Source organism: Kiritimatiellia bacterium (genome assembly GCA_026417735.1).
In the GTDB taxonomy this organism is placed as follows: domain Bacteria; phylum Verrucomicrobiota; class Kiritimatiellia; order PWTM01; family PWTM01; genus CAACVY01.
This window is the reverse complement of record JAOACR010000007.1, coordinates 173,015-230,685: the sequence shown is the minus strand read 5'-3', so window position 1 is coordinate 230,685 and position 57,671 is coordinate 173,015. Positions and strand designations below refer to the sequence as shown.

The 57,671-nt window shown below is 68.3% G+C and carries 53 protein-coding genes, 1 tRNA gene and 1 pseudogene (2 of these 55 running past the window's edge); 14 read left to right on the top strand and 41 right to left on the bottom strand.

Translation table 11 applies throughout. The annotated features are described in order from the left end of the window. A protein-coding gene (locus N2652_03525; GenBank protein MCX7818268.1) for a deoxyguanosinetriphosphate triphosphohydrolase crosses the window boundary here: on the bottom strand, positions 1 to 994 show its 5' portion. Its footprint begins 161 nt before the window's first position; 994 of the gene's 1,155 nt are visible here — the first part of the coding sequence; its start codon is at positions 992 to 994; the stop codon falls past the left edge of the window. 88 nt (positions 995 to 1,082) lie between these two features. Between N2652_03525 and N2652_03520 the strand changes: the two genes are divergently transcribed. The 7 genes from N2652_03520 (at position 1,083) to N2652_03490 (ending at position 10,494) form a co-directional block, all read left to right on the top strand. After that, the gene (locus N2652_03520) at positions 1,083 to 2,867 is read left to right on the top strand and encodes an ABC transporter substrate-binding protein (GenBank protein MCX7818267.1); all 1,785 of its coding nucleotides are present in this window, start codon (positions 1,083 to 1,085) and stop codon (positions 2,865 to 2,867) included. Positions 2,868 to 2,943: 76 nt separating this feature from the next. Next, the gene (locus tag N2652_03515; protein ID MCX7818266.1) at positions 2,944 to 4,410 is read left to right on the top strand and encodes a Gfo/Idh/MocA family oxidoreductase; all 1,467 of its coding nucleotides are present in this window, start codon (positions 2,944 to 2,946) and stop codon (positions 4,408 to 4,410) included. 828 nt (positions 4,411 to 5,238) lie between these two features. After that, on the top strand, positions 5,239 to 5,556 hold the full coding sequence (locus N2652_03510) for a non-heme iron oxygenase ferredoxin subunit (GenBank protein ID MCX7818265.1): 318 nt from the start codon (positions 5,239 to 5,241) through the stop codon (positions 5,554 to 5,556). A gap of 8 nt (positions 5,557 to 5,564) precedes the next feature. Beyond that, the gene (locus tag N2652_03505; protein ID MCX7818264.1) at positions 5,565 to 5,837 is read left to right on the top strand and encodes a hypothetical protein; all 273 of its coding nucleotides are present in this window, start codon (positions 5,565 to 5,567) and stop codon (positions 5,835 to 5,837) included. A gap of 55 nt (positions 5,838 to 5,892) precedes the next feature. Further along, positions 5,893 to 6,270 (top strand): aspartate 1-decarboxylase, encoded by a 378-nt coding sequence (locus N2652_03500; GenBank protein ID MCX7818263.1) that lies wholly within the window; start codon positions 5,893 to 5,895, stop codon positions 6,268 to 6,270. A gap of 11 nt (positions 6,271 to 6,281) precedes the next feature. After that, complete coding sequence (locus N2652_03495) at positions 6,282 to 7,079, top strand: SHD1 domain-containing protein (protein MCX7818262.1); 798 nt, start codon at positions 6,282 to 6,284, stop codon at positions 7,077 to 7,079. Between the two features lie 328 nt (positions 7,080 to 7,407). Further along, positions 7,408 to 10,494, top strand: coding sequence for a PAS domain S-box protein (locus N2652_03490; GenBank protein ID MCX7818261.1), 3,087 nt, complete (start codon positions 7,408 to 7,410; stop codon positions 10,492 to 10,494). 25 nt (positions 10,495 to 10,519) lie between these two features. On the opposite strand, the gene N2652_03485 is transcribed toward N2652_03490, so the two are convergent. From N2652_03485 to N2652_03410, 16 genes and pseudogenes are all read right to left on the bottom strand, one after another. Continuing rightward, entirely contained in the window at positions 10,520 to 10,978 is a 459-nt protein-coding gene (locus N2652_03485) for a DUF721 domain-containing protein (GenBank protein MCX7818260.1), read from the bottom strand. Positions 10,979 to 10,982: 4 nt separating this feature from the next. Beyond that, positions 10,983 to 12,188, bottom strand: coding sequence for a class I SAM-dependent rRNA methyltransferase (locus tag N2652_03480; protein ID MCX7818259.1), 1,206 nt, complete (start codon positions 12,186 to 12,188; stop codon positions 10,983 to 10,985). Positions 12,189 to 12,333: 145 nt separating this feature from the next. Beyond that, positions 12,334 to 12,558: a hypothetical protein gene (locus tag N2652_03475; protein MCX7818258.1), complete on the bottom strand. Its 225-nt coding sequence runs from the start codon at positions 12,556 to 12,558 to the stop codon at positions 12,334 to 12,336. Between the two features lie 30 nt (positions 12,559 to 12,588). Continuing rightward, positions 12,589 to 13,122, bottom strand: a complete 534-nt coding sequence (locus N2652_03470) for a sulfatase-like hydrolase/transferase (GenBank protein MCX7818257.1) — start codon at positions 13,120 to 13,122, stop codon at positions 12,589 to 12,591. Next, a pseudogene (locus tag N2652_03465) lies at positions 13,043 to 13,414 on the bottom strand (sulfatase-like hydrolase/transferase). Before N2652_03465 ends, N2652_03470 begins: the two are co-directional and overlap by 80 nt. Before the next feature lie 301 nt (positions 13,415 to 13,715). Then, the gene (locus tag N2652_03460) at positions 13,716 to 15,242 is read right to left on the bottom strand and encodes a sulfatase-like hydrolase/transferase (protein MCX7818256.1); all 1,527 of its coding nucleotides are present in this window, start codon (positions 15,240 to 15,242) and stop codon (positions 13,716 to 13,718) included. Positions 15,243 to 15,265: 23 nt separating this feature from the next. Next, positions 15,266 to 15,946, bottom strand: a complete 681-nt coding sequence (locus tag N2652_03455) for a YdcF family protein (protein ID MCX7818255.1) — start codon at positions 15,944 to 15,946, stop codon at positions 15,266 to 15,268. A 117-nt stretch (positions 15,947 to 16,063) separates the two neighbouring features. After that, positions 16,064 to 16,140 (bottom strand) — tRNA-Arg (locus N2652_03450). A 101-nt stretch (positions 16,141 to 16,241) separates the two neighbouring features. Further along, positions 16,242 to 17,333, bottom strand: a complete 1,092-nt coding sequence (locus N2652_03445) for a histone deacetylase (GenBank protein ID MCX7818254.1) — start codon at positions 17,331 to 17,333, stop codon at positions 16,242 to 16,244. A 104-nt stretch (positions 17,334 to 17,437) separates the two neighbouring features. Then, complete coding sequence (locus tag N2652_03440) at positions 17,438 to 18,202, bottom strand: hypothetical protein (protein MCX7818253.1); 765 nt, start codon at positions 18,200 to 18,202, stop codon at positions 17,438 to 17,440. A gap of 34 nt (positions 18,203 to 18,236) precedes the next feature. Further along, positions 18,237 to 19,532, bottom strand: coding sequence for a dicarboxylate/amino acid:cation symporter (locus N2652_03435; GenBank protein MCX7818252.1), 1,296 nt, complete (start codon positions 19,530 to 19,532; stop codon positions 18,237 to 18,239). Between the two features lie 52 nt (positions 19,533 to 19,584). Next, the gene (locus N2652_03430) at positions 19,585 to 20,589 is read right to left on the bottom strand and encodes a D-2-hydroxyacid dehydrogenase (protein MCX7818251.1); all 1,005 of its coding nucleotides are present in this window, start codon (positions 20,587 to 20,589) and stop codon (positions 19,585 to 19,587) included. A gap of 32 nt (positions 20,590 to 20,621) precedes the next feature. Then, positions 20,622 to 22,502: a M48 family metallopeptidase gene (locus tag N2652_03425; GenBank protein ID MCX7818250.1), complete on the bottom strand. Its 1,881-nt coding sequence runs from the start codon at positions 22,500 to 22,502 to the stop codon at positions 20,622 to 20,624. Between the two features lie 24 nt (positions 22,503 to 22,526). Beyond that, entirely contained in the window at positions 22,527 to 23,111 is a 585-nt protein-coding gene (locus tag N2652_03420; protein ID MCX7818249.1) for a LemA family protein, read from the bottom strand. A gap of 73 nt (positions 23,112 to 23,184) precedes the next feature. After that, a complete protein-coding gene (locus tag N2652_03415; GenBank protein ID MCX7818248.1) occupies positions 23,185 to 23,520 on the bottom strand; it encodes a hypothetical protein in 336 nt (111 codons plus the stop codon). Between the two features lie 110 nt (positions 23,521 to 23,630). Continuing rightward, a complete protein-coding gene (locus tag N2652_03410; protein ID MCX7818247.1) occupies positions 23,631 to 24,494 on the bottom strand; it encodes an SDR family oxidoreductase in 864 nt (287 codons plus the stop codon). A gap of 59 nt (positions 24,495 to 24,553) precedes the next feature. Here N2652_03410 and N2652_03405 point away from each other — a divergent pair, with 59 nt between their 5' ends. Continuing rightward, positions 24,554 to 26,071 (top strand): DUF438 domain-containing protein, encoded by a 1,518-nt coding sequence (locus tag N2652_03405; GenBank protein ID MCX7818246.1) that lies wholly within the window; start codon positions 24,554 to 24,556, stop codon positions 26,069 to 26,071. Positions 26,072 to 26,125: 54 nt separating this feature from the next. Beyond that, complete coding sequence (locus tag N2652_03400) at positions 26,126 to 27,124, top strand: glycosyltransferase (GenBank protein MCX7818245.1); 999 nt, start codon at positions 26,126 to 26,128, stop codon at positions 27,122 to 27,124. Here N2652_03400 and N2652_03395 read toward each other — a convergent pair. Continuing rightward, positions 27,121 to 28,020, bottom strand: a complete 900-nt coding sequence (locus N2652_03395; GenBank protein MCX7818244.1) for a glycosyltransferase family 2 protein — start codon at positions 28,018 to 28,020, stop codon at positions 27,121 to 27,123. The two genes, N2652_03400 and N2652_03395, sit on opposite strands and share 4 nt — an antisense overlap. 119 nt (positions 28,021 to 28,139) lie before the next feature. On the opposite strand from N2652_03395, the gene N2652_03390 reads away from it, so the two are divergent. From N2652_03390 to N2652_03375, 4 genes are all read left to right on the top strand, one after another. Beyond that, entirely contained in the window at positions 28,140 to 29,429 is a 1,290-nt protein-coding gene (locus tag N2652_03390) for a class I SAM-dependent methyltransferase (GenBank protein ID MCX7818243.1), read from the top strand. Further along, positions 29,426 to 30,394, top strand: a complete 969-nt coding sequence (locus N2652_03385; protein ID MCX7818242.1) for a GDP-mannose 4,6-dehydratase — start codon at positions 29,426 to 29,428, stop codon at positions 30,392 to 30,394. Before N2652_03390 ends, N2652_03385 begins: the two co-directional genes overlap by 4 nt. Before the next feature lie 166 nt (positions 30,395 to 30,560). Then, positions 30,561 to 31,253: an ankyrin repeat domain-containing protein gene (locus N2652_03380; GenBank protein MCX7818241.1), complete on the top strand. Its 693-nt coding sequence runs from the start codon at positions 30,561 to 30,563 to the stop codon at positions 31,251 to 31,253. Continuing rightward, positions 31,250 to 32,518 carry a pyridoxal phosphate-dependent aminotransferase gene (locus N2652_03375; protein ID MCX7818240.1) on the top strand — a complete coding sequence of 423 codons (1,269 nt, stop codon included), beginning with the start codon at positions 31,250 to 31,252 and terminating at the stop codon, positions 32,516 to 32,518. Before N2652_03380 ends, N2652_03375 begins: the two co-directional genes overlap by 4 nt. Here the strand turns inward: N2652_03375 and N2652_03370 are convergent. The 12 genes from N2652_03370 to N2652_03315 form a co-directional block, all read right to left on the bottom strand. Beyond that, positions 32,515 to 35,325 (bottom strand): tetratricopeptide repeat protein, encoded by a 2,811-nt coding sequence (locus N2652_03370; protein MCX7818239.1) that lies wholly within the window; start codon positions 35,323 to 35,325, stop codon positions 32,515 to 32,517. The genes N2652_03375 and N2652_03370 overlap by 4 nt on opposite strands. 260 nt (positions 35,326 to 35,585) lie before the next feature. Continuing rightward, on the bottom strand, positions 35,586 to 36,188 hold the full coding sequence (locus N2652_03365) for a PEP-CTERM sorting domain-containing protein (protein MCX7818238.1): 603 nt from the start codon (positions 36,186 to 36,188) through the stop codon (positions 35,586 to 35,588). Positions 36,189 to 36,274: 86 nt separating this feature from the next. Next, complete coding sequence (locus N2652_03360) at positions 36,275 to 37,021, bottom strand: hypothetical protein (GenBank protein MCX7818237.1); 747 nt, start codon at positions 37,019 to 37,021, stop codon at positions 36,275 to 36,277. Between the two features lie 167 nt (positions 37,022 to 37,188). Continuing rightward, on the bottom strand, positions 37,189 to 38,097 hold the full coding sequence (locus N2652_03355) for a hypothetical protein (protein ID MCX7818236.1): 909 nt from the start codon (positions 38,095 to 38,097) through the stop codon (positions 37,189 to 37,191). A gap of 44 nt (positions 38,098 to 38,141) precedes the next feature. Further along, positions 38,142 to 39,530: a tetratricopeptide repeat protein gene (locus N2652_03350; GenBank protein ID MCX7818235.1), complete on the bottom strand. Its 1,389-nt coding sequence runs from the start codon at positions 39,528 to 39,530 to the stop codon at positions 38,142 to 38,144. Continuing rightward, the gene (locus tag N2652_03345; GenBank protein ID MCX7818234.1) at positions 39,527 to 40,216 is read right to left on the bottom strand and encodes an energy transducer TonB; all 690 of its coding nucleotides are present in this window, start codon (positions 40,214 to 40,216) and stop codon (positions 39,527 to 39,529) included. Before N2652_03345 ends, N2652_03350 begins: the two co-directional genes overlap by 4 nt. Continuing rightward, positions 40,213 to 40,626, bottom strand: a complete 414-nt coding sequence (locus N2652_03340; GenBank protein ID MCX7818233.1) for a biopolymer transporter ExbD — start codon at positions 40,624 to 40,626, stop codon at positions 40,213 to 40,215. The genes N2652_03345 and N2652_03340 overlap by 4 nt, the downstream gene beginning before the upstream one ends. Beyond that, positions 40,623 to 41,294, bottom strand: coding sequence for a MotA/TolQ/ExbB proton channel family protein (locus tag N2652_03335; protein ID MCX7818232.1), 672 nt, complete (start codon positions 41,292 to 41,294; stop codon positions 40,623 to 40,625). The genes N2652_03340 and N2652_03335 overlap by 4 nt, the downstream gene beginning before the upstream one ends. Further along, complete coding sequence (locus N2652_03330; GenBank protein ID MCX7818231.1) at positions 41,291 to 42,886, bottom strand: MotA/TolQ/ExbB proton channel family protein; 1,596 nt, start codon at positions 42,884 to 42,886, stop codon at positions 41,291 to 41,293. Before N2652_03330 ends, N2652_03335 begins: the two co-directional genes overlap by 4 nt. Continuing rightward, a complete protein-coding gene (locus tag N2652_03325) occupies positions 42,879 to 43,670 on the bottom strand; it encodes a DUF3450 domain-containing protein (protein MCX7818230.1) in 792 nt (263 codons plus the stop codon). Before N2652_03325 ends, N2652_03330 begins: the two co-directional genes overlap by 8 nt. Before the next feature lie 3 nt (positions 43,671 to 43,673). Continuing rightward, on the bottom strand, positions 43,674 to 46,910 hold the full coding sequence (locus tag N2652_03320; GenBank protein ID MCX7818229.1) for a TonB-dependent receptor: 3,237 nt from the start codon (positions 46,908 to 46,910) through the stop codon (positions 43,674 to 43,676). A gap of 19 nt (positions 46,911 to 46,929) precedes the next feature. Next, positions 46,930 to 48,120 (bottom strand): hypothetical protein, encoded by a 1,191-nt coding sequence (locus tag N2652_03315; protein MCX7818228.1) that lies wholly within the window; start codon positions 48,118 to 48,120, stop codon positions 46,930 to 46,932. Between the two features lie 55 nt (positions 48,121 to 48,175). Between N2652_03315 and N2652_03310 the strand changes: the two genes are divergently transcribed. Further along, complete coding sequence (locus N2652_03310) at positions 48,176 to 48,355, top strand: hypothetical protein (protein ID MCX7818227.1); 180 nt, start codon at positions 48,176 to 48,178, stop codon at positions 48,353 to 48,355. 361 nt (positions 48,356 to 48,716) lie between these two features. Here N2652_03310 and N2652_03305 read toward each other — a convergent pair whose 3' ends face one another. The 11 genes from N2652_03305 to hydF all read right to left on the bottom strand — a co-directional run. Beyond that, complete coding sequence (locus tag N2652_03305) at positions 48,717 to 50,519, bottom strand: hypothetical protein (GenBank protein MCX7818226.1); 1,803 nt, start codon at positions 50,517 to 50,519, stop codon at positions 48,717 to 48,719. Positions 50,520 to 50,815: 296 nt separating this feature from the next. Next, the gene (locus tag N2652_03300; protein ID MCX7818225.1) at positions 50,816 to 51,328 is read right to left on the bottom strand and encodes a hypothetical protein; all 513 of its coding nucleotides are present in this window, start codon (positions 51,326 to 51,328) and stop codon (positions 50,816 to 50,818) included. A gap of 910 nt (positions 51,329 to 52,238) precedes the next feature. Beyond that, positions 52,239 to 52,610, bottom strand: a complete 372-nt coding sequence (locus N2652_03295; protein ID MCX7818224.1) for a sulfatase-like hydrolase/transferase — start codon at positions 52,608 to 52,610, stop codon at positions 52,239 to 52,241. Between the two features lie 52 nt (positions 52,611 to 52,662). Next, on the bottom strand, positions 52,663 to 54,003 hold the full coding sequence (locus tag N2652_03290; protein ID MCX7818223.1) for an amino acid permease: 1,341 nt from the start codon (positions 54,001 to 54,003) through the stop codon (positions 52,663 to 52,665). Between the two features lies 1 nt (position 54,004). After that, positions 54,005 to 54,700 (bottom strand): O-methyltransferase, encoded by a 696-nt coding sequence (locus N2652_03285; GenBank protein MCX7818222.1) that lies wholly within the window; start codon positions 54,698 to 54,700, stop codon positions 54,005 to 54,007. A 78-nt stretch (positions 54,701 to 54,778) separates the two neighbouring features. Next, entirely contained in the window at positions 54,779 to 54,973 is a 195-nt protein-coding gene (locus tag N2652_03280) for a hypothetical protein (protein MCX7818221.1), read from the bottom strand. 58 nt (positions 54,974 to 55,031) lie between these two features. Next, positions 55,032 to 55,706, bottom strand: coding sequence for a family 43 glycosylhydrolase (locus N2652_03275; protein MCX7818220.1), 675 nt, complete (start codon positions 55,704 to 55,706; stop codon positions 55,032 to 55,034). Positions 55,707 to 55,803: 97 nt separating this feature from the next. Beyond that, positions 55,804 to 56,253 (bottom strand): hypothetical protein, encoded by a 450-nt coding sequence (locus tag N2652_03270; GenBank protein MCX7818219.1) that lies wholly within the window; start codon positions 56,251 to 56,253, stop codon positions 55,804 to 55,806. Beyond that, a complete protein-coding gene (locus tag N2652_03265; GenBank protein ID MCX7818218.1) occupies positions 56,250 to 56,375 on the bottom strand; it encodes a hypothetical protein in 126 nt (41 codons plus the stop codon). The genes N2652_03270 and N2652_03265 overlap by 4 nt, the downstream gene beginning before the upstream one ends. Positions 56,376 to 56,441: 66 nt before the next feature. Next, entirely contained in the window at positions 56,442 to 57,326 is an 885-nt protein-coding gene (locus tag N2652_03260; GenBank protein ID MCX7818217.1) for a sulfatase-like hydrolase/transferase, read from the bottom strand. A 61-nt stretch (positions 57,327 to 57,387) separates the two neighbouring features. Next, positions 57,388 to 57,671, bottom strand: partial view of a [FeFe] hydrogenase H-cluster maturation GTPase HydF gene (gene hydF / locus N2652_03255; protein ID MCX7818216.1) — the 3' end only. The gene runs 964 nt beyond the window's last position; only the last 284 of its 1,248 coding nucleotides appear in the window; its start codon lies off the right edge, out of view; the stop codon is at positions 57,388 to 57,390.

Below are 57,671 nucleotides of genomic sequence, written 5' to 3'. Positions count from 1 at the left end.
GCATGAACAGGCGACGCATCAGCCGAACCGCCTCCTCGTTCGCGCGCGCGACCGCTGGATGAAAGTACACCCGCTGAAACAGAAACGCATGCAGAGGCGCGACCATCGCGCGCAGTTCCTCGCTGCCGTCGACCATGCGTCGCGACGCGCTCATCACGGCCTCGACCGAGTCCGGCCGCTCCTTCTCCAGACGCTGCGCGCTGGTGCGGATCACGTCCTCGACCTGGATGTCCAACAGATTGCGCACCGCCAGCCGGCGCAGCCGGTCGTCCGGCTCGCCGGCGCCCTGGGCGCGGGCGCGCGCCTCTGCGCGTCGCCAGATTTCCAGCTCCCGCAAATCATCCTCCCCGATCAGCCCCGCCTCCAGCGCGTCGTCCACGTCGTGTGCATGGTAGGTGACATCGTCGGCGACGTCCGCAATCTGCGCCTCGATCATCGGCTGCGGCCCAATCGGATACCCATCGAGCGGTTCGGCGGACGCTGCACGATGCTTCCGCAGCCCGGCGCGGACCTCCCAGGTCAGATTCAGCCCCGCAAATCCGGGATATTGCAGCTCGATCAATTCGAGCGCGCGGCACGACTGGTCGTTGTGGTCGAAGCCGCCCCAGTCGCGCATCAGCTCATCCAGCGCCGCCTCGCCGCTGTGCCCGAACGGCGAATGACCCACGTCGTGCGCGAGCGCGATCGCCTCGGCGAGGTCCTCGTTGGCGCCAAGGCACCGCGCGATCGTGCGCGCGACCGCGGCGACCTCGATCGTGTGCGTGAGCCGCGTGCGGTAGTGATCCGCGGTGCCGTTCACAAACACCTGCGTTTTGTACTCCAACCGTCGAAATGGCCGGCTGTGCAGGATGCGGTCGCGATCGCGCTGGAACTCGCTGCGCAGATCGTGCGCTGGCTGCGGGTACACGCGGCCCCGCGACTGCGCGCTGCGCGCCGCCCACGGCGCGAGCCGCTGCGCCTCCGCCGCCTCGTGTTCGGTCCGCCCCAGGATCATCCCTGGCAGCCTACCGCCCCCACCGGCCCGCCGCAAATCCCGGTGCGCCCGGCCTTGCTGGCCGGGCCCAACGCGCTACAGTGGCCGCGTGACGCGGTACCGCCTCCTTCACATGCTCGAGCGCGCGACACCGCTGATCGGCCTTGCGGTGTTGATCGGGCTGCCGTTCGCACTGCGCCGCTCGGACGGTCGCACCGCAGCGCCGGGGCCAACCGCCCCAGTCGCACTTCGGCTGGCGGTGATCTCGCCGCACAACGACGCGATCCGGCGCGAGTTTGCACGCGCGTTCTCCCGCTGGCACGCGGAGCGACACGGCACCCCGGTCGACGTGCAGTGGATCGTGATCGGCGGAACCACCGAGATCGCGCGCTTCCTTGAGACCCAGTACACCGAGGCGGTCCGCGCCTGGTGGCGCCGGCGCGGCCGACCGTGGCGCGCCGACCTCGCCGCCGCGATGTTCCGCGCCACGCCGCCCACTGGCGACCCCCTCGCAGAGGACCTCTGGCGCGAATACCGATCCACCGATAGCCCCGCCGAGTTCGGTTGCCGGCTCGACGTGTTCTTCGGCGGCGGGCAGTACGATTTCCACCGCGCCGCGACACAGGGAATGCTCGTGCCCCCCTGGCCGCCCGGCAGCGCGCCCTCGGGCCTGTTCACCACCGAAGACGGTACCGAACTGATCCCCGAAACCGTCGGCGGCGAAACGCTCCGCACCGACCGCTATTTCGCAGCCGCGGTCAGCGCCTTCGGCATCATGGCGAACCTCGATCGCTGCCGGGAGCTCGGCGCCGCACCGCCCGTCCGATGGGCCGACCTCGAAGATCCCCGATGGTTCGGCACACTCGCACTCGCCGACCCGACCAAGAGCGGCAGCGTCGCGAAAGCGTTCGAGATGATCGTGCACGAAGCCTGCCGCGACCGGGTGCACGCGGCCGGCTTCACCGACGCGCAGATCGACGCCTGGGAGGAGCAGATTCGCTCCGCGCGCCGCCCCCCCGGCGAGCTGCCGCCCGGCGTTCCGGCAGAATACCAGCGGGCGGTCGAAGATGGTTGGCGCCTCGGCGTACTTCGCCTCCAGCGGCTCGGCGCCAACAGCCGCCAGTTCGCCGACGCTTCCAGCCGCATCCCGCTCGATGTCGCCCATGGCCGCGCCGCCGCGGGCCTCGCGATCGACTTCTACGCCCGCTTTCAGGAACAGTTCAGCCGTGGCCCCGACGGCGGCCGCCGCGTCGTCTTTCACGCCCCGCCCGGCGGCACCACCATCAGCGGTGACCCGGTCGGCCGATTGCGCGGCGCCGAGCAGCCGGCCCTCGCCGCGCGATTCATCGAATTTGTGCTTTCCCCCGAGGGCCAGCGGCTGTGGGCCTACCGGGTGGGTGCACCGGGCGGTCCGGAGCGCTACGCACTGCGGCGGATGCCGGTCCGCCGCGATTTCTACCCTTCCGCGAACCCGGTGCTGCAAAACGTGTTCGAGCAGCATCGCCCCCATACGGAGGAAGATCTCACCGCGCCTGACCGGCAGCCCTACCGGCTGGCCGAGTCCTTCACCTACCGACCGCGCTGGACCGCCGACCATTTCGGCGTGTTGCGCGACCTGGTCCGCGCAATGTGCGTGGACTCCCATGACGAGCTTTGTGCCGCCTGGCGCGCGATTCTCGCGAACGGCGGGCCGGAGGCCCAACCGCGCGCGATCGCGGTGCTCGAACGATTGCCCGATTCGCCCGAGCCGCTTAACTGGCGCTCCGCAATCGCTCCCGCGGTGCCCCTCCGCCGTCACGAACGTTTGGCGCGGTGGACCGCCTGGTTCCGTTCAAACTACCGCGAATGCCTTTCCGCGGTGGTCCACCGGCCATCCACCGCGGCCTCCCGATAGAGCTATTCACCGCGCTGCCTTGTCGCCGACCGCCGTGAAGATTATGCTGCGACATCGACGCCAGGGAGAACGAGCCATGGTCGCCACCTTTGGGACGTGTTCACGACGCGCCTTTCTCCGCCGTGCGGCCGGCGCGGCCGCCTTTGTGTCGCTGCCCGCGCGCGTGTGGGCGCAGGTATCGGGCGCGAATGCGGCCGTCCGCGTCGCGGTGCTCGGCGTCCATGGCAAAGGGCACGCGCATGTCGCCGACTTCCGCAAAGTGCCCGGAGTGCGCGTGGTCGCGGTCTGCGACCCTGACCGCTCGCTGTTGGAGCGAGAGCGCGCGGAGGCGCAGAAGCGCGGCGAGGAGCTTCTCACCTTCACCGACCTGCGCAAGCTGTACGAATCGCCCGAGGTGGACGCGGTCTGTATCGCCACGCCCAACCACTGGCACGCGCTCGCCGCGATCTGGGCCTGCCAGGCCGGCAAGGACGTGTACGTCGAAAAGCCGGTCTCGCACAACATCTGGGAGGGCCGTCGGCTGGTGGAAGCGGCCCGCAAATACAACCGCATCGTTATGGCGGGCACCCAGAACCGCTCCAACGAGGGGCTCGCCGCCGCACTGCGCCACATTGCGGAGGGACATCTCGGCCGCATCCGGCTCGTCCGCGGCTTCTGCTACAAGCGGCGCCCCTCGATCGGCAAAGTCTCCGGTCCGCAGCCCATCCCGCCGGAGGTGGACTACGACCTCTGGTGCGGTCCCGCACCGAAAGGCCCGCTGATGCGGCAGCGGCTCCACTACGACTGGCACTGGGTCTGGGAAACCGGCAACGGCGACATCGGCAACCAGGGCATCCACGAGCTGGACATGTGCCGCTGGGCGCTGGGCAATCCGGCCGGTCCCCGCCGCGTGATCTGCATCGGCGGCCGGTACGTCTACGATGACGACGCGACCACCCCCAACACCCAGATCGCCTTCTATGACTTCGACGTGGCGCCGGTGATCTTTGAGGTACGTGGACTGCCAATGAAAACCGGCCTCGAAACGATGGACCACTATCGGGGCGTTCGGATCGGCATTGTGATCGAGTGCGAAGGCGGGTATTACGCCGGCGGCCAGGGCGGCGGATGGACCTACGACCGGCAGGGCAAACGGCTGCAGCAGTTCCCCGCGGTCGGCACCGACCGGCATATCGAGCATTTCATTGAGGCGGTCCGCACGCGTGATCCGCGCCACCTGACGGCTCCCATCGAGTGTGGTCACCTGTCCAGCGTGCTGCCCCACCTCGCCAACATCTCTTACCGGCTTGGCCGTGAGCTCGAGCCGGACGAGGTCCGCGAGGAGATTCGCACATTGCCGGGCGGGGAGGACGCGTTCGATCGCTTCGCGGAACACCTGCGCGCGAACGGCGTGGACCTGAAAAAGGACCGCGTCGTGCTCGGCCCGATGCTCGAGTACGACGTGCGCCGCGAGCAGTTCCGCGGCTTCTGGTCCGGCCGGCGCGCCAATCGCTACCTGTCGCGCGAGTATCGCCCGCCTTACGTGGTACCGGAGCGCGTCTGATACCGCGTCGACGGCGCAGGTTCCGTGTTCCGCCCGCTTCGCAGCTTCCGCTCCCTCCACACCCCTGGGCCCCCACCGGTGCCCAGCGTACCCACCTGGACTCCGCGAGAAGAGGAGCGGCGGGGGGTCGCCGGCGCGTGCGCCGATTCAGCACTCCCACGGGCGGACGACGAGGTCGTGGCATCGTCATCCGGCCGTCGAGTGAGGCGCGCAGCGGGTGTTCGCCGCTCTGCGTGAGAGGCGCGACACAATAGCGATCGGCGGTCGCCGCCTGAAGCCCTCGGGAAGACGTTGTGAAACAGGCGGCATCGCCGGTGGACTCACGCGGTCGGCATCATTGGCCGTAGCCTGCGAGCGCCGGCACCACACGCCGCACTCAATACCGGCGACTCCTGGACCGCTGACAGGTCCTGGACCCATGCGGGCCGGAGCCGTCCAATGCTTGCAGGATCGGCCGTCCGCTCATCCGCCCCCGGAGTCTTTGCTCGCACGAAGGACCGCGGGCAGCGTGATCGCCCTCGGCACGAGCGCCCCGCGCTACTCGTCGAGCCCCTCTGTTCGCCCGCCGCCGCACCACGTGCCCGGCGACGCTTGAACCCCACTCTGGACCAGCGACGGTGAGCCGTCAGGCTCCACCCCGGCTTCCCTGGCGCCCCTCCGGTACCGGCGGAGTATGCCCGCCGTGAAATCTTGCGCCCGGCGCCCACGCGGTGCGGACATCCCGTGCGCCACCCGCTATGATACGCACGTGAGGTGCCCCGCGCGTTTGAGTTCGCGATGAGCGGCCGGCCACGGAGGCCGGGCCGAGCCGGTTGACGGAGGTGGAGCATGGGATTCTTTCGTTCTTGGTATGACGTTGCCTCGGAATCTGACTTCGCGGAGACCGACCGCAAAGTGGTCGTTGCGGGCGGTGAACAAATCTTGCTGGTGAAGGTCGGCGACCGCATCCACGCAGTGTCCGCAATCTGCACGCACGAATATGCGCCGATGGCGGGCGGAACGGTCTCCGGCCATGAGATCGAGTGCCCGCTGCATGGCGCCCGCTTCGACCTGCGCAGTGGGACAAACCTCTCACCGCCCGCGACCCGGCCGCTCGAGGTGTACGAGACGCGAGTGGAGAACGGCCGGATTTGGGTACGGGTCTGAAGGACGCGATGCGCCGACCGGTGGAATGGGTGGAACGGAATGCGGAGGGTGTGCGCGTCCGCATCCGCGTGGTGTTTCATGGCACCCGCTCGATTTCGTGGCAGTTTCGCCGCGACGGGGACGAGCGATGGACGCGGCAGATGCAGCCGACGGCGGAGCAATGGGAGTTTCTGCTGCGGAAGGTGGAAGACCGTTACCGGCGGCGAGCCGCCTCCTGGGAGGATGTGCTCCGTACCCGCGCATGGCGACGGGCGGCGGAGGGGCCGCCGCCCACAGATTGACTTGCGGGCTGGTCGGATCGACACTGATCGGTGGATTTCGCCCAAGTGTTCACTCATGCAGCGGATCATGCTGAAATCAAAGATTCACCGTGTCGTGGTCACCGCGGTGGACCTGGACTACGAGGGCAGCCTTGCGCTGGACGAATCGCTGTTGCGAGCCGCGAACATCGCGCCCGGCGAACAGGTCCACGTTTACAACGTCGCCAACGGCCACCGGTGGATCACGTACGCAATCCCGGCGCCGGCCGGTTCCGGCACGGTAATGTTGAACGGCGCCGCCGCCCGGCTGGGAGTGCCGGGCGATCCGCTCATCGTCGCGACTTTTGCCGTGGTGGACGAAAAGGATCTCGGCACATTCCGCCCCACCATCGTCCGGATCGCCGCGGGCAACCGACCTGCCCGCAGCGCGCCGCGGCGGCGGCGGAACGCATGAGGAGGCAGATCATGAATGCGCGTCCGTGGGTTGTCGGAGCGCTGCTGATCGCGGCCGGGATGGCTTCGGGCCGCACGTGGACCAGCGTGAGTGGTAGCACCGTCGAAGCGGAGTTCAAGGCGCTGCAGGGCACAGTCGTCATTCTGGAGGGTGCCGACGGCCGCCGGATGATGATTCCGCTCTCTCAACTGAGCCCCGAAGACCAGCAGTTCGTGCGCGAACAGACCGCCCGACCGGCCACGCCCCCCGCCACGCCGCCTCCCCGCCATGGTCGGGAGCCGCGCACCAGCCGTACCGTGCCGGTGCCCTCCTCCACCCCGGCGGTGCTCACCGGTCCGGCCAGTGCAAGGAAGGAATCCAAGGACTCCAGGTTGGCCCCGCTGCCGGAGTCCGAAATCGCCGCTCTCAAACGACAGTTCACCGACGAACGGACAGGCGATCAGTACGAGTTTTTGGGGGGCGCGTCGGTGAAACACCGGTTGGGCGAAAAAGATCCCGACTGGAAAGAAGGCGATCCGATTCCGCTGACGATTACCTGCGAGCTGGTTCGTGTGCGGAAGAAGAAGGATGGCACGAGCGATCGGAAACGCGAGGACGGAACCGCGGAGTTTTACGTGGCCGATGAAACCGGTGCGGTCGTGTTCCGCCGCAAGGAGCGCCTGAGCACGCTTGAGCCGGAGCCCGGCAAGGGCTACATCGGCGAGCTTCCCAAACCGGGAAAATACACGCTGGTCATCTGGACCGAGCTGAAGGACAACCGGCTCGGTTTGACGGAGACCATCCAAGCCCGGCCCCCCACTCGAAACTGAGCGCCTGCTGTTCCGCGGGTGTAGACCGGCGGTTCGTCCGACTCATCGCGGGCGCAGAAAACGTCGCAGATCTTGCGAACGATTGCAGCAGCAAACCGAGCCGTTTCGCCGCAAAAATCGGTGACGCGCAATCGTCACCGTTTCGCAGCGTCCGAAGAATGGTGGGCGTCACGTCTCCGCGCCCTTTTTCTCCATCCGGCTTGCGTCGCATGCGTCCGCTTCTACAATGCGCTGGGCTGGGTGTTGGAATCCGTGGGTGCCTGCACGAAGGCGGTGCGGGCAGTGCGGCTGGGCGCTGGGGGGGAAGTGCCGCAGTGTCGGAGCATAAATGACGCCGGATCCGCAGCGCAGTCCAGCCGAAAGTAATGCTCGGGATCCGCGGGGCGCGTTGGAGCGTCTCGCGGACCGGTTGCCGGATTTGCTTTACCGTTATGAATTTTTCCCCCTGCGAAGGTTCACGTTCGTCAGCGCGGCGGCGGAGCGCCTGACCGGCTACACGGTAGCTGAGCACTACGCGGACCCCGACCTCGGGCGAAAAATCGTTCACCCGGCCGATCGCGATCTCCTCGAGCGGCTGATCGTCGATTCCACCATCCCGCACCAGCCCCTGCTGCTGCGGTGGATACGCAAGGACGGCCGCGTGTTGTGGACCGAACACTTCGTGGTCCCCATCCACGATGCGGAGGGCCGCCTCGTTGCGATCGAGGGGCTCGTGCGCGACGTCACCGACGCTCACGAGGCACGCGTCACGCTCGAAGCGATCTGCAAAGCTCTGCGGGATGCCGTCGTCGTGCTCGACCGGGACGGCATCCACCGGTACGTAGTTCCCGGCCGCACCGACCTGCTGCCGCGATCGCCGGCTGACCTGCTCGGGCGGAGCGTGCGGGAGGTCTATCCAGCGGAGACCGCCGATCGCCTCCTGCGGGCGATCGACGCAGCGCTGCGAGCGGGTCGGGAGGTCTTCATTCAATATTCCCGCGAGAGGGAAGGCCGACAGGTGTGGCTCGAGACCTCCGTGGCACCCTTTGGCCCCGACGCCGTCATCTCGGTCACTCGCGACATCTCCGAACGCATTCGCGGCGAAGAAGAGTCTTGGCGCGCGCGGCAGTTCGCCGCGGCGGTGCTCGATGCGCTGGCCAGCAGTATCTGCCTGGTGGATGCCCACGGACGCATTGTCACCGTGAACGAGTCGTGGAACGCGCGCGTCCGGGAATCGGGCGCCGATCCGGCCTCCTGCGGCGCGGGTGCCGACTACCTCGCCGTTGCGCGCTACGCCGGTGGGCCAGGACCGGAGTACCGGGCCACTATCGCAACGGTGCTGCGAGAGATCTCCTCCGGCGAGCGTTCCGAGTTTGGACTGGAGCACGACTGGTCGGCGGCCAGTGGGGTGCGGCGAGTGTACAGCCGTTTCGCGCGCTGTCCCGCCGCGGGGCCGGGCTGCGTGCTGATCATGCACACGGACGTGACCGACCGCTACCAGGCGGAAGCGGCCTCACGGGAAAGCGAAGATCGCTACCGGAACCTGTTTCGGTTCTCGCCCGCACCGTTGCTGGTGGACATCGACGGCCGAATCGCGATGTTGAACGAGGCGGCGCGCGAGCTCTTCGGAGCGGTGAATGAAGACGAAATGATCGGCCGGCCAACCGCCGAGCTGTTCGCGGCGGAGAGCCGCACCGCATTTGCGGAGGCCGCATCCCTCGCCCGCGATCGCGGGACGGTGATCCCCGCCGCTGAGCTTGCGCTGGCCACCCGCGGGGACCTTCTGCGCATCGTGGAGGCGCGCATCGCACCGTTTCGGCTGGGTGACCGACCAGCCATTCATCTCATGCTGCGTGATGTGACCGCCACGCGCGCCGCAGAACAGGAACGCCGACGCCTCGAAGCCGCCATTGAACAGGCGGCGGAGGCGATCGTGATCACGGACACCGCCGCCCGCATCCTGTACGTGAACCCCGCGTTCGAAAGAATCACCGGATATTCACGCGAGGAGGTGCTCGGCCGGACGCCGCAGCTGCTGAAGAGCGGTCATCACAGCGACGCCTTTTATCGCGAACTGTGGACGACCATCACCGCCGGCCGGGTGTGGCACGGACGGTTCGTGAACCGGCGCCGCGATGGCCGTCTGTACACCGAGGAGGCGACGATCAGCCCCGTGATGGATGAGGCCGGCCGCATTGTGCATTACGTCGCGGTGAAGCGGGACGTCACCGCGGAGCTGCAAATGGAGGCGGAACTGGAACAATCGCGGCGGCTGGAGCTGGTCGGCCAGATGGCTGGTGGCCTCGCGCACGACTTCAACAACGTGTTGGGCGTGGTCCTCGGCGAAACTGAGCTGGCGCTGCAACAGCTGGATGAACGTCATCCGCTTGCGGCACCGCTGCAGGCCATCCGCACCGCCGCCGAACACGGCGCCGCGCTCGCACGGCAGCTGCTCGGTTTCGCGCGCCGCCAGAGCCGCGCGGTGGTCGCGCTGTCCCTCAATGACGGGATCGCGCGCTGTTTGCCGCTGCTCCATGGCCTGGGAGGTGACCGGATCCAAATTCTTTGGCGCCCCGGCGATCCCCTCTGGTCGGTACGCATTGACCCAAACCAGTTGGACGAGGTGCTGCTGAACCTCATGTCCAACGCGCGGGACGCGATTTCCGGCACCGGTACCGTCACGATCGAAACGATGAACGTCAGACTCGACGAGGTCGCCTGCGCCCGGCGCCCCGGCTGGACGCCCGGCGACTACGTGCGCCTCACCTTCAGTGACACCGGCTGCGGGATGACCGCCGAGGTCAAGGCCCGCGCCTTCGAGCCATTTTTCACCACGAAGGAACCGGGACGCGGTAGCGGGCTCGGCCTCAGTACCGTGCATGGTATCGTTCATCAGAGCGGCGGCTTCATCGACCTGGACAGCGGACCCGGACGCGGCACGCGCATCGAGATCTATCTTCCGCGGTGCGTCGAGGGCGAGGCGGCCGGGGAGTCCGCGCCCGCCGCTGCGGCACCCGGCGGCGCAACGACCCCTCGCCGCACAGCGCGGATCCTCGTGTGTGAAGACCAGCCGGATCTGCTGTCGTTGGTCCGCCGCATGCTCGAGCGTCTTGGCCACCAGGTGTTCGGCACCACCGACCCACGCGACGCGATTCGCTGCGCAGAGGAGATGCGCGAGCCGCTAGACCTGCTGATTGCGGACCTGATGATGCCGCATATGGACGGCCGCGAGCTCGCGGAACACATCTCGGCCCGCCATCCCGGCGTCAAGTGCCTGTTCATGTCCGGTTATACGCCCGAAGCGCTGCCCAGCCTGGGACTGGCCGGCCCCCCACCAGTGCTGCTGCAAAAACCGTTTGGTGCGGACGAGCTCGAACAGAAGATCAGCGAGTTGCTCGAGGGTCCGGCGCAGCCACCGCCGGCGCCGGCTCACTGAGCGCCGCGCCGGCAGCACGAGCCCGCTACTGCCCCTCCTCCGGTTCCGTCAGATCGGTTGGCTCGAGACGAAACTGGACCCGCCTCCAGGGCGCGTCCGGCAACCGACTGCGGATTCGCTCGGCGAGGTCCCGCAGCTGACGCGCCGCCTCGGACATCGCCACCGGATTGCGCGCCCAGACGACGAGCGTCGCGGGCGTCGCCGCGGAGGATGGTCCCGGCCGCAAAAGGCCCGCCAGCCGCGAACCGACCAGCTGCGGCCATTCGCGCAACAACCGGCAGCGAACATCCCCTTCAGCGCTCTCGCGCGGCAATCGCTGAGCAATGTCAAGGACCACTTGTTCGACGATCTTGCCGATGGGCTGCGCTGATCGCAGCGGCGGTGGCGGCCGGCGGGCACCACTGCTGGGACGAATCCGCACCTGCTCGCTGAGCCGGTCATCCCCACCGCGTTCTGCGCCGTAGACCTCACGCCGCCCGGTCATCGGCCTACTCCACCATCCCGATCGCTCCGATCAGATAGCCCGTTTCCGGGCAGGTGGCCAGCACCGGATGGTCAAACGGTTGACCCAGCCGCTCCACAAGGCGCAGGTCCCGCCCCGAATCTGCCGCCGCCCACCGCAGCATGTCCGCAAACAAATCGGCCCCAACAAGCCCTGAACAGGAGAACGTGGCCAACACGCCGCCCGGAGCCAGCAGTTTGATCGCCAGCAGGTTGATGTCCTTATAGGCGCGCAACGCTCGCTCGACCTGCCCGCGATGAACCGCAAACTTCGGCGGGTCGAGCACGATCAGATCAAACGACCGCCCTTCATCGCGGAAGCGCCGCAACGCGGAGGGCACGTCTGCGCGCAGATATTCGACGGGTACGGTCGTGCGGTTGAGCTGATGGTGCCGCTGGGCCGCCGCCAGCGCCGCCTCCGAGGTGTCGATCCCCACGATTGAGGTCGCACCCGCCCGGGCCGCGATCACCTCGAACGCACCGCTGTAACAGTACGCACTGAGCAGCCGGCGCCCCCGTGCCCATTTCGCGACTCGTCGCCGATTCTCGCGCTGATCCAAGAAAAAACCGGTCTTTTGTCCGCCGGCGAGATCCGCGGTGAACACCGCACCGCTTTCTCGGAACTCCGCAGTCTCCGGCCCGCGAGTGCGCGCCGCAATGGCGGCGGCGTCCAACCGCTCTCGCGCGGCTCCGTCCGCATCGGCGCGCACCACCACATCCCGAATGCCGGTGATTTCCGAGAGAGCGTCCAGCACGCCATCGAGCCACGCTTCGATCGCGGCCGCCCCCACCCGCACCGAGAGACGGTTCGCGTACCGGTCCACGACCAGCCCCGACAGACCATCCGCCTCCGAATGAACCAGGCGGAACGCGTCGGTGTCGGGATCCGGCATCACGCCGAGCACGGCGGCGCGGCGATTGCAGGCGGCCTGAATCCGCCGCGCCACCATCTCGGGCCCGATCGCCTCGTCGGGATTCCACGTGTAGAGGCGAACCGCCAGCTCTGCCTCCGCATGAAACACCCCCCGCGCAAGCCACCGGCCATCTGCGTCGAACACTTCTGCCTGCGCAATCATCGAGCCATCGCCGCCCTCCACCGACGCGATCGCGCCGGAAAAAAGCCAGGGATGTCGGTTGCGCACACTGGTGTCACGACCAGGCGCGAGCCGGACGTTCACGGTGGCAAGCGGCATGAGAAGGAGAATAGCAGAGCCGGCCGTCGAATGTGACCGCCCGCACCGGAGGGGCAGCTCCGACAACGTTGGCCGCGGAGCCGAACTGCGGCGGAGGTTCAGCGCGAGTCCTCTGGCAGCATGGATCCGACCCCTCGCCCGGGAATCAGCCAGACGACTCACGCGGGGCGCTGGGAAGCGCATCGAGTTCCGATGCACGAGCTCCCTCAAATTGCGCCAGCGCCGCCGTCAGCTTCTGGGACGCGGGCCGGCCGTCAGCCGGCACGGCGGCGGGGTCAACCGGTCGGCGTTCGTCCAGATCTACCGCGATCTCAAAGATGCGACCGTCCCGATAGAGCTTCCATCGCTGGTCCCAGGCAAACTCGACCACCGAATGTTCGCGGGCGTTTTGGCGGGGCGACTACCACGCGTAAAGCCATTCCCGCGGGCGGCCCGTCTCGCGGCTAACCTGGGGAAGCAGACTGACGCCGTCGAGACCGCTCGGCACCGGAATGCCGGCCACCTCACAGATGGTCGGCAGGCGGAGCCCCAGCGCGGCAAGCTCCGCATCGAGCCCGCCCACGAGCCGGTCCATGTATGCGACCATGTCGGCAAAGTAACAAGGATTATTGTTGCCCTCCCCACGGGCATCGGGATTCGAATCGCCGATGTTGGGAGGGGGCTGAAACGGCGAGTGAACGAGCGTCATCGGATAGGAGAGCAGGAATGGCCGGTCTCGGTGGCTCCGCAGGAACGAAATCGCAAAGTCGTGGACCAGCGCACGGCCATAAGCGCCCCCGGAAGTTGGTCTCGACACCGTTGATTTCGAGGCCCGGGTTCGCGTATCCGGGCGGCCTTCGGGTGTGCTGCCAGAGCACCGCTTCCTCAAAGCCGGCACGTCGGGGAAGATCCGGTTCGGAACCCAGCTGCCACTTGCCGAACACTGCGGTCGCATATCCCGCGTCCCGAAACACGTGAACAAAGGTCTGCGCGCCGTTGAGAAGCCGGCCAAACTGCACGGAGTTGCGGATGTTGTACAGTCCGGTCATCAGCTCCACGCGCGTCAGGGTGCATAGCGGCATCACATGAAAATGCTCGAACCAAACCTCCTCGGCCGCGAGGCGGTCGAGGCTCAGTGTCTGGTACGACTCACCACCGTACACGCCGATACACTCCACCCCCAGATCGTCAGCCACGATCAGAACGATGTTCGGCTGGACTGCCGCGCTCGCGAGCGAGGCGGCCATCGCTGCCAACGCCCCCCCAGCTCTGCCTCCGTGTCAGTGGGGGTCACTCTTCGTCCGAGGATCAGCTACGGTCCTGTCCGCGGTCAAGTCTGGGCCGCGCCGCAGGAACCCACCCCGCGCACCCACCGGGCCTCATTTCCCACACTGCGGTTCCGCGACAACACCATCTCGTGCGCCAGTCGCCGGCACAGCCCCGGCCATCCCTCCGGCCGCTGCTGGTGCGGCCCCAGAGGGGCGCAGGGCCACCCATCAGACGCCATCACAGCCAGTCCACATGCAGCATGGCGACAACCTTCTACGCTCACAGCGTACTTGGAGGGCCATCCGGCCTGGCCTTGTCGGTGGGAGCTACCCGCCCCTCGTTTGGCTCAAACCACAGCCGCCACGGGTCGTCGAGCCGGCGCATCTCCGATAGCAACAGCGCCTGCATTCGCGCAAGCTGCGAAGCGAAACGCGGGTCACCGGCGAGATCCGTCTCAGCCGCCGCCGGACAGCGGCCGAGTGCGGCGACAACCTCCGGCGCTCGGTGTTCCGGCAGCAGTTCCCAGGGGTTGTCGCGAAGGTTGAACAGTTGCACGCGGCGGCCGGTCGCCGTGCCGTTGTGATACGCAATGAGCTTCCAGTCGCCCTCGCGCACACAGCGGATTCCGGGTTTCGCCCCGCCGCAGTATGCGCCGTAAAGCACCTCGCGCAACGCCGCCCTGCGCCCCTCGAGCACGGCGCGAAAGCTCTGTCCCTCTACCGTCGGCGGCGGCGGAATGCCGGCCAGGTCGCACAGGGTTGGAAGCACATCGCTGAGATAAATGTTTCCCCGCACTCGCACGCCCGCCGGCACACCGGGTCCGCGAACAACGAAGGGGACCCGCCACGCGTGCTCATACAACGTTTGTTTGCCCATCAGCCCGTGCCGACCGATCGAAATGCCATTGTCCGCGGTGTAGATCACATAGGTGCGAGTCCATTCGCCCATCTGTTCCAACCGTTCCCGAACCCGCGCGATTTGGCGGTCGATGTTTTCGACGCATGCGTACTGACGGCCGAGCTCGTTGCGGATCACGCGCGGCGAACGGTCGGTGCCCACGCCCGGTACTGCGACCTCGTCACGGACGTCCTCGTGACCATGCGGGAAGGGATGTCGCGGAAGCCAGTTCAGCGGCAGTGGTGGTGTCGCCGCACTGGCCTCCGACACCTCCGCCGGATTCTTCACATTGACCGCGCCGTAGCGTCGCAGCAGTACCTGCGGGGCATCACGCGGGTCGTGCGGATGAGAAAATCCCAAATGGATGAAGAACGGCCGAGCATCGCCCGCCGTGCCCCACTCCCGAAGGAAAGCCAGCACCTGGTTCGCGTGCCACGCGCTGCCGTCCTCTTCGCCCGGCCCCCGCTTCGTCGCGTCGCGACGAACTTCAAACTGCCGGTTCGCACCTTTGTAGCTGTTGCCGACCTTGGAGGTGTGCATCGTCACATAGCCGGCCCGGCGAAACACAGCCGCCATCGTGTTCGTTTCGATCCCCGACGGACACCGCGGGATCGGGGTCGGGCTGATCGGTAGGTGCCAGAGCGAGCGGCCGGTCATGATCATGTACCGCGAGGGAGTGCACACCGCAGCGGAGAATGAGCCCATGTGCACGGCCGTCTCGAACACCACCCCCTCTGCGGCCAGCCGCTCGATCGCGGGGGCGCGCAACCGCGAGGCCGTATCGTAGAACCGAAAATCAAACGGGGACTGATCGTCGACCACAATCAGCAGGAAGTTCGGTCGCTGAACCGGAGCCGCGAGCCCTGCGCCCGCCGCCAGCGCGAAAGCGATCCACGAGGTGAACCTCACGGGCCGCACTTTCCGCTCGCGTCTCACCGCCCCGCCGTCATTTCGTCCATCGCCAGCGGCGGACGGGGCGGGCACAGCCACGCATGGACCGCCGCGATCGTTTCACTCAACACCCATCGCACCCCTTCGCTGCTCCTCCACCAGTCCCTCCGGCCGAACTGCGGGCTTTCGTAGGGCTCGCTGCCCACCTGAAACGCCCCGCCGAGAGCCCTCTGAAACAACGCGCGGCTGCGTCGCGCGTGCACACTGAGCGTCACCACGCTGACCCGCCCCCCTCCGACGCCGCTCTCCTCCAGATACCGCTTCAACGCCAACGCGGAGGCAAAGGTTCGATCCGTTCGGCAGGCCGGTGCAGGGACCGCGACCACGCGTCCGCTCGGGGCGCCCGCCGCCAGCAACGTCGCACGTGCCGCCTCCGCATAGGTGCGCCACTCCTGCAGGTAACCCCCATGTTCGACGGGCCCACCCGTCGTCACCACCCGCGCGTCCGGATTGCTCTCGATCCGCCTGAGGACCTCGGGCACCGCAAAATCAGGAATCCAGCCCTCAATCACGAGAACATCCGCCTTACCATCGTCCCGCGGCGAGAGCAGGTCGTACAGCGCGGGCGCCGCCAGGTGTCCCATCCCGACCATTGCCACCATCACCAACAGCCAAACGCGCCAGGTCGGCCACCACATCGTCCGCCGTCGAAACCACTTCATGCCGGGCTCTCTCGGACCGTGAGGGTTGCGCCGATGCGCTCTTCTCGATGCTTCGACCGCGGTGCCCCCATTCGCCAAGCGGGGAGGTGAAGGTTCTCATCCACGCAAACGGCGGCCTGGCGCACCCGGCAGGATTCGAACCTGCAACCCTCAGATCCGAAGTCTGATGCTCTGTCCAGTTGCGCTACGGGTGCGCCGTTGCGCACAGTATCGCGCGCCGAGACGCCGGGTCAACCCGACTGCAGCCGGCGGAACAGCGCGGAATTCTGACCGCTCACCGTCCGACTGTGTCGGATCAGTCCGGTCGGTCGGGACGTGGCATGGAAGACCGCTCGATCATCTCCCGGATCGTCGCCGCGACGGAATCCCCCAGCGCGTGGAAATTGTAACCTCCCTCTAGCACCATCACGACCCGGCCGTCGCAGCACTCGTCGGCGAGGTCCAGAACCCGTCGCGTCAGCTGAGCAAAATCTGCTGTGGTCAGCGCCAGCCCCCCCAACGGGTCATTCCGGTGTGCGTCATAGCCCGCGGACACCAGAATCAGCTCCGGACGGAACGACCGGGCGGCGGGCAGCAGCTGCTCCGCGATCGCCCGCTCGAATTCCGCAACACCGCTGCCCGCAGGAACTGGGCAGTTGATCACGCGCCCGCGGGCCGGTCCTTCCCCCCGTTCCGAAGGCCAGCCAGTACCGGGATAGATGCCCCGCCGGTGACGATGAAACTTCAACACAGCGGGATCCTCCCAAAAGGCGGCCTGCGGTCCCTTCCCGTGGTGTACGTCCCAATCGACGATCAGCACCCGCCGCAGACCCCGGCGCAGAAGGGCATGTCGCGCCCCGATGGCGACATTGTTGAAGATGCAAAAACCCATCCCACGATTCGGGGTGGCGTGATGTCCGGGCGGCCGGACCGCACAGAACGCGTTGCGCAGCCGCCGATCCAGCACCGCATCCACCGCGTCGCACACCGCGCCGGCGGCATGCGTCGCCGCCTCCCAGCTACCACGGCTAATGGGCGTATCACCGGTGCTCAGCTCCGCCCGGCCCGCCAAGATCTCCCGCCGCACCTGCTCGACATAGTCGGCATCATGGACCAAGCGCAGCGTCTCGATCGTCGCCGGCGCCGGCGACATGTGCCGCAACCGCAACCAGAGTCGTTCCCTCTTCAGCGCCGCTTCGATCGCACGGAGGCGCTCCGGCTGCTCCGGATGCCACGGGCCCGTCGCGTGGTCCAGACAGGCGCGGTGTTGGTAATAACCGGTGCGGGACTGTTCCTCTTCTCTGCCGGGCATCGCGGCCGACCCGGAGGGCTCACCCGCGCACGCCTCTGCCACCATTGCCACCAACCCCAGCACCCTCGCGCAGCGCAACCCGTCGCGCCTGCTCATCCGCCGCAGCCGCGGCGTCCACGCGCCGTCGCCACACCCCACCCGTCGAGCCTTCCGCGCCACCATTCCGTACAGATCGCCGCGCCTCACGACGCGGAAAGCCGCTACTGAGTGACCGGCGCATTGGCCGCGGGCACCGCGGGCTGGGGGGCGATGATGATCTGGGCACCGCCCTGCTGAATCACCACCGGTTCCTGCGGTGGCAGCACTCCCTCTTGGACCAGCTGGCGGTCCATCTCCGGCGTCAGCGGGATCGGCAGTGGCGGCAACCCCTTGCGGATCACTTCCATCTGGTACTGCTGGAGATGCCGCTGAAGCTCTTCGCCCTGCAGTCGTGGCGGCGCCGGCGGAGGCACCACCGGGGGCGACGGCGCGGCGGACGAGGACGGCACGTTCCCGATCGTCAGCGTGCGTGTGAGCCCGGGTCGACTCAGCGAACCGCCGGCAACGGAGGTGCGGCGTTCAGTCGGACTGGCTTCTTTCAGCTTCAGCACCGCCATCTCCGTGCCCCGCTGGATCACAATCTGCTCCTCATTCATGTCCACTGACACGAGCCGGATCCCGTCGATCGTCTCGCCCGGCGACAACATGTAACTTTTGCCGCCCTTCACCTCGACAAGCCCCGCGCGCGGCCCCTCCCCTTCGATCATCACCAGACTGCAGGCGCGCAGGCCCAGCGCTTCTCCGCCCGGTCCAACGACCAGCGCCGGTGCCGCCGAGGTCTCGGTCGCAGTGGTCTGCAGCGGCACACCGAACGGCTGGCGATCAAGAATCACCTGGTAGCGATCGAATGAAACGTTCGGTGCGGACGCCGCGCGCGCGGTCAATGTGAACCCCAGCAGCAGTCCGAGCACAACAGCCGGATTCATGCCATTCCCACTCTAGCACCGTTCGGCGGCGGGCTCAACGGTCCATCGTCGGTGGCGGCTCGGTACGAGCCCCACCTCGCAACACTGATTCATCCAGTTCATTTTCGAGCCGCGCGACCACCGTCGCGACGACACCGTCGCCCAGCACGTTCACTGCGGTCCGCGCCATGTCCAGCAGCCGGTCAACGCCCAGCACCAACCCGATTCCCTCCAGCGGCAATCCGACCTGGCGGAGCACCATCGCCAGCATCACGAGACCGACACCGGGGACGCCGGCCGTCCCGATCGAGGCCAGCGTCGCCACCGCCACGATCTGCACCGCCGCGTTCCACCCCAGCGGAACGCCGTAGACCTGCGCGATGAACACCGTCGCGACGCCTTGCATGATCGCCGTGCCATCCATGTTGATCGTCGCACCGAGCGGCACCGCGAACGCGGCGATGGATCTCGACACGCCCACGCGGTTTTGCAGCACGTCGAGCGTGACCGGCAGCGTTGCGTTGCTGCTGGACGTGCTGAACGCAACCAGCAGCGCTTCGCGGAACCGGCGCAGAAACAGTCCGAACGGCAGCTTCGCCAGCCCTCGAATCAACGTCCCGTAGACGATCGCAACATGCAACGCCAGCGCGGCGAGCAGCGTTCCCATGTAGGCAAGCAGCCGACCGGCGACCGCCGGCCCTTGGGCGGCCAGCACACGGGCGATCAGCGCGAACACGCCGACCGGCGCCGCACGCATCACCAGGCCCACCATCGCCAGCAGCAGGTCGTTCCAATCTTCCAGCCGCTCGCGCAGCCGGCCGGAACGCGTCCCCATCTGCACCAGCGCCGCGCCCACGAGCAGCGCAAGCACGATCACCTGCAGCATGTTCCCCTCCGCCATCGCGCGAACGGGGTTCGGCGGGACCAGCCCGCCCAACATCTCCCAAGCGGAGGGTGCACTGCCCGGCTGGCCGGCCGTGACCGCAGCCGGCCGCGATGCGCCTCGGCCCGGCCCCACAACGTGCGCGAGGAGAAGGGCCAGGCTGACCGCCACCGCGGTGGTGCCCACGTACAATCCCATCACCCGCGCGCCGATTCGACCTAGCCGGCGCACGGAACCGGCTCCGGCCATGCCGACCGAGAGCGACACCAACGCCAGCGGCACCACCAGCAGTTGGATCGCGGACAGGAACAATCTCCCCACCGCATCGAACATACCCCCGATCACATGGCGGTCCATTGCCGGCGCGATCGCGGGCCAACGCGCGCGAACCGCATGGAGCAGCAGACCGGTCGCCGCCCCCCATGCCATGCCCATCAGGATCCGGCGAGTGGAGGCGGGCGACCTCACGGGCGGACCACCTTTCGGCCATTGAGAACCTTGCGGCGGCGATGCTCCGCCTTCATGCTCCCGACTCCCGCGTTCCAGGTCCGATCCGATCGCCCGCGGCGAGCAACCCTTCGGGATGCCCCTCCAACCACGCCCGAAGGTTCCGGGCCGCCGCTGCAATGAACTCCGCGCGAGCCGCCACCGCCGCCCAGGCCTGATGCGGCGTGATCCGACAGTTCCGCACACGCAACAGCGGGTGGTCCGGCGGTGGCGGCTCCAAGCCGAGACGGTCCAGCACGGCAACGGCCGGCGCCACTCCCTGGCGCAACGCCTCCGCGAGCGCGGCCTCGTCCACCACCCCCGGCCCACCCACGTGGATCAGCCACGACCCAGGTTTCATCCCGGCGAGCCGCGCCGCATTCAGTAGCCCCGCAGTTTCCGGCATCGACGGCGCCAGCACGACGACCACATCGCTTTCCCCCAACACCCGGCCCAGATCCGTCGCTTCCGCCTCCGCCGGCACGGGCGACTCACCGCCCGGCACCGGCACCACGAGCACACGCATGTCGAACGCCCGCGCGCGCCGTACAACTTCTCCCGCCGCCACCGTCGCGCCAATCAGACCCACCGTGCGCCCCGCCAGTCGCTGCAACGGGAACTGCCACCAACACGGCCGCCCCGATCTCGTCCATGCGCCGCCATACACCGCATGCATGTGGCGACCGACGCCGCGCGCCAGTTCCAGCATGACCGCAAACACATGTTCCGCAACGGACACCGCCGTCGGCAGCGGCACCCGACACACCGTGATCCCCCGTTTCGTCGCGGCGTCCAAGTTCACCCGCGCCGAGCCATCCGGATCCACCACCCCGATGTACCGCAGGCGCGGCATCGCGCGAATCGCCTCCCGGTTCAGCACCGTCCGCCAAGTGAAAACCGCCTCCGCATCCGCCGCGAGCCGACCGATCTCGTCCTTCGAGAGCGTGCCCAGCGGCCGCACCTCCCCCATCGCCTGCAACTCCGTCCACGGCAACGGTTCGGGATTCCACAGCGCCGCGTCAAAGACCACGATGTTCACGCCCGCGATGATCCCGGCACGTGCCCCACCCGTCAATCCGACGCCACTCCAACGACGCTCAAGGGCGGCAGCGGACAATCGAGCGCGTCGGCGATCGCGCGCAGCAGGTCGGCCTCGATCGGATCGAGCCGCTCATCCTCCGCGACACTCACCGCACAGGCATCGAGCAGCACGCGGCGCACCGAGGGAGCGGTGGTCCGCAGGCGCTGCAGCGCGTGGTGAACGTCGTCCAGTGACACCTCCGGCGGCCTACCCTCTGCTGGCCGTCCCAGCCGCTGCAGCGCACGGTGCCAGGCGCGAACGATCGTCTCCTCGTCACGCGCGCCCCAGCGTGCCAGCGCGGCCAGCACCGTTTTGGCCTCCGCCTCGAGCGCATCCAAACGGCGATGCCGCTGCGGCGCGGTGTCCATCCGCCCGAACACGGGATCCAGGTGCCGCTCGATCATCCGGATCAGCGCGTACTCGAAAAGATTGACCCGCTCGTCAGCCTGGATGAGTTGGAGCATCCGCTCGCGGAATTGTCTGTATTCCCCCGCGCTCATCTGCCGGAGCGCGGGCATCGCCATCTCGATCAGCGGCAGCCGCGCTGCCGGGCGCAGCTCCGCGAGCAGCGGCGCAAGCCGTTGGAGGCGCTCGATTGCCGGCACATCTACGATGACAGCGCGGCTCTCTGCGCCCTCACGCAGAAGCAACCCGTACACGATGGCGCGCGCGCCCTCGGGCTCGTGCGCCGCCTCCAGAAGCGCCGGCGGAATCTCCTGCCGCAACGCCCGCGCCCAATCGAGCGCGGCCGGCGTCACCGTACCCGCGGCGGCGACCAGCGCGGCCGCACCGCTGTCCATCGCCGTCGCCGGCCATTCCGGCCATGTTTGCGCGGCCCTCCCCGCCCTGCCCCCCGGCTCGAGCCGGCGAATGCGCTCGGCGAGCGGGGGATGACTGGCGAGCAATCGGTCAAGACAAAACCCCAGCGCGTCCACAAAAAACAGATGCGCCGCCTCCGGCGCGGAAGGCACGGTGATCCGGCCACCGTGACTCCAACCGGCGATTTTCTTCAGGGCGCCCGCCAATCCGGAGGGGTTCCGGGTGAACTGTGCAGAGGCGGCGTCGGCGAGGAACTCGCGCTGCCGGGCGACCGCTGCCCGGATCAGGGACGCGAGCGCGGCGCCGATCCACCCCACCACCCAGAGTGTCACGCCGAGCACAAGCATCATCAACAGCGCCGCACCGCCCCCCTGACCTCGGCGTCGGCCGCTCGTCCACCGTATCTGGCGCAGCGCGCGCAGCATCCCCTGGCCGAGCAGCGACAGCAGCAGAATGCCGTGCAGCACACCGATCAGCCTCAGGTTCAGCCGCATGTCGCCGTACAGAATGTGGCTGAACTCGTGCCCAATCACTCCTTGCAGCTCATCCCGCGTCAGCGCGTCGAGCGCGCCGCGCGTGACGCCGATCACCGCGTCGCGCGGGCTGAAGCCTGCCGCAAACGCATTGATGGCCCGTTCTTGGTCCAGCACATACACCCGCGGCACCGGCAACCCCGCGGCCAGCGCCATCTCCTCCACCACGTTCAACAGCCGCCGCTCGGCGAGGTCGCCGGTGTTGGGCACCAGCCGACGCCCTCCCAAGCGCTCCGCGACGCCGGCACCGCCCGTCGTCGCCAGCTCGGCCGATTTCGCCGCGCTGCCAGCCGCAACGATCGCCAGCACCCCTCCGGCCACCGCCAGAAACAGGCCCGGCTGCCACCACCGCGCGATCTCGAACGTCCCCCGGACCTCCACGAGCACCGCCCGAACCACCCCGTACACCGCAACGATCATCCCCAGCACCGCCAGCACATAGAGCACCAGCAGCAGCGCGGTGCGACGGCGCGCCTGCTCTTGCAGACCGAAGAAATCCATCGAAGCGGGCCGGGTCATCGTGCGGGCGCAGCGACGCCCGAATCAGAACTGTACCTTCGGCGCCTCGCGTTCCGCCGGCGCCGCGACCTCAAAGAGCGCGGCCGGCTGAAATCCGAGCGCACCCGCCAGCAGCACCGCCGGGAACGTCTCGCGGGCGGTGTTGTAGGCCATCACCGCGTCGTTGTACGCCTGGCGCGCAAATGCGACCTTGTTCTCGGTGGAGGTCAGTTCCTCCATCAGCTGCGCCATCCGCTGGTCCGCCTTCAGGTTGGGGTACTGTTCCACCAGCACCATCAATCGACCCAATGCGCCGGTGAGCGCCGTCTCCGCACCGCTCAGACCGCGCATCGCGCCCGCCTCGCCGGGATGTGCGGCGGCAGCCTGGCCCGCCGTCCACGCCGCATTGCGCGCCGCGATCACCGCCTCCAGCGTCTGCCGCTCGTGTGCGAGATAACCCTTCACGCTCTCCACGAGATTGGGGATCAGGTCGTAGCGGCGCTTCAGCTGAACCTCGATCTGCGAGAACGCGTTCCGGTACCGGTTGCGCAGCGCGACAAGCCGGTTGTAGATGCCAACCGCCGCGAACACCAGCACCACCACCACGCCGAGCAAGATCCATCCCGTCATCACGTTGGCTCCGTCCTTTTTTTGCGAAGCACGCCGGACGGCCGACCGGCCATCCCACCGGGTGCGCGCCCGCCTATTTTCGCGGGTACTCGTCCCACTCTTTCTGCGTCAGAATGCCGCTCCGATCGTTGTCCGCCTCGCGGAAGATCCGCCGCAATCGGGTCATTTCCTTCGCAGGAATCGCGGCGGCCTTGTCCTCCGGCCGTCCTGCTGCACGGGCGTGTGCACGAAGGAACTCATCCCAGACGACGCCCCCGTCCCCGTTCAGATCCAGCTGTGCGAATGTCAATGGACCGCCCGGCCGCCCCTGAGCCGGTGGAGAAGGTTCCGCCGGTGGCGACATCGTCGGCTGCGCCCTCGCCACGCCCACCAGCGCGGCCAGCACGAACGCGAGGCTCACCCGCTTCATCCTTGCGACCCTCCCGCCGTTACGGTACTGCTTCCCAGCGCCTCCCCGCAAGATCCACGCCCGGCGCAGAGCCGCGATGCGGCCTCTGGCAATGAGCCCGACCGGCGCGACTACAGACGGAGCACCGGCCCCTCGTGGTCCTCATGGGGATCGTCCGACAGCGCCGTCGCGTACTGCCACTGTTCCCACGGCATCAGCGCACCGCCCACCACCGAAGCGCCCCCATCCACATGGATCACCTGCCCGGTCACTTTGCGCGAGTACGGCCCCAGTAGAAACGCGGCCATGTTCGCGACTTCCACCTTGTCCGCCTCCACATCCCAGGGCAGCGGGCTCACGCTGCGCCAGATCCGATGCAGCCGGTTGAAGCCGGGGATCTTCGACGCCGCACGACTGTGGAGCGGCCCCGCCGAGATCGCGTTCACCCGGATCAGATCGCGCCCGTGCCGCCGCGCGAGCGCGCGCACCAGCGCCTCCAGCGCCGCCTTGTGCACTCCCATCCAGTTGTAATAGGGATACACACGGGACGTGTCGAACGTCAGCGTGACCAGCGAGCCACCGTCCCCCATCACCGCGCTTGCGTGCCGGGCGACCCGCGCGAACGAGATGCAACTGATGTGGTACGACTGGCGGATGTCCTCGATCGCGTCGGTGTGAAACTCCTCACCGAGACACGTCCGCGGATTCGCGTAGGCGATCGAATGCACCACGCCGGCGACCGGACCCGTCTGCCCGAACAGCCGGGCGATCTGCGAGTCGTCCGTCACATCGCAGAAGCGGATGTCCAGCGTCTCCAGCTCATCCGGTGGCAGCCGGCGGTCGCTGCGGTCCAGAAAGATGTTCTTCATCCGCTCGTTCTGCACCGTGAAGATGACGCGGCCCCCGAGGTCGCGCAGACGCCGCCCGATCACCCACGCGATCGAGTCGGCGTCCAGCAGGCCCATCACCACATATGTTTTGCCCGGTTCGATCATCGCGGAAACCTCCGTGCCGCCGGGCCGTACCATACTTCAGCACAACCGCGTTTCAAACCATGGGCAGGGTTGACAACCCCCCCGTCCGCGCCGACCGTTCCAGCATGACGATCACCCCGGACACCACCGTCCACGAGCTCCTCCGCCATCACCCCGAGCTGCTCGACACGCTCACCGCCCTCAGTCCAAGGTTCGGCGTGCTTCGCAATCCGGTTGCTCGCGCCACGCTGGCCCGCACCGCGACGCTGCGCAGAGTCGCCGAACTGGGCGGTCTCCCGCTCGAAGATTTGCTGCGCACGCTCTCCGCCGCGATCGCGAGCACTCCGCGACCGCCGGGCGCCAGCGCCTCCGCGGACCCACGGGAGCAGCGGCTGCAAACGTTGCGGGCGATCATCCGTTCGCTGCACGAAGGCGGCGATCTCGAGCGCGCCCGCGCGCGGTTCGCCGCGGAGCTCGGCGACGTCTCTGCGCAGGAGATCGCCGAGCTGGAGCAGCAGCTCATCCGCGAGGGGCTGCCGGTGGCGGAGATTCAGCGTCTGTGCGATCTGCACGTCGGCGCGTTGCGCGCCGCGCTCGACCGGCATGCCGCGGTCGAAGCGCCGCCGGGCCATCCGATCCACACCGCCGCGGCGGAGAACCGCCGCATCGAACAGATCGCCGCCGACCTGGCGGAACTGGGCCGCTTCGCTGCGGACCTCACCGAGGACGCGTTTGCCGCGCGCGCACATGCGCTCGCCGCGGAGTTTGACCGCATCGAGCTGCACTACCGTCGAAAGGAAAACCAGTGGTTTCCACTGCTGGAACGCCATGGCATCACCGGCCCCTCCCAGGTGATGTGGGCGGTCCACGACGAAATCCGATCCGCGCTGAAATCGCTCCGCACCGCTCTCGAACGGGGCGATCGTGCCGGCTGGGCGGCCGACGCGCCCGCGGCCGCCCGCGCGCTCGCCGAGATGGTGTACAAAGAGGAAAAGATTCTGTTTCCGCTGGCGCTGGCGACGCTCACACCGGACGAGTGGGCGGAGCTCCGCCGCGGCGAAGATACCCTCGGCTACGGTTGGACGCCCCCCGCCGCCCTCTGGCCGTCCGCCGCGGAGCGGCCGGGCGATGTGTCCCAGGAACCGCCGCCCCCTGTTTCGGAGGGTCTTCCGCTCGATGTGGGCCGCCTCTCGCTCGAGCAAATCAACCTGATCTTCCGCCACCTGCCCGTGGAAATCTCGTTCGTGGACGAGCATGACGAGGTCCGCTTCTACAACGAAACACCCCACCGTGTGTTCCCCCGTTCGCCCGCTGTGATTGGCCGCAAAGTACAGAACTGCCATCCACCGAAGAGCCTGCCCATGGTGCAGGAAATCCTCGACGAGTTCCGGGCCGGCCGGCGCGACGTCGCCGAGTTCTGGATGCAGAACCGCCAGGGGCGGTTCCTTCACATCCGATACTTTGCGGTCCGCGACGCGGCCGGCGGTTACCGCGGTTGCATCGAAGTGGCCCAGGACGTCACCGGCATCCGCGCGCTGGAAGGCGAACGGCGGCTGCTGCAGTGGGATCGTGGCGCAGCCCGCTCGCCGCCCGGTTGACCGAAGCGACCGGACCGCTTGTCCGCCACACCCCCGTCGCCTACGCTGCGCAGCGTGCAGATCGACGTCTCCTTCGTCATTCCGACTCTGAACGCGGAAGCGCTGCTGTCCGGCTGTCTCGCCTCGGTGCGCCGGCAGGCGTTCGACCCGGCTCGCGTGGAAATTCTCGTGCCGGACGGCGGCTCGCGCGACCGCACCGTCGAGATCGCGCGCGCCTACGGCGCCACGGTTCTCGACGCCCGTGGCGAGCTCGCCGAGGCTGCGAAGCGTCGGGCCATGGCGGCGGCGCGCGGCCGCCACATCGCGCTGCTCGACGCGGACAACGAAATCGTCGGCACCGACTGGCTCGGCCGGGCGCTCGCCGCGCTGGAGCGTCACCCCGAGGCGCTGGGGTTCGAGTCGTACTATCTCAAATGTCCATGCCACAGCCGGCTGAATCGCTATCTGACCTCCTGCCTCCAGATCAGCGACCCCTACGCCCGATTCCTCGCCGGCCGGCTGCGGCGGCGCGCGGTGGAACCGGGCGATGTCGAGGTGTTCGAGTTGCCCGCCGACGGCGCCTACCCGACCGGCGCCAACGGCTTCATCTTCCCGCGCGAGCGGCTGGCCGCGCTGCCCGCCGACCGGCCCTACCACGAGGCGGTGTTCTTCCCGGAGCTGATGCGCCGCGGTGTGCGCACTCTGATCAAGATCCGCGGCTGCGGCATCTGGCACCACTACGTGACGACGTGGTCGGACTACTTCCGCAAGCGCCAACGCGCAATGATCATCCGGTCGCTACGCCGCGAAGAGGCGCCCGCCACCTGGGACGCGGGCGGTGTGCTCCGCAAACTCGCCGCGCTGCTGTATTTCTCGACGGTGGTCGGCCCCGCGGTCGAAGGATTGATCCGCGCGCTGCTCGCCCGCGATCCGGACTGGCTGCTCCACGCGCCGGCGGGGCTGGTCTCCACCGCCGGGAACGCGATCGGCCTACTTCGCGCGCGGTACGCGGTGGACCGCGAGCGCCGCGCCCGCCTGAGCCAGGCGCTGCACTCGCCACCCTCGCCCCGCTAGCGGTCACGCCCCAGGCGCAGACGGTCCCAGAGAAACCGCCACGCGGAAGCGCGAAACGCTGAACGCCAGTGCTGGCGCACAAACCGCCACGGATCCCGCGCGATCGAGCCGAGCATCGCGCGGCGCGCCAGCCGCGTCGGCGCCAGCGGATCAATCTCCGGCAGCTCGAGTTCCGCGCGCAACCAGCTCAGATAATCCCGCCATTTGCGATCGATCGGCACCCAGCGCCCGTCCGGTGGCGGCGGCCGGTCCTCCCGCGTCATGATCACCGGCGCGTCCGGCACCACCACCGGCGCCCCGGTGCGCCGCAGACCGCGAATCATCCCAAACATGTGCGGAAAGTCCGTCTCGAGCGACGCGCGCGCAAACGCGGCGTCATAGCAGTCCACCCGCACAACGTTGCTCGACAGCAGCGTGTGCTCGGTCAGCGCCGCCGGATCCCGCCGCACGCAGTCGGCCGCGAAACTGCGGTAGTCCGAATAGACCGCCGGGCGTGGCAGCGCCCGCGGGTAGCGCGCGTCGAACAACAGCAGCAGGCCCGGATCATGGCGACGCAGCCAGTCCAACACCGTCCTGATCGCGCCGGGCTGCAGCAGCTCATCGTCGCCGAGCAGCCAGGCGAAGCGCCCCCGTGCCATCTCCAGCGCTGCGCAGAGGTTTGGATTGATGCCCAGATTGCGCGGCTGGCGGACCGACTCGACCGGCACCCCCCCCTGCCGGGCCTCCGCAATCACCTGCGGCGTCTCGTCCGGCGACCCGTTGTCGGACACCGCGACGGCGACGGTCGCGGCGTCCCAGCCGCCCTCCCGCAACTGTCGCGCGATCGTGCCGAGCATCTCGCGCAGAAACCGCGCACGATGATAGGTCGGGATGCAGATCGTCAGATACGGTCTCACGCCCGATGTTGTACCGCAGTCGCGCCCCCTTGCCGAATGCCGTCGCGAGGAGCACCGGGCGGCTTGCGTCCGCTCCGCCGATCGAGTATTCGGATGGCCCGCGCCGCGGGGAGTCCTTCGTGAAGAGCGCGATCGTTGAACACACTCACTGCCGTGTCTGCGGGCGTGGCGACCTCGTGCCGCTGCTCTCGCTCGGCGAGCAGTACGCGGTCGCGTTCCTCGATTCGCCGGCCGAACCGGCGGTGCGGGCGCCACTCGAGCTGGTGTTCTGCGACCCCGCGCGCGGCGGCTGCGCGCTCGTCCAGTTGCGGCACACGCTCGATCACGACCTCCTCTATCGACGTTACTGGTACCGCTCCGGCATCAGCACCACGATGGTCGCCGCGCTGCGCGACGTCGCGCGGGCGGCCGAGCGTGTCGCCGCGCTGAAGAGCGGCGACCTGGTCATCGACATCGGCTGCAACGACGGCACCCTGCTGCGTCAGTACGCGGTCCAAGGATTGGAAACGATCGGCTTCGAGCCCTCCAACCTTTGGACGCTCGCAACCGATGCCGGCCGCATCGTGCACGATTACTTCCGCGCGGCACCGTTCCTCGAACTTTCGGGCGGACGCCCCGCGCGCGCGATCACGAGCATCGCGATGTTCTACGATCTGGAGGACCCCAACACGTTCGTGCGCGACATCGTCGCCTGTCTGGCTCCGGACGGCGTCTGGATCGTGCAGATGAACTATCTCGGTCTGATGATCGAGAACGCGACCTTCGACAACATCTCGCACGAACACCTTGAATACTACTCGCTGGCCGCGATGGAACGGTTGCTCGACCGGCACGATCTCGAGGTGATGGACGCCGAGTTGAACGATGTGAACGGCGGCAGCGTCCGGCTCTACATCCGCCGGCGGGGCGCAACGGTGCGCCCGTTCGACGGCGCGGACCGGCGGCTGATGGCGATCCGCCAGCGGGAAGCGGAGCTCGGGCTGGAGCGGGCCGACGCACTGGCCGGATTTGCGCGGCGCATCGAGCGCATCCGGGACCGGCTCCGCGAAGTGCTCGAAGAGGAGCGGCGCGCGGGCCGCCGCGTGATGATCTACGGCGCCTCGACGCGGGGGCTGGTGGTGCTGCAGTACGCGGGCATCACCGCAGAGCTGATCCCGCTGGCGGTGGACAAGAACCCCGACAAGGCCGGCCGTTACATCGCCGGTACCGGCATTCGCTGCATCACGCTCGAGCAGTACCGCGCCGATCCGCCGGACCTGCTCTTCGTGCTGCCGTACCAGTTCCAGCGCGAGATCATGCTGCAGGAGGCGGAGTTTCTCCGGCGCGGTGGGCGCATGCTCTTTGCGATTCCGGAGGTGCGCGTGGTCGGCGCCGCGGAACTGGCCGCGATGGAGGCCGGGAGCCGATGAGCCGGGTGCTGATCACCGGCGTCACCGGCTTCATCGGCAGCCATCTGGCGCAGTCGCTGGTCCGTGAGCACGAGGTCTGGGGGCTGGTGCGCCATTCCACCAGCCGCGATGCGGTCCGCCTCGCGCCCTTTTTGCGCGGCGTGCGGCTGATCACCAGCGAGCTGACGGATTTCATCGGCGTGCTCGGCGCGCTGCGGAAGGCGGACCCGGAAGTGGTGATTCACCTCGCCGCGATGAGTCCGGTGCGCCACTCGTTTGAAATGCCATTCGCGTACGTGCAGGCGAACATCGTCGGTACGTTGAACCTCGCCCACGCGATGTTGGAACTGCGCGAGCCGTCCCGCCGGCTGTTGCTCTACGCCTCCACCGCCGAGGTCTACGGCATCCAGGCCGTTCCGCCGCTGCGCGAAGATCTGCCGTTGCAGCCCTCCAGCCCGTACGCGAACACGAAGGCAGTCACCGACACCTATCTGCGAATGATGACACCGGTGTACGGCCTGCCCGCGATCGTGTTGCGGTGCGTCAACACCTACGGGCGCAAGATCGAGACGAACTTCCTCGTCGAATACCTGATCACGCGCATGCTGCGGCGGCAGCCGGTGCACGTCGGCGCGCCGGACTCCGTGCGGGACTACATGTTCGTCAGCGATCACGTGGCCGCCTATCGCGCCGCGATGGCTCATCCGGAAGCCGCCGGTGAGGCGTTCAATGCGGCGGCCGGCCAGATCGTCACCAACCGCGAGCTCGCGCTGCGAATCGCGAAACTGGTCGGCTATCCCGCACGGCGAATTGTGTTCGGCGAATATCCGCCCGACTATCCGGCCCGGCCGATCGCCTCGGATCAACCGTTCATCGAGCTCGACCCGACGAAAATCCGGGAACGGCTCGGATGGCGCGCTCGTGTCTCGCTGGACGAAGGTCTGCGCCGCACGGTCGAATGGTGGCGGCGCGCGCTGTCGCGCTGACCGTGCGGCGGTCGCGGGCCCCGCGTTTGCCGGCCGGTTTGCAGCGCGGGCGGGCGGCCACTCAGCTCAGCGACCTATGCATTGCGGTTCGCACCGCGCGTTTCTATGCTCGGATGTCCGATCGCACCGACATCGGGAGACCGGGGTGAGAGGTACACTCGTTCGCATGGGGATCACGACACTCGTCGGCGTGGGCGCCTTGATGGGTGCCTGTGGACGGCGCGATCGCTCCGCTCCGCCGCCACCGCCGCCGGCGAAGCCGCCCGCCGTCCTCGCCCCGGCGCCGGCGCCGCCCTCTGCGCCCGCGAACCCGACGCCGCCGTCTGCGCCAGCTGCGCGCGGCCGCGGGCTGCTCACGCTACCTCGAGAGTACGCGGAAGCCGCGATGAACGGCATGGAGGAACTCATTGACCGCGTGGTGCGCGAGGGATTGCTCGATCCGAACGCGGTCGGTGAACAAGGCCGCACGATGCTGATGCTCGCCGCGTTCAATGGGCACACCACGCTCTGCCGGCGACTGATCGGTTACGGCGCCGATGTGAACCGCCGCGACGAGATCGGCCGCACTGCGCTGATGTACGCGGCCACCGGCCCGCATGCAGATGTGGTTCGGCTGCTGCTGGATGCCGGTGCGGATGTGAATGCGGCCGACCGAGGCGAACGCTGGACCGCGCTGATGTTCGCGGCCGCGGAAGGCCAGGCAGAGGTGGTGCGCCTGCTGCTGGAGCGCGGAGCCGATCCGGAGCTTCGCGACGCAGACCAGGACCGCGCCATCGAGTTCGCCCGCAAGAACGGTCACGCACAGGTCGTGCGTCTGCTGGAGGAGGCCGCCGCCCGTCGGTCAAGCCCGCCGCCGTGAGCCCGCGCGATCCCCCGCAACGCGCCAACCACCCCAAGCTGCCGGAGCCCGGCGAGCCCGCCGGCTGGCCGAGCGGAATCCGCGAGCTGATGGACGACCTCGGTGCGGCGCTCGGCGGTCGGACCCCTCTGCTGATGCTCGGCGGCGGAAATCCGGCACGAGTCGCGGCGGCAGAACACGTGTGGCGGCGCCGGATGGAGGAGCTGTTGCGAGAGGACGACCGGTTTGAGCGGCTGCTCGGCATCTACGAGGAGCCGCAGGGTAGCCCCGCGTTCCGGGAGGCGGTCGCGGAGGCGCTGCGCGCGCGCTACGGCTGGCCCCTCACCGCCGCGAATGTTGCGCTGACCCACGGCGGACAGGGCGCGATCTTCTATCTCGCCCATCTCCTTGCAGGCCGGCGCGGCCGCATCTGGCTGCCGATGACACCCGAGTACATCGGGTACGCCGACCTCCTGCATCGGCGTGACTGGCTCGTGGCCAGCCGGCGGAGGATTGAGTTGCAGGGAGAGCGAGAGTTCAAGTATCGCCTCAGCGGAGACGAGCCGCCGCCAGACGCGGTCGCGATTCTGCTCTCGCGGCCGACGAATCCCACCGGCAACGTGATCACCGATGCGGAGCTGCGCGATCTGGCCGCGCTGGCGGGGGAGCGCGACATCCCGCTGATCGTCGACGGCGCCTATGGTCCACCTTTCCCGGACATTGTGACCGGCGAGGTCCGTCCGTTCTGGAATGAACGGGTGATCTGGCTGCTGAGCCTCTCGAAGCTCGGGTTGCCCGGCGTGCGAACCGGTATCGTGGTGGCGGGAGAACGGTGGGCACACCGTGTCGCAGAAATGCACGCGATCGCGGCGCTGGCAGGGGGTAACCTTGGCCCAGCGCTCGTGGAGCCGCTGCTGCGCAGTGGCGAACTTTTTGATCTCTGCCGACGAGAGCTCCGCCCTTTCTATGATCGAAAAGCGGAGACGGCGCGACTCTGGCTTGCGGAGTACTGGCCCGCTGACCGCCCGTGGCGGCTGCACGTGCGGGAGGGAGCGTTCTTTTTCTGGGTCTGGCTGCCGGGACTCGGCATGGGGTCGCGCGAGCTTTACCGGCGGCTGAAGGAGCGCGGCGTGATCGTGGTGTCCGGCCACCACTTCTTCGCCGGCGCCGACCAAACCGATCCGCACCGTGACGAGTGCCTGCGCGTGAGCTTTGCACAGCCGGACGAGGTGGTGTGGCGGGGTCTCGAACGCATCGGTGCGGTGATCCGTGACGCGTGGGATTAGTTCGCGCCGCGGAGCAGAGCGGCGCGCGCGCGAACGGTTTCGCTCGTGGGCGAAAGTCGCTCAGCCTCTGCAAGCGCAGCCATCGCTTCGTCGCGCCGTCCCAAATCCCAGCGGATCGCCGCGAGGTTCGCCCACGCGTCCGCGTAAGTCGGGGCGCGTCGCACCGCTTCCTCCGCGGCCGGCAACGCCTCGTCCGCGCGGCCCTGCCGCCAGAGCGTCCATGCCAGACCGTTGAAGTGGGTGGCGGAAGGGTACCGCTCCGCGAGAAATCGCAGGACCGCCTCCGCGCGGTCGAATTGCCGAAGTTCTGCATAGCGGTCGGCCAGCAACTGCAGCGCGGTGGGTTCCTTCGGGCTCTGCCGCAGCCAGCCCACCAGATGAGTGTTCAGCGCCGCGGAGTCGCGCTGTTGATGCGCCCAGACCGTCAGCAACCGCCGCGCGGCCAGCAGGTTGGGATATTCTCCGAGCGCCTGTTCCAGCGTTCGGCGCGCGTCGAGCCAACGGTTTTCCGCCATCGCGGTGGCCGCCAGCGTGAGGTATGCGAGGGGGGGACGTGGTCGGTCTCTTCGCACCGCGCGCTCCGACAGCGTTCGCGCACTGTGGAGGTCACCCCGATTCAGCGCCACCAATCCGCCCAGCGCCGCCACCGCCGGATCATCTGGCGTGCGTTCCAAATGAGACCGCAGCGCCGACTCCGCGGCCGTCCACTCGCCGCGCAACACGTGCATCGCTGCCCTTGCAAGATCATCCGGCCCTCCACGTTCGCTCTCGGCGCCCTCCTGCAGGTCGACGAGCCACTCGCGGGTGGTGGCGATCGATCGACTGTTCGGAAACCGACGTTCACCCTCATCCAGCGCTGCCCGTGCCTCCTCCCACCGCCCCTTTGCCGCCAGCAGACGCGCCACCGCCGCCACCGCAAGGTCGTTGGTACCGCCGATGATCATCGCCTGCCCCAGCTCCGTGATCGCCTCATCCAGCCGGCCGACTCTCGCCAGCTGCCGGCTGCGCTCAAATAGCCATGCGGGATCCCGAATCCTCCCGAACTGCACCCGGACGCGCAGCAGGTCCAAACGGCCCGCGTACGTTTCCACCAACCGCATCAGCTCCTGCTCAGTTCGATCGGCCTCCAGCCGCTCCATTCGTCGCGCCAGCCGGGCCCGGTTCAGCGCCGCAACGATATTGTCCGGATCCGCGGCCAGCGCCGCGTGATACGCGCGCATCGCGACGTCCGGCCGCTCCATCTCCTCCAGCCGCACCGCAAGATCGTTCATCGTCCGCGAAGCTTCGCGGAGCGCCATCCCGCCGACTCCGCGATAGGGCCCGAGACCACGTTGCCAGAGCGCCCGGTACCGTTCCGCATCACGCCGCCAGCGTTCGATCTCGCCAACCGGCGGCGGCGCGCCCGCCACGCTGCGATAAATCCAGAGCCCCGGCACCGCCGCCCCCACGGTGGCCTCGAAGAAGTGCGGCAGGTCGAACGTCACCGCGTTCGTCCGGGCGGTAGGGACCACCTCGAACCACAGCGGCAGCCAGGCCTCCAGTCCGACCGGCAGCATCGCTTTCGCCAGCGGCGTTCCCCACGGGTATGCGGAAAGCCGGGCCAGGTATTCCGACTCCCGCGCCAAATCCAGCCGAACCCATCGGGGAGCAGCCTGTCGCTGTCGCGCGACCGCCATCACGACTCCGTCCCATCCTCCGCCGCTGACCACCCAGGCTGCGGGCGCCAATTCGCGCGCAATGCCCTCCCCTACCCACCCCGCCGCTCGGAGCGCCCGGTCATCGACGTACGGAAACGCGCGAACTGCGCCAGCCAGTGCCAACACCAGCCCACCGGCCATCGCAACGCGCGGTGCCAACTTCGCCAGCAAGGTATCGCGCAGCACTCGCGCTCCCATCGCCACGCCCGCCCCCAACCAGACCGCCACCCACAACGAGGGAAAAGGGGAAGGCAGCGGCGAGGGCAGCGTCGGCCACGGCGCCAACGGCGTATGCAGCAGCACCGCCAGACCCCAACACGTCAGAATTCCCGCCGCCACACTCATCCGCACCCGGCGACGGCGCACCGGTGAAGAGACCGCCCACAACACCACGCCCACAGGGACGACCGTCACCAAAGCGGTCAGCAGCCATCCGAGGGGGGGCAACGATTCCCGCACCTGCGCCGCATGCGCCCGTACCAACGCGCGCAACAGCGCTCCCACCGTTCTCAAGCCAAGGGCATCCCGCAGCGGCGATGCCGCCAGCACGGTCGTCACCGCAGCCAGCGGCACCACCGCGCCGGCCAGAAACGCACCGGCGACCGCCACTACAGGCCGTCGCCGATCCGGCTTCACTGGCGCCGTCAGATCGTCCGCCAGCGCGCCGGCGGCTTGCAGCAGCACCACCGGCACGTGCAGCGCCCCGACCGGTGATTCCACGACGGCGACGCCCGCCAGCGCACCGGCCGCGATCCCCCATCCGAGACGCCGCCGAGTCACCGCCAGTTCCGTCAGCACCATCACGCCCAGCACGAGCACAAGGCTCAGCATCTCCGGCGAGGCGCGCGTCGCTGAGATCCAAAACGGTCCTTGCAGCGCCAGTACCGTCCCCGCGATCAGCGCACCCGCCACCGCCTCCCGCTCGTTGCCAGAGCCAGCGGTCCCCATGCCGACCCACTTCGGGAACCAACGGCGCCCCAACCAGACGACCATGACCACTGCCGCCGCCCCCAGCAACGCTGACAGCGCATGGACCCGTTGATAGATCGCGCCGAGGGGCACCATTGAGAGTGCCCGCAGCAGCCCGGCCCAGATGGGACGCGTCAGCATCGGTGCACCGTCCAGACCAGCGCCCCGCACGATCGAATCCACAGATGGCCCGGGGATGGGGGTCCGTGCGATGGTTCCCACAAACAGGACGAACGCTGCGAGCCCCATTGCCACCGGTAGCGGCAAACGAAGCCGAGGCTGGGGCTCAACGCGAAAACGACCGGGATTGGAGCGAGACGCTGAACTCACGCATTTAGGATACGCAAAAACCGCGGGCGCAGGCCCGCGGTTTTTGCACCTAACCGTTTTCTAACGGAAGCTTACTCGCGGCCGAGCCGCCAGCGCCACCGGCGCACCATCAGTGCCCCACCGGCACCCAGCACAATCAGCGCCGCCGAGGCGGGCTCTGGGATCACCTGCCACGCGCTCTGCGGCACGGTGCCGAAGTCGTACACCTGCGGAAGTGTTGGTACGGGCGCATAGGGATCCCACGTGAAAGTGGTAACGCCCGCGTCCGCGAACATGGTCGCCTGGGCTGGGTCCGGATGGTTGAAAATCCGGGTCATAATGGGGACTCCGCTGGCCGTTGGCGGGATGATCGCAGCCTGGAACGCGACTCCGTCCAAACCGAGATCCTCCCACAGGAAGTCCCAGAACCCCCAGCCCTCTCCGCTGCCCGTGTGATGTGCCTGATACAACACCGTGCTGGGGTTGGACGCCAGCACAATCTGTGCGGCCCAGAGGGACGTATGCGGCACCGGCTGCCCGTTGGGCATGTAGACATCAGGCAACCCGTTGGCGTTCAGCCCGGATTCCTGCGATCCCCAGAACAGCTGCAACGACCACGGCCCCTGGGCGGTCGCCACACCCGCCATGAACACCATCACACCAGTTACGACTCGTCTCGCGCAGTTGTTTTTCATGCGGTTTTTCTCCTCCGTTCGCTTACTCTCGATGTTCTTGACGTCTCGGGCAGGACGCATGTCCCACCTTACCCAAAGGTTTACAATTAGTTGCCCGTCCAGCGGGGGATTCGGCTCACATAGCTGGTGCCGCGGCCGTGATACCAGAACCCCCGACCGATGGGCACGGGTGTGGTGAGCACGGTGTTGTCTGCCGCATTGCACCAGTTGGAGTTCGCCGCCCGCAGGTAATAGGTGCGGTAAACGTTACCATCCCAGATGAGAATCAGATCCGCCGTGCTGGGCAGTCCACGCTTCGCACCATCGGCCACCCAGCTCATGCCGGGACCATTCAGGTACCAGGGGGCCATGAACGGATTGGCGATCATCCGCAGCCCCGGCACCATGGGACGCTGCACCGCGAGACCCGCCAGCACTTCCCCCACCAGGTAGATCGTGCGGGGTGCGGTGCTGGTTGACGGGGACTGCAGCCACACCGCGTCACCCGTCCGCAGCGGATAGTTGGTAAACTGGCCGGTCGTCAGCCGGTACCGCCCGTCGAGCCGCTGGTACAACGTCACAAACTGTTGGTTCGCGGAATCCCAGATGTGAATCTGAGTCGCGAACTGTGGCATATTGGCTCGCACGAGCTGGTTCGAACCAAAGAGCTGCACCGCGCCGATCGCGCCCGCTCCGTTCAACTGCTGCAGGTTGATCCCCAGCAGCACCGAGGCCCCGGCCGGTGGAATCGTCACCGGTACGACGCCCACCGAGTTCACGCTGGGGAACGACTGACTGTGGGCAATCCCCCCCGTCAGTCCGCTGGCCACCCAGATCGCTAGCATTCTTTTCACGTCGTCGAGTCTCCTCTCGCAGCCGCCCACCCGATCGCCCGCCGACCCGGCGGGCCTGACCGTGTAGACCTCCGCACGCGCGATACCGTCGCCGAACGCGGTTAGCGTTTGATGTGGCACACGTCAGATAGCGTCATTTTTTTGATTACGAATCCGGCGGGTTCTGTTTATTGGAACATGTAACCGACGCTGATCACGACCGCGTAGACATTCTCGATGAAGAGCGCGTCGGAGTTGTCCGGAAACACCACCAGCCCGGACTCCGTGGAATCGAACGAGTAGGCCCACTCGCGGTGATAGCTGACGCTGGCGCGCACGCCGTTGCGCAGCATCCAGTCCACGCCGAACTCTCCGCGCGCGCCGTACGCGAGCGAGTAGTCGTTACGGTAGCTTTCCTTGATGTCGCCGTCCCACTTGTGGTCGCTGCCCTGACGCGCGAGGCCGCGCGCCTCCCCGAGCATCCCGCGCACCAGCGCGTACACGCCAAGGTTCGGCCCCTTGAAGGGACGCCACCGACCGAAGTAGCCGGCCTCGAGAAAATGCCAGTTCACGTTCTCCGAGGCACGAAATCGGTCGCCGCCCTCGCGTAGATCGACACGCTTCGTGATGCCGAGATAACGGTAGCCGAGCTCCCAGCCCCACTCCGCGTGCTCCGCGGCACCGGCACGCTGGCTCCAGAGGATCTCCAGATCGTTGCGGTCGCTTTCGATCTCGTGATGGCCGTTCGCTTCGCGCCGTTCGTAGTCGTAGTTGGCGCCGATGAACCGCGCAGACAGCGCGCCATCACCGCGGCCCACCGCCAGCCGCAGCCCCCAGCCATTGCCGTTCACGTCGCCATCGCGCCAACTCTCCCGACGGTCCTCTTCGTAGTCGGCACGCGTCTGCAGCGCGTCGTGCTGCCAGACGACCAGATAGCTCAACCCCTCCACGCTCACCCGCCACGGTTCCGCCTGGGTGAGCTCGAGCTCCGCATCCGCCGGCGGCGGCGAGTCGGACGGCGCCGCCTGCGCGCTCGCCCCCACCACGAGTGTGAGGAGTCCTACCAAAATGAGATTCGTTTGCATCCAGCTCTTCATGGTTCTCGTTTGTCCTTTCCATGCCGGCGCGGCGCGCCGGTCGTTCACGGGCCTCCACTAGACCCGCCCGCGGCGCCGCGCCGCAGTCGGGCCATTCGTTCCACCTGCTCCAGATACCGCGCGACCTCGTCCCGCGGACGAAGTTCCTGCGCTCGCTTCAGAAGCGGCAGCGCGTCCGCGTACCGTCCTGCGCGCACCAGACACTGCGCATGTCGCAACCGGGCCTCCGCCTCGCTGGCCTCGATCGCGGCCGCACGCTCGAACAGCAGCACCGCCCGGTCCAGGTCGCCGGCCGCGGCGTGATGCTGCGCCAACAGGATCAGCGTCTCGCCATCGAGCGGATCCAGTGCGACGATCTCCTCGAGCCGCCGGATCTGCTCGGCGGCCGGCTCCCCCTGCGCGGCCGCCGCACGCGCGGCGAGCTTCAGCAGCCGCAGACGCATCGCTTCGTCCAGCCGGTCGCCGGCGACCTCCCGGACTCTGTCGGCCACCCGCTGCGCCTCGGCAGGCGCGCCGCGCGCGGCCAGCATCTCCGCCGCACGCAGCGACCGCTCCGCCTGCGCGGCGCCTCCGCGCGTAAGCGCGCGCAGATAGGCCTCCGCCGCGAGATCCGCAAAGCCGTCGCGCAGGTGCACGTCCCCCAATGTCTGCAGCATCTCCGGCGTCGCGTGGCCCGCCAGGTCGAGCATCTCGTAGATCTCTGCCGCCTTCGCGGTCTCCCGCAGCCCGAGATACGCACCCGCCTGCAGTGCGCGGTATTCCGGTCGGTTGGGCTCTGCGCGGATCAGTTCGTCGCACAGTGCAACAACCTCTGCATGCCGTCCCTGCCGGAAAAACACGCGCGCCAGCCCCAGCCGCCAGTCGGGGACGTCCGGCTGCAGCAGAATCGCCATGCGGTAGGCGCTTTCCGCCGCGGTGAGACGGTCCGTCTGCAGGCACGCAAATCCCAGCAGCCCGTACGTCAGCCCGTCACCACCACCCAGCTCGATCGCCCGCGCGAGTCTCGGCACCGCCTCGGCAAACCGCCCCGCCCGCACATGCACCACGCCCAGCTGTTTATGCGCGCGCAGAAACGCCGGAAACTTCGCGATCGCCCGCCCATAGCCGGCGGCAGCCCGCTCGAGGTCTCCGTCCAAAAACCAGAGGTGCGCGAGCGCAAAGTCCAGCGCCGCACTCGCGGCGGGCGTCACCGCCCCCTCGAGCAGTCGGCGGGCGGCGGCCGTCCCCCCTCGCGTGCCCATCGCGGCGGCGACCTTCTCCAGCACCGCGCGCTCCGCCTCCGTCACACGTGGCTCCACCTCCGTCCGCATGCCGAACTCGCCGATCATCGCGCGGCGAAATGATGCGCTCCGAAAAATCCGCAGCTCGCCGTCATCCGCGGCGATCCCGCCGGCCATCGCCACCACCGCCAACATGACCAGGGTCCGTCTCATCGCAGCGCAAACGTGATCGGCACCTTCATTCGAAACGCCACCGGTTGCCCACCGCGCCGGCCAGGATCAAATCGCCACTTCCGCACCGACTGTAGCGCCGCACGATCCAGCGCGGGGTGCACCGACTGCACCACCGTCGGGTTCTGGACCGCACCGCTGGGATCCACCAGAAACACCACATGCACCGTGCCCTCGATTCGCTTCCGCTTCAGCTCCGTCGGATACTCGGGCGCGGGCTGATGTACCGGACGCGGCACCTGATCCAGATCCGCCACCGAAAACACCGCCTCCCCCTCCTCCTTCGCCCGCTGTTCGAGCGTCGAGAGCAACCGCGCGCCGATGTCCAGCACCGCACCGCCCCCCCCCAGGCCAGGGTCCAGCGCCATCTCCAGCGCTGCGAGGTCCATGGGTGGCGGCGCAGGGGCGTCCAGCTCGGGCGGAGGTGGCTCCTCTTCCGGCTTTTCCGGCTCCGGTTCCGGCGGCGGCGGCGCGGGCGGCGGCGGCAGCGCCGCGGTCGTGACCGGGCGCAGCTCCATCTCCGCGGCCGGCGGATGCGCAATCCGCTGGATCAGCGGCAACACGAGAAACACCACCAACGTGAGACCGGCCGCAACCGCCACCGTCCCGACAGCGCGCAGCACAGCACCCAGCGCCCGCCGACACCACGATGGACGTGCGCCACTCATGCACCCTCCGCGCGCCGCGTCGCCAAATTGACCCGCTTCGCACCCGCCAGCTTCGCTTCGTCAATCACTCGCACCAGCAAGCCGGACGGCACCGCCTGGTCCACCTGAATGATCACCGGCAGGTCCTCTTTCTCGATCAGCCGGCGCACCACCGAGCGCACGCCCCCCACGCCGATGTCACGCCCCCCATAGACGACCTCGCCGCGCGCAGTGACGGCGATCAGCACGCTGTTCTTTTCGAGGTTCACCGCGGCGGCCGCGGTGGGCTTGTCCACCTCGACGCCGGTCTCCTCTACAAACGTTGTGGTGACGATGAAAAACAGCAGCAGAATGAAGATGCAATCAATCAGCGGCGAGATGTCGATGTTCGTCTCGCCCGCATCGTCCGTTGCCGCACCGAACCGTCTCATGCGCCCGCTCCCTGCGACCACGCGATCGCCGCCGAAGGCTCCGTCTCGCCGCCCGGCCCATTGACCGCCGCGACCGCCATCACGCGGTGATGCCGCTGCAGACAGAAGGTCTCCAGATGCGCCAGCGCTTCCTCAATGCGCTGCTGCCGCCGCAGCAGCAGGTTTTCAAACATCAGACCCACCAGCGCCATCACCAGCCCCGTCTCCGTGGTGATCAGCGCCTCGGAAATGCCGCCGGCGACGATGGTCATCGTCTTTTCGGCCGACCCGCCGGTCGCCAGCCCGTGAAAGGTCGCGAGCATACCGGTCACGGTGCCCAGCAGCCCCAGCAGCGGCGCCGCGCGCACTGCGACCTGCAACACCCGGTGATCCCGTTCAAACGGCGCCAGCAAGTCGTGCCGCGCCGCCGCAAACACCCGTATCACACCTGCTTCGTCGGTCTCGCGTTCCGCCGCCCGCGCGAGCCGTTCGCCCGGGGTTTCCCGACCTCGCACCGTGTTCGCCACGGGCGGTGACAGTTGGCCCACCGCCATCAGCCGCAACAGCATGCGGGTCGCAACCCCGAACAGCACGATGCCGTTGGCGGCCAGCGCAAACATCCCCCAGCCGCCGCTCCGCCAGATGTTCGCCGCCTCCGGCAGCAACTCCTGCCAAAACGCGCCGTTCATGCCGCCACCTCCTCGACCACCCCGCGCCCTTTCTCCACCTGAGCGAGGAACGCCACCGCGAGCCGCTCGAGCCGGTCGGTCAGCGATTTCGCGCGACGCGACAAAAACGAATGCGACAGCAGTGAGGGAATCGCCACGTACAACCCGAACTCCGTGGTGATCAGTGCCTCCGAAATGCCGGCCGACAACATCTTCACGTCGCCAGTGCCGAACACCGTCAGCAGCTTGAAGGTCGAGATGATCCCGGTCACAGTGCCCAGCAGCCCCAGCAGCGGCGCGCTCGCCGCCGCCACCGCGAGAATCGGCAGCCCCCGCTGGAACCGCGACCGGGCGCGCAGCACACGCTCGAACATCGCCTCCTCGATCAGGTCGCGGCCGTGCGCCAGGTTTGCCGCGCCCGCCTCGATCATCTCCGCCGCCGGCCCCGGCCAGGCGGTGGCCACCTCCATCACCGCGGCGGCGTCCCGCGCGGCCGCCGCTTCCAGCAGGGGGCCCACCTCCTGCTCATCGGGGACGCGCACGCGGGCCAGCGTGATCCACTTCGTCAGCGCGACAATCGCGGCGACCGCGGCGACTCCGAGGATCGGCCACATGACCGCGCCCCCTTTCTGAATGTGCTCCCAAAGTGTCTCGCGGGTGCGCTCCACCTTCCGCGCGTTGCCGAGGCTCGCGTCGAACGGCAGTGTGCCGCCTCCGTCCCGCACCAGCGCCGCCGCCGCTGCCACGAGCGCCGGATCGCCGAACGGCTCGACCGAAGGCTCCACCGAGCCGAGCCGTTGTTCGACCAGCCCGACGTGCGCGGCATTCTCCGACGCAAACACCACCATCGGCCCGAACACCGCGAAGACGCCTTCGACCATACGGCCGTCGGCCGCCGCCGCGGCCCCTCGAAACCGGTAGCCGCCGACCAGCCGTTCCAACCGTTCCAGGCTGCTCTCGACCACTGCCATTTGCCGACGGTAGACCTGCGCCGGTTCCAGCGTGGTGTTGTCCATGGCCAGCCGCGCCTCGCGCAGCACTTCCGCGTGGCGCGCAACCTCTGCGATGTGCAGTCGAGGTTCGAAATTGCGGATGTACTCTGCCAACAGATTGGAGAGATACGCGGCCTCCTGCTCCCGCCCCTTGATCTCGTTGCGCAGGTTGTTCAGGTCCAACGCACGATGGTCGAACTGCCGACGGACCACTTCATAGGCCGTGCGGACCTCGGCGAGCCGTCGCTCGAGATCTCCGATGCGCCGGCTCAGTGCCAGTCGTTCGTCCGCAATCGTGCGGCGCGCTTGATCGAGCTCCGCAACGGCGGCGGCCAGCCGCTCTTTTGCGGTGGCAACCCAGGGCGGCAACTCTGCGGGCGCCGTCGTGCTTGCGACCGCGGAAGTTGCCGCAGACAACGCCGCCGGCGGGGCGGAGGTCGAAACCGCCGCGGTGGGCCGCCGCTGCGACTTCGCCGGCTTCGGGACGGCCGGTATCTGCCGCCCAGGCCGGGCCTCGCGCAGCGGGGGAAACTGTCCGAACGCGGGCATCGCCAGCATCAGCGCCACGCCGAGCCGCACCGCCCGCCCCATCGCTCCGCAAACCGTACGCACCTCAGTCATCCATCACCACCGGCAGCCGCACGTACTCCGCCGGCCGCTCATTGCGATACACCGCAATCGCCGCCTGCACCGCCGCCGCCAGCTGGTCGTCGCGTTCCCAGGTCCACCCCTTCGGGCCGGGACGCCCGACCCCGGCGACGGTGCCGGCCGGATTCACGAAGTACGCCTGCGCCAGCCCGATGTAGAGCACCGTCACCTCGATGCGCTCGCCCCCATCGAGCGTCCGCACCTCGCTGGTCACCAGAATCTCTCGCGCCGCCTTCTGCAACTCGTTCAGCACGCCGATCACGTTCTGGAAGCGCTCCGCCAGCGGCGGTGGTGAAGCGGCCTCCGGTGCCGGAATGCGCTGGCTCAACGGCTGCACCCGTTCGCGCAGCGGCGCGGGCATGCGCTCCAGTAGGCCGACGACCCGCCGCTCCAGCCTCGCGATGCTCTCGTCCAGCCCCGCCGTCGCGGCCACCAGTCGCTCCCGCTGCGCGCGGGACTCCGCCAGCTTCACGTCCAGCTCGCCGATCTCGTTCGTGGTTTGCCGGATTTGCGCCTCGATCGTCTCCACCTCGCGCGAGAGCAGCTCCGCACGGCCCTCGAGGATCTCCCGCGCGACGCGCCACTCCTGGGTCTCCCGCGAGAGCAGACGCCGCGTTTCCACCCACTTCTCAATCGCGGCGCGCCCCTCCGCCTCCGCATCGGGGGGCGAGTTGGTCACCGCCGTCAGTGCTGGCACCGGCGCCGCCGGCATGCCGAGCACCGCCGCCACTCCCAGCCATCGCCGCCACCGTCGCATCGTTCAAAACTCCGCGCTGAACCCGATCGAATAACGCACGCCCTCGCGGTATTGCCGGCGCATCACGTCCTCCTGGCCCGGGATTCGGTACACCTCGCGGACGGGTGGATCCAAAAGGTTTTGCGCGCGGAACGTGACCTTCACGCGCGAGCCGATCTTCTGCGAAATGCTGATGCCGACCGACGGCTGTTTCAGCAGCATGATGTCGGGTGTCGCCCCGCTCTCGCCGATCGCCGCGCCGCTCTTCAACATGTCGCCGCGGATCGTGTAGAACCACCCGAAGGACGTCCCCCAGCGCTCGATGTCGTAGAGCAGCTGGAAATTGAAAAGGTATTCCGGCTGCCCCTCCATCGGCCGGCGCTCGCGCGGCGGCAGCCCGTAGGGTGTGAACGCGTTCACCAGCCGCTCCGGCATCTCCACCCAGGAGCGAAGCCGCGCGTAGTTGACCCCTACCCGCAGCGCATCGAACGGCGGCGGCAGAAACTCCATCCGCCGCCGCGCCTCCACCTCGAAGCCCTCGACGCGCCCGCGCGGATAGTTGATCGCCAGCGTGTAGGACTCCGAGAGATACCCGAACGTTTCCTTCTCAATGGGGTCGGTGACGTCCTTGTCGAAGACGCTGAACGCGAGCACGTCGTCCGGTCCTTGAATCCACTCCCAGCGAAGGTCCCGGTTCACGATGTGCGAAATGCGCAGATCCCGGTTGCCGATGAAGGAGTCCCCCTCGATGTAGTCCGGAGTGATCACGGGCGCGATCTCGAGGAACGTCGGGCGCGCGATGGTCTGGCTCCAGTTCAGCCGCAGCGTCATCCCCGGCGCGATGTCCCAGATCGCCCCCCACGACCGCAACCAGTCACTCTGGCTGATCTCGGCAGCGGCCTTCTCTTTCGGTACTCCCTCGATCTGGTAGTAATACGAGATCTCACCGGCCGCGTTGGTGATGTAGTGCGGTACCGGCACCAAAAAGGCGCGCTGCGGATCAATCGTCTCCGAGTCGATCGTGGGGTCCACCCGCATCTCGGTCGTCTCCAGCCGCATGCCCCCGATCAGGCGAAGCTGGCGGCTGACTGGCACCTCGAGACTCCAGAAGCCGGACTGAAAGTGTTGGAGACCCTCGTAGTCGACGTCGTAGAACTTCGGCAGCAGATGCCAACGAAGGCTGTTTTTGTAGTCGCCAATGCCGATCCGGTCGGGCGCGGTGAACACGTCGGTCCACAGCACGTCGAGCGTATTGGTCCGCAGCGTGCGCAGCGCGTTGTCGCGCGCGGTGTCCTCGAGGCCCTTCAGGTAGGCTTGCCCGGCCGGGCTCGCAAACCACGCGGCGCGCGCCGCCTCAAAGGCCCGGCGACCCGCCGGCCCCGGTGGAAAGTCGCTGCGGACTGGGCCGGTATACACCGGCGGCATCTGCGCCCCCATCATGTAGAAAAACGAATTCTGCCGGTAGTGACGACGCGTCCAGTCCTTGCCCAACCCGATGTTCAGCCGGATGTCCTCCTTCGGCCATTCCGCGTTCGGATCGCCAAACCCCATGAACGAGACGTCCCAGTCCGGCACCCGCCAGCCCAGGGGAATGCCGAGCCGAAGGCCGTACTGGGAGTTGATCTCGCGCGTGTTGCGCCAGATGCGGGTACTGCTCTCCTCGTCCGCGCCGGAGGCACCGTCCTGCCGCGGCTGAAACTCGTAGATTCCTCCACCGCGAGGGTGCACCACGTTCCGGAACATCCGCACGTCGGGCTCCTCCTGCTCGGCGGTGTTCCGGCCAACCCCCCAGCCCAGCTCCCATCCCCGCCCACCCTCGGGGCGCTCCCCCCATTTGTGCTCGCCGGTGAACTGCAGAATGTCGATCGGGCGCTCCGTGTAGTGAATGCTCTGAATCTGAGTCCAGACCGGCGTGTTCGTGTCGTGAAACTGTTCGCGAAACGCGGCCCGGTCCGTCACCGCCCGGTTCCGCATCGCGGTGAAGCTGAGCCGATGGGCATCGTCGCGCTCCAGGCCGAGCGTGAGCAGTTCGCTCCACTTCAACTCCTCCGTGCCCACCTCACGGCGAAAGTACGTCAGCTCCCGCGGGTCCGGCCCGCCGCCCTGCATCCGCAGCACATTGTCCGGACCGACGTGCAGCCAGTACTTCTTCGAGTAGGTCAGCGCCGCCAGCGCGCCCATCTGCCAGTTGCCGCCCAGCCCGAACCGCGTGCCGAGCGCGACGTCGTACCCGTGGTTGCCGTCCGGCACGCGCGTGCGCTGAATGCCCATCGCCGGCGCGACCCCGCGCACGATGCGATCCAGCTCGAGATGAACACGATCATGGTCGCGGGGCGACCGAGGCTTTTCCTGGTGGTACGACGCGACCCCCCGGTCCGCCAGCCCATCCTTCTCCATCGTCGCCATGCCCTCGACCATGTCGCGCGCACCGCGGTGACGTCCCCACCGGTTGATGCCGCCGCCCTCGTAGGTGATGTAGCCGGGCTTGCCGCTGACCCGCTGGTTCACCTCGCGCGAGAAACCCACCCGTGCGAATGGCTCCTCCGGCACGCGCACGGTGCGAATGTCCACCCCGCCACCGGTGAAGTCCCCCGGTAGGTCCGGCGTGAAGGTCTTGAAGACGCTGAGGCCCTCCACCGTGCCGGCGGGAAACACGTCCAGATGCACTGCCCGCCGCTTCGGGTCGGCGCTGGGCACGCGCAGGCCGTTGACCGTCGCGCCAACGTAACGGTCTCCCAGCCCGCGCACCGTCGCGTACTTGCCCTCCACCACCGTCGCGCCCACCACCAACCGCAGCGCACCGGCGACGTCGCTGGCGCCGGCGCGGCTCATAATTTCGCGGCTGATCGTGTCCTGCATCGTCAGGCTTTCCTGCCGCAACGTCAGCATGCCCGCCTCGGTCGCGGTGTCCTGCAGATCGAGGTCGCGGACGACGAACTCCTCCATCTCCACCACCTCGCCGCGCAGCTGCACCGTCACGTCCGCCATTGCGCCCGGCATCACCACCACGCCGGTCACCACCTGCCGAACAAAGCCGGGCTTCGAGACCACCACCGTATAGGCGCCCGGCGGCAGATCCGTGATCACAAATCCGCCGTCGCGGTCGGAGAAGGTCTCCCGCGGCGACTCGAGCAGACGTATCGCCGCCTGCGGCACCGGCCCCGCGAAGTCGGCGTCGTACACCACCCCGCGAATGCCCCCGCGAGGAGCGGTGCTCTGTCCCCTCGCAATGGCGACGGTCAATGACGCAAGCAGAGCCATAAGCTCCCGCAGTGTCCGCCTAGCCGCCATGGATCGAGGTGCGCAGCCGGGCCCATGACTCACCAATCTTCGCCGGATCCATCCGACCCCTCACCACCGCCAGCGCAGTCTCCACCGCCGCCATCGCGCGCGGACGCAGATTCGCCAGCTCCACCGTCCCCCGGATCGCACGATCAAACAGCTCCACCGCCAGCGGCTCGTCGCCGGCCAGTGCCGCTGCCGATGCGAGCCGCGCCCAGAGAGCCGGCTGGTCGATTGGCTGCAGCTCCCTTCCGATCTCTGCGCCCACGACCTCCGCGATCCGACGCACCCGTGCCGCCTCACCCACTCGTCCCCACAGCTCCGCAATGCGACCGAGTACGATCAAACGAACCTCCCCTCCGGCCGTCATCCCCAGCCAGCCGTCGCTGATCGGTGCAAGTCGTTCCGCAATCTCCGCGGCCGGCACGCCCACCGCCACCATCGCCTCGAGAATGTCCAGCCGCGCCTCCACCGACTTCCATCCCGGAATTTCACCCGCCGTCCCCCATGCCAGCTCCAGCAGTTGCCGCCGCCGCTCGGGCGCCTCCACCGGCAGTGCCGCCGCATCGCGCAGCGCCGCCGTGAGCTCCACGGCGTCCTCGACCCGCGCGTTCTGCGGCCGCTCTTTCGCCACCGCGACGGCCTCCTCCCAGCGGCCGGCCGCCACCAGCGCAATCACCGCGCTCCCGTGCAGCCGACCGCGGATGTCCGGATCGTGGTCATAGCGCTCGCGCAACACCTTCGCGGGCCCAACGTCCCCCGCATACGCCCGTGCGCGCGCCAGATGTGCACGCACCCGGTCCAGCGGCCAGCCCCGCACGTTCGCCACCTGCTCCTCCGCCTCCGCCAGCAGTCGTGCCGCCTCGCGGGCCTGCCCCCGCCGGGCGTGCTCCGCCGCCAGGTCCGCCAGTAACACCACCGAGCGCCAGTCGCCGACCTGCCGCGCGAGCGCCTCCGCCCGGCGCAGCTCGCCGAGCTCCATCCATCCGCGGACGACCCGTTCGCGGTACTTCGCCCGGTCCGCCGCATCATTCGTGATCGCACTGGCAAACGTCCACGCCGACTCGAGCGCCCGCGCCGAAGGCCCCTCCCCACCACGCTCGCAGCCCGCCGACGCCACCCAGACCGAGACGAGCGCCGCGCGAAAATACACCGGCACCATCGAACAAGCAGGGAAAGACCCGGACATGCGCTCAGAATCCCCTTCCTCTGTCAGGACTCTGCAAGGATCGTTTTACAATTCCATGATGGCACGACGGAGCCAGTGGCGTCGGAACATGAAAGTCACCGCCTGCTTCCCGTCGCAATACCGTCAGCCGGGCGACGTCGCGAAACTCCACCCCGCCGCGCAGACCTTCCACACCGGCGGCCCCGCGACAGTCGAGTCGCGCAAGGCGACCCCGCGACGCCCCGGCGCGGCGTGACCGGGTCGCAGAATGAGAGCCGTCCCGAGGTCGCGGTCGAAAGGAGCCGCCACCCGTGCGTGTCCAGCCCTTGGAAGAGCCGGAGCCAAACGCCTCCGACGATTGGAAACCAGTGCCCGATCAGAATTCGGCCTGAACGGCCTCTGCCGGACCAGCTTCTCCCTCCGACGGTACAGACTGGCTCCCTCTCGCCCCTCTGTACGGCGACCACTCCTGTGCACGCCCGTGGGCTCGCCCGCACGCCGATGCCGCAACTGGAGCTCCCGACGAGAGGCGTGCATGCCTCCGCACTGCTCGCCAAGCAAGACGGGGGGCCCCTTCGGACCCCCCGTCCACAGTGCGTCCGGGAGAGAGACCGGACCTATGGCGCAAGCTGGCTCGACAGCACGCGGTAAATCCGGGGCTCGGTGATCGGCCGCTGGTCCGTGTACTTGTAGTTCTGACCCGTGCCGCTGATGCCCGTCGCGAGGTTCACCCAGCCCATCGTGTTCTCGTTCGTGGTGTACTGAACTGTGTAGGTGGCGCCCACGACGGTCGGGAACTGGATCGTCATGCTGACGAAGGCGTCGTTGATTTCAGGATCGGAGTACTCGCCGTACTGATCGCTTTCAATCAGCCCGAACCGGTTCACCAGTGTCCAGTCCGCCCAGTTCCGTGTGCCGAACGCGCCGATCATGCGCACCGGCGTGAAGAAGCCGTCGGACGGGGGCAACCGACCGGCATTCAGCAACGGGCTGTTCGTCGGCAGCGTCGGATCGAGAAACTCGACCGGCAGATGCGTCGTGCCGCTGATCACGACGGGGTTGTTCGTCGCTCGGACAAAGCTGCGAACCGGCAGGTCGCTGAGGTTCGCCAAATAGGTGTTGCTCAGCGTCGAGTCGGTGAAGAGCGGGTACGAGTAGTGCGCGAGGTTGCCGTCCGTACCGCTGGCGCCCCACGTTGTCGCGAGCTGGTTCGTGTTGACGGGGCAACCGAACGCGACGTTCGTGCCCATGTACCAGAACACGCAGTTCGCGATCTCCAGCCGCCGGCCGCCGCCGTCGTGGGTGTACCACTGGTTCTTCACGTAGTTCTGTTGCGTGAGGTCGGCGGAGTCGTGGGGGTAACCATCGCCCGGATCGCCTTCGATCAGCGCGCAGGCGCCACCGAAGTCCATGATCAGCGAGTTGTACCACCGGCCGCCCGAACCGTCGCGGAAGTGGAACGCGGTATTCGCCCGCCGGTTCGTGAACCGGCCATGGCCGATCAGCGTCGCGTTGTACACCGTCGGAACGGAAGGCGGCTGCGGCCCCGGCTGATCGAAGGCACCATCCATCTCCGCGCCCTTGTCCGAACGCTCGCTGGTGGTCGCCAGCACGCCCTGCACGCGCAGCACAAACTGGATCTTGCCGCGGTAACCCTCATCCCAGTCGATGCCGTCGTCGCCGTCCGCCCAAGCGACGAGGTACTTCAGGTTGCAGGTACCGCCGAAGAACTCGAACGCATCGTCCGCGTTGTTGAACACCTCGATGTGATGAAGCTTCGTCGCCCGACCCACCGCGCCGCAGGTGAGGCCGTTCACCTCGTTGTTGGCGCCCAGCACGAACGCGCCGTAGCGGATCTGCACGAAGCGCACTTCGCCGCTGTCGTCGTCATCGTCGCCACCACCATACCGGCCGTAGACGCCGTAGGGCTGCAGCCCCTCGATCTGATAGTCAATCGAGGGATGCGGCGAGTAGTACGTCGGCTCCGCCGCCGCGGTGGCGATGTACGTGCGCCCGAGCAGGATCAGACCGCCCCACTGCTTCGTGATGCCATTGTAGGGGTTGTTCCACGGCGGAGTCCCGTTGGTGTAGGCCGGCGGCACGAAATGGTTGTCGCCCATCGCGGTCATCACGATCGGCGCCTCGCGCGTGCCGAGCATCCGGATCTTCGAGCCCCGCGCCACCACCAGCGTGCCGGGCTGCTGCGGCGCGGGGTTCGTGCCGCGGATCAGCGTGCCGGCCTGTACGGTGAGAATCGCGCCGTCGCGCACAAAGATCGGGCCGCGCACAATGTACTCGTTGTTCGACGTCCACGTCACGTCCGTTGTGATGTCGTTGGACACGATGATCGTCGCGGCGTCCGCGGCGCCCGCCGCCGCCACCGCTGTGCCCACCATCAAAGCTCGTAGGTTCGTCCTCATCGCTTCTCCTCACCTCGTTCCGTCGCCCGCGGACCCGGCTGCGCCGCCCGGCGCAACCGCCAGCTCAGCAGCCCCTCTTCGGTGCTCCCGGCTGGTGCTGGGCCCATGCCCGGTCCGACGCGGCTGACTGTGCGCGGCGCCTGTTGCGGGGTGGTGAGTGGTCGGACTTTTTTCCGTTCGAACTGTGTTTGGCAGGGCTGAGCGATTTGCAATGAAACCGTGTGCTCGATGCACGCGGAAGTCGCCCGCCGTTCCAGCGCAACGGGATCGGACTTGCGAATCTTCCGGGCCGCCGGTCAGCCAGCCGGCCGTGCGCCCAGCGCGGCGAGCGCCGGCTCGAGCGCAAAGCGCAGGTACATCGGCCAGGTGCCGCGCCCTTGGGCCTGCTCCAGCGCGGCTTTCATCGCGTCCGCGGCGGGGACGGCGGCCCTTCCCAGCAGTTGCAACAGGCGCGCCGCATGCAGCGCTTCCCGCAGGTCATCCGCGACCACTCCATCGGCCAGCATACCCAGAGCCTCGGCGACCCCCCATCCCTCCACCAGCGCGGCCGCCGCCTCGAGGCGCACTGGCGCACAATCCCGCAGCAGGCGGCTCAGTTGCGCTCGGACTGCCTCCGCCCGTGACCCAGTCGAGCGAAGCCCCACAACTGCCCACCATCGCACGGCGGGATCCACGTCCCGCAGCCGCTCGATCACCATCCGCTCCGCCTCCGGCCGCCCGGAGCCCTCTGCGGTCTCCAGCACGCGTTCGAACGGCCCGGTCGCCGGATCGGCCGCCCTCTCCCCCCGGCGCCACCCCTCCTGCCGCAAGCAGACCGAGCCGCCACTCGGGCATAAACCCCCGCTCTCGAATCTGCCGCAAATGGTCCTGCAGCATCGCGCGTAGACGTTGCAGCGTGGGGACGCGGTCGGGGTCGTTCGCGAGATTTGGCAACTGCCAGGGGTCCACCTCGCAGTCATAGAGCTCCTCAGGAGCCTTCCGAGGCGCGGTCCAGGAGTGTGCCGTTCCCCCCGTTTGGGCGAGCTGCAAATTTCCCGGCGCAACTCCGCCTGATCCCAATACCCCACCGGCGCCGGCCACACAGGTTTGCGGCATGTAATCGCGAACGGACAACCATCGGCGGTCGCGCACCGAGCGGCTGAGATCCAAAGCCTCGTCCACACAGTCCCGCACACCGAACGCCGCGGCCCGGCCTACACTGGCGTGCGGGCCGAGAAACGGCGACCCGTGCGGGTTGCACGGGGGCGGCACCCCCGTAGGGGCTCAGCGGCGGAATACGAACCAGGAGCGGCACCTGCAGCCCTGTGTCGTACAGCATCCGTTTACCCCGTGGGACACCTTGCCTGTGATCCGAATCAAAGATCACGATCGTCGAGTCCGCGAGGCCGTTGCGGCCGAGCCGATCCAAAATCTCCCTCACCCGACGATTCATCGCCGTGATGCAGTCGTACATGCGCGCGAGCTCCGCGCGTACCCGCGGCGAATCGCGATGCTGGATAGAACGGCGGCACGCGGGCCGACGCCGGATCGTGCCGTTCCAACGGCGCCAGCCGCGCACCGATCGTCCGCTCAAGTTCCTCCCGCGGCGCGACGTTGGTGGGCCCCTGATGCGTTTCCGTGAGATGGATCACCGCAAAAAACGGCCGACCGAGAGGGGCGGGACCGCCAGTCGGCCCAACCGCTGCACTCGTCCCACGCCGTGCGGACCGATTCCGGCTCCTACGCGCTGTTGTAGTCCGCCTTCACGTTGTTCGTGCAGTGATCGCCGGCCGCGCAGCAGTTCGGGGAACAGGCGGGCGGTGCACGGTGCCGGATTGGCGGAGCGCAGAGGACAGGTGCCCGCCGTGTGGGCGTACAGCCTGAGATGGTTGTGAAGCGGGCGCGCGCAGAGACCGGTGCGGTCGCGAAGGGCCGCGTGGAGTGCACGTTCTCCCGAGCCAGCCAGTCGAGATCCGGCGTGCGCGCATACGGGTCGCCGCAGAACCCGAGCCACGGCGACATGTCCTCACAGGTGATCCACAGCAGATTCGGCCGCGCGCGGGGGTCCAGACCGGCCTGCGGCCATGCGCGCGCCGCGCCTATCGCGCCCATGCACCCGAGAAACGCGCGCCGGCTCCACCGCCGCGCGCCTCGCGGCGTCTGTTCATGGCGCATTCCCCCCGCCCGTGCTCGCTATTGGCGACGCTCGCCGGCGCTCGGACCAGCGCCATGCGGGCACACCGAGCGCCGCGATCGCGACGGCGCCCAGCGCCGTCCATGGCCGATACAGCGCCGCGCGCCAGATCAGAAACGCACATGCGGCGGCGAACGTGGCGGTGGTCCACGGATGCCCCCAGCGCGGAACCGCCGCCCAGCGCGTCGGCTCCCGCCGTCGCAGCCGCGGCAACGCGAGCGCGGTCGCCAGTTGGAACGAGTATACCGGCACCGCCGTGTACAGCAGCACTTCGACAAATGAACCCAGCACCAGTACCAACCCCAGTGCCATCGCCCCTTGCAGCAGGAGCGCCCGGACCGGCGTGTGGGTGCGCGGCGACCACCTAGCCAGCGGCGCCAGCAGCGCATGGTCACCGCCGGCGGCCGCCGGGATGCGCGCGCCGGTAAAAATCAGCCCGTGCACCGCGCCCAGCGCGGACACCGCGATCAGGGCGGACACCCATCCACCCGCACCGGGCCGTGCGCGCTCGACCGCGGCCGCGGCGACCGCCTCCGCGGTCGCGACGCCCGCGTGCCCGCCCAGCGCCCGCAAGAAGCCGGCGTTGGCCAACACGTAGAGCGCTGCGACACCCCCCAGCCCCCCCGCCAGCGCCCGCGGCACCGATCGCGCCGGCTCGCGCACTTCGGCGGCGACGTACGCGATCTCGTTCCAGCCCCCGTACGTGAACAGCACCAGAATCAGCGCCACCGCGGTCGGCAGCCGCGGCGCCGCGGAAGTAACCTCGCGCACCGGCGGCGCCGCCCAGGCGAGCACCGCCACCGCGATCAGCCCCAGCACCTTCACCGCGGTGAGCACGTTCTGCGCCCGTACGCCGGCCCGCACTCCGGCCGCATGCACCGCCGTCAGCAGCCCAATCGCTCCCGCCGCCAACACCGACGGCGGCACGTCACTTCCCGGCCACAGCCCGCGCGCCAGCGCCGAGGCGTACGTCGCAAACGCGAACGCCATCACCGCAATGTCGCCCGGCCGCACCACCACCGTCAGCAGCCACGCAAACAAAAACCCCGCCCACCGTCCGTACGCCCGCGTCAGGTAGGCGTAGTCGCCGCCCGCCGCCTCCGGAAGCGCGGCCGCCAGCTGCGCATACACCGTGGCGCCGCACCACGACAGCGCCGCGCCCGCCACCCACAGCCCCAGCATCGCCGCGCCGCTGGGGGTACCGCGCGCCACATCCGGCGCCACCTGGAAGATGCCGACGCCAATAATCACACCCACGATCAGCGCCGCCGCGTCGGCCGGCGACAGCTCTCGGCGCGTCGGTGCCGGCATCTCAGCGCTTCTTCATCGTGATCCCGATGCCGGATGTCGTCAGATTGATGAACACCGTCTCCAGCGCGGGGTTCGTCGTGATCGCCTGCACGTAGGGTGGATGCGCCATCCGCTCGTCCATGTTGTGCGCGACGATCAGTCCTCCGGGGCGAACCAGCGGCAGCAGCTTCTCCAAATAGTCAATGTAGCCCTCCTTGTCCGCATCGAGAAACAGCAGATCGATCGGATCCCGCAAGCGCTTCACAGTCTCATGCGCATCGCCCTCGATCAGCGTCACAATGTTCGATACGCCCGCCCGAGCAAAGTTCTCCCTCGCGCGCGCCGCCCGGCCAGCGTCAATCTCGAACGTTGTCAGCCGACCGCCGGTGGACTGCAACCCCAGCGCAATCCACAGTCCTGAGTAGCCCACTGACGTGCCGATCTCGACCACATGCTTCGCCCCGATCGCCTCGGTGAGCAAACGCAGGATCCGCCCGTCGTCCGGCGGCACGCTCATGCTGCCGCGCCGCTGGTTGCGAAACACATCCTCGAGTACCTCAAGCACTTTCGCTTCGGCGGGCGAGTTCGGCAGCGTCGTCGCCCGAAACTCCACGCGCGGGCGCATCGGCGGTGGCGGCCGAACCGGCTGCTGCGCGCCGGCACCCAACGTGACGGCCGCCATCGTCACAAACGAGGGAAACCAGAATGTCGTCTTCATGTGTACCTCCGTGTGGTGGCGATGCTCGCGCCAATCGCTCCCCGGTGCAAGCAGGCCGCAGGGCATGCCGGCGCCGTCTCACCCGTCCGCGAGCGCCGCAGCCGTCCCGTTAGGGCCCGGGTGCGGTACGCGGATGGCTTTGCGCGAATCCACACGTCGGCGTTTTCGAGCGCGCACCTCCAACGGCACAATCGTAACCCCCTGCGGATTGATCGTCTGCGCGGTGTCGGAAAGATCGCGCAGCTCGATCCCTTCCGGCGACAGCGGCGGCACGTCCGCAGTGAAAAACGCGGTGCACCACCAGCGTCCCCACGCGTCCTGAAATGGTGTTTCATGGTCGAGGAAACGTCCGACCAGCCGCCCGGGGCCCGTACAGGCCGGTGAGTCGCTTCACGACCGCGAAGCACAGGTTGTGGCCGGTGGACCAGCCCGTGCCGAACAACACGTATCGGCCGAAGATTTTGCGGATCATGCACCCTTCGTGACCAAGTCGCGGTTTGCCGCCGCCCGGTCCGATCGGCGCCGGCGGCGAGGCGAACCCGCGCCAGTCCGGCCGCAGCGGAGCGATTTGTGTCGCGCCCCAGACCAGCCACCCTACGCCATCGTCATCGCGAAACAGAAATGGATCATGCCGCTGACCGATCGCAAAGCCGATCGGATGGTGCCAAGGACCGCGCAGCTCCGCGCCCGCGCTGAGCGCGAGGTCCGCACCGCGCACCGGATGCGGACTCGTAAACACCAGCGCCCACCGCTCATTCACCCAATGCAGCTCCGGCGCCCACCGCCGCCAGCTCTCCCGCGGCGCCGCTTCGAACGCATCGCGCTGCTCCGCAAACCCAACGCCGTCGGTCAACGCATACACCGCGCCGAGCGTCTCCCAGGCGATCAAATCGCGGCTGCGCCACACCTGCACCTGCCAGCCGGCGCCCGACTCGTCCAACAGCCCGCGGCTGTACGGATCTCGCTGCTCGAGCGGGTCGCCGGGACGGAAGATGGTGCCGGTCAATACCACCACCCGTCCGGGCCGCGCGTGATGTCGGGGTCCCGGATCCCCCCTTCCTTGGTCAGCACGGCGCGGTCGTGGTTTCGCAGCGTAGCGGCAATCACGTCCGGCGGATTCGCCGGTCGCGGCGACACCCGGCGTGCCCCAAGGCCGGATAGCGCTCAAGGATCCGCCGCAGCTCCCGAACCAACTCGGGTCGGGCGTCGGCCAGATTTTCGGTTTGCCCCGGCTCCCCCTCCAGATCGTAGCGCTCCAGCTCCGCTTGCGCGGGCGGATCTTCCACCCGTCGCCACTCGACCAGCCGGTGGCGCTCGGTGCGGATCGCACGTCCGAGCACTGGCCCGCGCAGGAACACGTGCAGCATGTGATCGCGCACCCGGGCGCACGGATCACGCAGCACCGGCAGCAGGCTCACACCGTCGCGCGGCTGCGGACCGCGCGGCAACGGCAACCCCGATATCTCGCCCAGCCTCACAAATCGGTCCACCGCCCCCGTCGTCTGCCGCGTCACGGTGCCCGGCCGCGTGACCCCCGGCCCGACGATGATCACCAGAACGCCCGCGTCTTGCTCGTAATTGGTGTGCTTCGTCGAAAAGCCGTGACCACCGAGTGAACGCCATTCTCGCCCCAAAGCACGATGACCGTTTCCGCCGCAAGCCCCGCCCGCTCCACCGCGGCCAGCACGCGACCGATGTGCGCGTCCACAAACGCAATGCTCGCGCAGGACCCGTGGATCCGTCATTGTTCCGCCTCCGGGGTGACGCCAACGTCGGTGCCGATCGGTTCGTAGTTCTCGATCTCGCCTGACGGCCGGCCCGCAATCGCGGGCGCACCGCGCAGCAGCGCGTGCGTGGTGGGGCGCGGCAGCTTCGTCGGGTCCACCATTTGCCAGTAGCGACGAGGCAACGCGAACGGCAGGTGTGGACGCACGAGCCCGACGGCGAGAAACGCGCGCGTGCGGTCGCGTCGCGCCCGCTCTGCCGCCACCTCCCACCACCGCACCGCTTCGGCCGCAATGCGGGCGTCGGCATGGGCCTCGTCCGGCACGTCCGGCGCCTCCCAGGCCGGCCCTCGAGGCAGCTCACCGATGCGAGAGCGCTCGCGGTTTTCAAAAAGCGCCGCCTCCCGCGTCAGCAGGCTGGCCGCCGTCGCGCTGTCCACGTACTCGATCAGGCGATCGTGCAGCGGCGGAACGCTGAACGAGGCCGGACCGCCTTCGTTGCCATGCCCGACGTGAAACACCTTGCCGAGCGACTTGGTCCGATAACGGCCGTACCGCGCAAAGTGCTGCGGCCGCGTCACCGCGCCCGGAAACAGCGATCGCAGCCTGCGCCCCAGCCCGTAGAGCCCCCTCGAGGTCGAGTGCGCGCTGAGCATCAGGTGGAACCGCGATGGCGCGCAGAGCGCCGCGTGACAGTACGCCCGCTCGAACCGTCGCCCACGGGCCGCGAGGAACTCCACGTGCGGTGTCACCGCGGCCAGATCGCCGTAGCAGCCCAGCGCGGGTTTCAAATCGTCCGCCAGAATCAATAGCACGTGCGGCGGCGCTGGCGCGGCGTTCGTGCGGACCGCGAACCACATCGCCACCAGTGCCCCCACGTCCGCCGGCTCGTCGTCGTCCACCTCATCGCCGCTTCCCCTCCGGCCGCCCCTTCCTTCCGGCGCGCCCGGCCCACCCCGCGGTTCACTCGCCGCCGGCCGCAGCCGCGTAGTCCGCGCGCAGCTCCGGAAAGGGCGAGAGCACCCGCTCCAGCACCCCGTGCAGATGCGCAATGCAGACGCCGTAGTTCGTGATCGCGATCCGCTCCCGCACAGCCCGGTCAAGACGGTTCAACATCTCACGCCGGGTCAGCATGCAAGCGCCGCAGTGGATGATCAACCGCACACCGCCGAGGTCCTGGGGGTAGTCACGCCCGGCAACCACCTCGATCCGCAAATCGCGACCGGTATACTGCCGCAGCCAGCGGG

Bases quoted from the DNA above. Each gene is read 5' to 3' on its own strand.
- N2652_03515 (MCX7818266.1), top strand. From the start codon at position 2,944: ATGGTCGCCACCTTTGGGACGTGTTCACGACGCGCCTTTCTCCGCCGT.
- N2652_03510 (MCX7818265.1), top strand. From the start codon at position 5,239: ATGGGATTCTTTCGTTCTTGGTATGACGTTGCCTCGGAATCTGACTTC.
- N2652_03505 (MCX7818264.1), top strand. From the start codon at position 5,565: ATGCGCCGACCGGTGGAATGGGTGGAACGGAATGCGGAGGGTGTGCGC.
- N2652_03500 (MCX7818263.1), top strand. From the start codon at position 5,893: ATGCAGCGGATCATGCTGAAATCAAAGATTCACCGTGTCGTGGTCACC.
- N2652_03495 (MCX7818262.1), top strand. From the start codon at position 6,282: ATGAATGCGCGTCCGTGGGTTGTCGGAGCGCTGCTGATCGCGGCCGGG.
- N2652_03490 (MCX7818261.1), top strand. From the start codon at position 7,408: ATGACGCCGGATCCGCAGCGCAGTCCAGCCGAAAGTAATGCTCGGGAT.
- N2652_03485 (MCX7818260.1), bottom strand. From the start codon at position 10,978: ATGACCGGGCGGCGTGAGGTCTACGGCGCAGAACGCGGTGGGGATGAC.
- N2652_03480 (MCX7818259.1), bottom strand. From the start codon at position 12,188: ATGCCGCTTGCCACCGTGAACGTCCGGCTCGCGCCTGGTCGTGACACC.
- N2652_03470 (MCX7818257.1), bottom strand. From the start codon at position 13,122: ATGCGACCGCAGTGTTCGGCAAGTGGCAGCTGGGTTCCGAACCGGATC.
- N2652_03455 (MCX7818255.1), bottom strand. From the start codon at position 15,946: ATGAAGTGGTTTCGACGGCGGACGATGTGGTGGCCGACCTGGCGCGTT.
- N2652_03445 (MCX7818254.1), bottom strand. From the start codon at position 17,333: ATGAGCAGGCGCGACGGGTTGCGCTGCGCGAGGGTGCTGGGGTTGGTG.
- N2652_03440 (MCX7818253.1), bottom strand. From the start codon at position 18,202: ATGAATCCGGCTGTTGTGCTCGGACTGCTGCTGGGGTTCACATTGACC.
- N2652_03425 (MCX7818250.1), bottom strand. From the start codon at position 22,502: ATGACCCGGCCCGCTTCGATGGATTTCTTCGGTCTGCAAGAGCAGGCG.
- N2652_03420 (MCX7818249.1), bottom strand. From the start codon at position 23,111: ATGACGGGATGGATCTTGCTCGGCGTGGTGGTGGTGCTGGTGTTCGCG.
- N2652_03415 (MCX7818248.1), bottom strand. From the start codon at position 23,520: ATGAAGCGGGTGAGCCTCGCGTTCGTGCTGGCCGCGCTGGTGGGCGTG.
- N2652_03410 (MCX7818247.1), bottom strand. From the start codon at position 24,494: ATGATCGAACCGGGCAAAACATATGTGGTGATGGGCCTGCTGGACGCC.
- N2652_03405 (MCX7818246.1), top strand. From the start codon at position 24,554: ATGGGCAGGGTTGACAACCCCCCCGTCCGCGCCGACCGTTCCAGCATG.
- N2652_03385 (MCX7818242.1), top strand. From the start codon at position 29,426: ATGAGCCGGGTGCTGATCACCGGCGTCACCGGCTTCATCGGCAGCCAT.
- N2652_03380 (MCX7818241.1), top strand. From the start codon at position 30,561: ATGGGGATCACGACACTCGTCGGCGTGGGCGCCTTGATGGGTGCCTGT.
- N2652_03370 (MCX7818239.1), bottom strand. From the start codon at position 35,325: ATGCTGACGCGTCCCATCTGGGCCGGGCTGCTGCGGGCACTCTCAATG.
- N2652_03365 (MCX7818238.1), bottom strand. From the start codon at position 36,188: ATGAAAAACAACTGCGCGAGACGAGTCGTAACTGGTGTGATGGTGTTC.
- N2652_03355 (MCX7818236.1), bottom strand. From the start codon at position 38,097: ATGAAGAGCTGGATGCAAACGAATCTCATTTTGGTAGGACTCCTCACA.
- N2652_03350 (MCX7818235.1), bottom strand. From the start codon at position 39,530: ATGAGACGGACCCTGGTCATGTTGGCGGTGGTGGCGATGGCCGGCGGG.
- N2652_03345 (MCX7818234.1), bottom strand. From the start codon at position 40,216: ATGAGTGGCGCACGTCCATCGTGGTGTCGGCGGGCGCTGGGTGCTGTG.
- N2652_03340 (MCX7818233.1), bottom strand. From the start codon at position 40,626: ATGAGACGGTTCGGTGCGGCAACGGACGATGCGGGCGAGACGAACATC.
- N2652_03335 (MCX7818232.1), bottom strand. From the start codon at position 41,294: ATGAACGGCGCGTTTTGGCAGGAGTTGCTGCCGGAGGCGGCGAACATC.
- N2652_03330 (MCX7818231.1), bottom strand. From the start codon at position 42,886: ATGACTGAGGTGCGTACGGTTTGCGGAGCGATGGGGCGGGCGGTGCGG.
- N2652_03325 (MCX7818230.1), bottom strand. From the start codon at position 43,670: ATGCGACGGTGGCGGCGATGGCTGGGAGTGGCGGCGGTGCTCGGCATG.
- N2652_03320 (MCX7818229.1), bottom strand. From the start codon at position 46,910: ATGGCTCTGCTTGCGTCATTGACCGTCGCCATTGCGAGGGGACAGAGC.
- N2652_03315 (MCX7818228.1), bottom strand. From the start codon at position 48,120: ATGTCCGGGTCTTTCCCTGCTTGTTCGATGGTGCCGGTGTATTTTCGC.
- N2652_03310 (MCX7818227.1), top strand. From the start codon at position 48,176: ATGATGGCACGACGGAGCCAGTGGCGTCGGAACATGAAAGTCACCGCC.
- N2652_03305 (MCX7818226.1), bottom strand. From the start codon at position 50,519: ATGAGGACGAACCTACGAGCTTTGATGGTGGGCACAGCGGTGGCGGCG.
- N2652_03295 (MCX7818224.1), bottom strand. From the start codon at position 52,610: ATGGGCGCGATAGGCGCGGCGCGCGCATGGCCGCAGGCCGGTCTGGAC.
- N2652_03290 (MCX7818223.1), bottom strand. From the start codon at position 54,003: ATGCCGGCACCGACGCGCCGAGAGCTGTCGCCGGCCGACGCGGCGGCG.
- N2652_03285 (MCX7818222.1), bottom strand. From the start codon at position 54,700: ATGAAGACGACATTCTGGTTTCCCTCGTTTGTGACGATGGCGGCCGTC.